At 59.1% G+C, this 57,671-nt stretch carries 49 protein-coding genes and 1 pseudogene (1 of these 50 running past the window's edge); 19 read left to right on the top strand and 31 right to left on the bottom strand.

Going from position 1 to position 57,671, the window contains the following annotated elements; translation table 11 throughout:
* Both GA0061103_RS32190 and GA0061103_RS32185 read right to left on the bottom strand, forming a co-directional pair.
* Window positions 1-549 carry the 5' portion of an ABC transporter permease gene (locus GA0061103_RS32190; protein ID WP_075855867.1) on the bottom strand. The gene continues 522 nt to the left of window position 1, outside the view, so the window shows 549 of its 1,071 coding nt (coding positions 1-549); it begins with the start codon at window positions 547-549; its stop codon lies off the left edge, out of view.
* Window positions 550-565: 16 nt separating this feature from the next.
* Window positions 566-2,062: a sugar ABC transporter ATP-binding protein gene (locus GA0061103_RS32185; protein ID WP_092719473.1), complete on the bottom strand. Its 1,497-nt coding sequence runs from the start codon at window positions 2,060-2,062 to the stop codon at window positions 566-568.
* A gap of 386 nt (window positions 2,063-2,448) precedes the next feature.
* Here GA0061103_RS32185 and GA0061103_RS32180 point away from each other — a divergent pair, with 386 nt between their 5' ends.
* Window positions 2,449-3,435: an AraC family transcriptional regulator gene (locus GA0061103_RS32180; RefSeq protein ID WP_167376681.1), complete on the top strand. Its 987-nt coding sequence runs from the start codon at window positions 2,449-2,451 to the stop codon at window positions 3,433-3,435.
* Between the two features lie 46 nt (window positions 3,436-3,481).
* Here the strand turns inward: GA0061103_RS32180 and GA0061103_RS32175 are convergent, their stop codons facing one another.
* Window positions 3,482-3,892 carry a hypothetical protein gene (locus GA0061103_RS32175; RefSeq protein ID WP_092719469.1) on the bottom strand — a complete coding sequence of 137 codons (411 nt, stop codon included), beginning with the start codon at window positions 3,890-3,892 and terminating at the stop codon, window positions 3,482-3,484.
* 453 nt (window positions 3,893-4,345) lie between these two features.
* Here GA0061103_RS32175 and GA0061103_RS32170 point away from each other — a divergent pair, with 453 nt between their 5' ends.
* Complete coding sequence (locus GA0061103_RS32170; protein WP_092719465.1) at window positions 4,346-5,488, top strand: polysaccharide biosynthesis/export family protein; 1,143 nt, start codon at window positions 4,346-4,348, stop codon at window positions 5,486-5,488.
* A gap of 11 nt (window positions 5,489-5,499) precedes the next feature.
* On the opposite strand, the gene GA0061103_RS32165 is transcribed toward GA0061103_RS32170, so the two are convergent.
* The 14 genes from GA0061103_RS32165 to tssA form a co-directional block, all read right to left on the bottom strand.
* The gene (locus GA0061103_RS32165; RefSeq protein WP_092719460.1) at window positions 5,500-6,411 is read right to left on the bottom strand and encodes a protein kinase domain-containing protein; all 912 of its coding nucleotides are present in this window, start codon (window positions 6,409-6,411) and stop codon (window positions 5,500-5,502) included.
* Complete coding sequence (tagF, locus tag GA0061103_RS32160; protein ID WP_092719456.1) at window positions 6,408-7,793, bottom strand: type VI secretion system-associated protein TagF; 1,386 nt, start codon at window positions 7,791-7,793, stop codon at window positions 6,408-6,410. The genes GA0061103_RS32165 and tagF overlap by 4 nt, the downstream gene beginning before the upstream one ends.
* 9 nt (window positions 7,794-7,802) lie before the next feature.
* Window positions 7,803-11,285, bottom strand: a complete 3,483-nt coding sequence (tssM, locus tag GA0061103_RS32155) for a type VI secretion system membrane subunit TssM (protein ID WP_092719453.1) — start codon at window positions 11,283-11,285, stop codon at window positions 7,803-7,805.
* On the bottom strand, window positions 11,282-12,811 hold the full coding sequence (gene tssL / locus GA0061103_RS32150) for a type VI secretion system protein TssL, long form (RefSeq protein WP_092719450.1): 1,530 nt from the start codon (window positions 12,809-12,811) through the stop codon (window positions 11,282-11,284). The genes tssM and tssL overlap by 4 nt, the downstream gene beginning before the upstream one ends.
* The gene (gene tssK / locus GA0061103_RS32145; protein ID WP_092719447.1) at window positions 12,808-14,148 is read right to left on the bottom strand and encodes a type VI secretion system baseplate subunit TssK; all 1,341 of its coding nucleotides are present in this window, start codon (window positions 14,146-14,148) and stop codon (window positions 12,808-12,810) included. Before tssK ends, tssL begins: the two co-directional genes overlap by 4 nt.
* Entirely contained in the window at window positions 14,145-15,338 is a 1,194-nt protein-coding gene (locus GA0061103_RS32140) for an FHA domain-containing protein (RefSeq protein ID WP_167376680.1), read from the bottom strand. The genes tssK and GA0061103_RS32140 overlap by 4 nt, the downstream gene beginning before the upstream one ends.
* A complete protein-coding gene (gene tssG, locus GA0061103_RS32135) occupies window positions 15,328-16,353 on the bottom strand; it encodes a type VI secretion system baseplate subunit TssG (protein WP_092719440.1) in 1,026 nt (341 codons plus the stop codon). Before tssG ends, GA0061103_RS32140 begins: the two co-directional genes overlap by 11 nt.
* 20 nt (window positions 16,354-16,373) lie before the next feature.
* A complete protein-coding gene (gene tssF / locus GA0061103_RS32130; RefSeq protein WP_092719436.1) occupies window positions 16,374-18,155 on the bottom strand; it encodes a type VI secretion system baseplate subunit TssF in 1,782 nt (593 codons plus the stop codon).
* Window positions 18,148-18,657 (bottom strand): type VI secretion system baseplate subunit TssE, encoded by a 510-nt coding sequence (gene tssE, locus GA0061103_RS32125; RefSeq protein WP_092719433.1) that lies wholly within the window; start codon window positions 18,655-18,657, stop codon window positions 18,148-18,150. Before tssE ends, tssF begins: the two co-directional genes overlap by 8 nt.
* A complete protein-coding gene (locus GA0061103_RS32120) occupies window positions 18,650-19,474 on the bottom strand; it encodes a type VI secretion system accessory protein TagJ (protein WP_092719429.1) in 825 nt (274 codons plus the stop codon). The genes tssE and GA0061103_RS32120 overlap by 8 nt, the downstream gene beginning before the upstream one ends.
* Window positions 19,471-20,874: a type VI secretion system contractile sheath large subunit gene (gene tssC, locus GA0061103_RS32115; RefSeq protein ID WP_092719426.1), complete on the bottom strand. Its 1,404-nt coding sequence runs from the start codon at window positions 20,872-20,874 to the stop codon at window positions 19,471-19,473. Before tssC (GA0061103_RS32115) ends, GA0061103_RS32120 begins: the two co-directional genes overlap by 4 nt.
* Before the next feature lie 46 nt (window positions 20,875-20,920).
* Complete coding sequence (tssC, locus tag GA0061103_RS32110) at window positions 20,921-22,399, bottom strand: type VI secretion system contractile sheath large subunit (RefSeq protein ID WP_092719423.1); 1,479 nt, start codon at window positions 22,397-22,399, stop codon at window positions 20,921-20,923.
* 111 nt (window positions 22,400-22,510) lie between these two features.
* Window positions 22,511-23,023, bottom strand: coding sequence for a type VI secretion system contractile sheath small subunit (gene tssB / locus GA0061103_RS32105; RefSeq protein WP_092719418.1), 513 nt, complete (start codon window positions 23,021-23,023; stop codon window positions 22,511-22,513).
* 105 nt (window positions 23,024-23,128) lie between these two features.
* The gene (gene tssA / locus GA0061103_RS32100) at window positions 23,129-24,175 is read right to left on the bottom strand and encodes a type VI secretion system protein TssA (protein WP_092719413.1); all 1,047 of its coding nucleotides are present in this window, start codon (window positions 24,173-24,175) and stop codon (window positions 23,129-23,131) included.
* 230 nt (window positions 24,176-24,405) lie between these two features.
* On the opposite strand from tssA, the gene tssH reads away from it, so the two are divergent.
* From tssH to GA0061103_RS32045, 12 genes are all read left to right on the top strand, one after another.
* Complete coding sequence (gene tssH, locus GA0061103_RS32095) at window positions 24,406-27,153, top strand: type VI secretion system ATPase TssH (protein WP_092719410.1); 2,748 nt, start codon at window positions 24,406-24,408, stop codon at window positions 27,151-27,153.
* Between the two features lie 65 nt (window positions 27,154-27,218).
* A complete protein-coding gene (locus tag GA0061103_RS32090) occupies window positions 27,219-27,695 on the top strand; it encodes an Hcp family type VI secretion system effector (protein ID WP_069613675.1) in 477 nt (158 codons plus the stop codon).
* 117 nt (window positions 27,696-27,812) lie between these two features.
* The gene (locus tag GA0061103_RS32085) at window positions 27,813-28,364 is read left to right on the top strand and encodes a hypothetical protein (RefSeq protein WP_092719407.1); all 552 of its coding nucleotides are present in this window, start codon (window positions 27,813-27,815) and stop codon (window positions 28,362-28,364) included.
* Window positions 28,365-28,370: 6 nt separating this feature from the next.
* Window positions 28,371-30,695, top strand: coding sequence for a type VI secretion system tip protein TssI/VgrG (tssI, locus tag GA0061103_RS32080; protein WP_092719404.1), 2,325 nt, complete (start codon window positions 28,371-28,373; stop codon window positions 30,693-30,695).
* A 6-nt stretch (window positions 30,696-30,701) separates the two neighbouring features.
* The gene (locus GA0061103_RS32075; RefSeq protein WP_092719400.1) at window positions 30,702-31,763 is read left to right on the top strand and encodes a DUF2169 family type VI secretion system accessory protein; all 1,062 of its coding nucleotides are present in this window, start codon (window positions 30,702-30,704) and stop codon (window positions 31,761-31,763) included.
* Window positions 31,763-33,178 carry a DUF4150 domain-containing protein gene (locus tag GA0061103_RS32070; RefSeq protein ID WP_092719396.1) on the top strand — a complete coding sequence of 472 codons (1,416 nt, stop codon included), beginning with the start codon at window positions 31,763-31,765 and terminating at the stop codon, window positions 33,176-33,178. The genes GA0061103_RS32075 and GA0061103_RS32070 overlap by 1 nt, the downstream gene beginning before the upstream one ends.
* Window positions 33,179-33,192: 14 nt before the next feature.
* Window positions 33,193-34,062: a pentapeptide repeat-containing protein gene (locus GA0061103_RS32065; RefSeq protein ID WP_167376679.1), complete on the top strand. Its 870-nt coding sequence runs from the start codon at window positions 33,193-33,195 to the stop codon at window positions 34,060-34,062.
* 449 nt (window positions 34,063-34,511) lie between these two features.
* The gene (locus GA0061103_RS32060) at window positions 34,512-34,964 is read left to right on the top strand and encodes a hypothetical protein (protein WP_092719390.1); all 453 of its coding nucleotides are present in this window, start codon (window positions 34,512-34,514) and stop codon (window positions 34,962-34,964) included.
* On the top strand, window positions 34,957-35,397 hold the full coding sequence (locus tag GA0061103_RS32055; protein WP_141694496.1) for a tetratricopeptide repeat protein: 441 nt from the start codon (window positions 34,957-34,959) through the stop codon (window positions 35,395-35,397). The genes GA0061103_RS32060 and GA0061103_RS32055 overlap by 8 nt, the downstream gene beginning before the upstream one ends.
* Before the next feature lie 169 nt (window positions 35,398-35,566).
* Complete coding sequence (locus tag GA0061103_RS34875) at window positions 35,567-36,055, top strand: hypothetical protein (RefSeq protein WP_141694495.1); 489 nt, start codon at window positions 35,567-35,569, stop codon at window positions 36,053-36,055.
* A gap of 20 nt (window positions 36,056-36,075) precedes the next feature.
* Window positions 36,076-36,624 (top strand): imm11 family protein, encoded by a 549-nt coding sequence (locus GA0061103_RS32050; protein ID WP_141694494.1) that lies wholly within the window; start codon window positions 36,076-36,078, stop codon window positions 36,622-36,624.
* Window positions 36,625-36,732: 108 nt separating this feature from the next.
* Window positions 36,733-37,188: an Imm30 family immunity protein gene (locus tag GA0061103_RS32045; RefSeq protein ID WP_092719382.1), complete on the top strand. Its 456-nt coding sequence runs from the start codon at window positions 36,733-36,735 to the stop codon at window positions 37,186-37,188.
* Window positions 37,189-37,378: 190 nt separating this feature from the next.
* On the opposite strand, the gene dhaL (GA0061103_RS32040) is transcribed toward GA0061103_RS32045, so the two are convergent.
* The 8 genes from dhaL (GA0061103_RS32040) to GA0061103_RS32005 form a co-directional block, all read right to left on the bottom strand.
* Window positions 37,379-38,041: a dihydroxyacetone kinase subunit DhaL gene (gene dhaL, locus GA0061103_RS32040; protein ID WP_092719379.1), complete on the bottom strand. Its 663-nt coding sequence runs from the start codon at window positions 38,039-38,041 to the stop codon at window positions 37,379-37,381.
* A 54-nt stretch (window positions 38,042-38,095) separates the two neighbouring features.
* The gene (locus tag GA0061103_RS32035) at window positions 38,096-40,192 is read right to left on the bottom strand and encodes a bifunctional sugar-binding transcriptional regulator/dihydroxyacetone kinase subunit DhaK (RefSeq protein ID WP_092719376.1); all 2,097 of its coding nucleotides are present in this window, start codon (window positions 40,190-40,192) and stop codon (window positions 38,096-38,098) included.
* 132 nt (window positions 40,193-40,324) lie between these two features.
* A complete protein-coding gene (dhaL, locus tag GA0061103_RS32030; protein WP_092719372.1) occupies window positions 40,325-40,966 on the bottom strand; it encodes a dihydroxyacetone kinase subunit DhaL in 642 nt (213 codons plus the stop codon).
* A 13-nt stretch (window positions 40,967-40,979) separates the two neighbouring features.
* Complete coding sequence (locus GA0061103_RS32025; RefSeq protein WP_092719369.1) at window positions 40,980-41,972, bottom strand: dihydroxyacetone kinase subunit DhaK; 993 nt, start codon at window positions 41,970-41,972, stop codon at window positions 40,980-40,982.
* A gap of 33 nt (window positions 41,973-42,005) precedes the next feature.
* Window positions 42,006-42,779, bottom strand: a complete 774-nt coding sequence (locus tag GA0061103_RS32020; RefSeq protein WP_092719366.1) for an SDR family oxidoreductase — start codon at window positions 42,777-42,779, stop codon at window positions 42,006-42,008.
* Window positions 42,780-42,841: 62 nt separating this feature from the next.
* Complete coding sequence (locus GA0061103_RS32015) at window positions 42,842-43,831, bottom strand: substrate-binding domain-containing protein (protein WP_092719363.1); 990 nt, start codon at window positions 43,829-43,831, stop codon at window positions 42,842-42,844.
* A gap of 85 nt (window positions 43,832-43,916) precedes the next feature.
* Window positions 43,917-44,921, bottom strand: coding sequence for an ABC transporter permease (locus GA0061103_RS32010; protein ID WP_092719360.1), 1,005 nt, complete (start codon window positions 44,919-44,921; stop codon window positions 43,917-43,919).
* Window positions 44,922-44,976: 55 nt separating this feature from the next.
* A complete protein-coding gene (locus GA0061103_RS32005; RefSeq protein WP_092719356.1) occupies window positions 44,977-46,455 on the bottom strand; it encodes a sugar ABC transporter ATP-binding protein in 1,479 nt (492 codons plus the stop codon).
* Between the two features lie 399 nt (window positions 46,456-46,854).
* Here GA0061103_RS32005 and GA0061103_RS32000 point away from each other — a divergent pair, with 399 nt between their 5' ends.
* From GA0061103_RS32000 to GA0061103_RS31990, 3 genes are all read left to right on the top strand, one after another.
* Window positions 46,855-47,439: an NADPH-dependent FMN reductase gene (locus GA0061103_RS32000; protein ID WP_092719353.1), complete on the top strand. Its 585-nt coding sequence runs from the start codon at window positions 46,855-46,857 to the stop codon at window positions 47,437-47,439.
* 121 nt (window positions 47,440-47,560) lie between these two features.
* The gene (locus GA0061103_RS31995) at window positions 47,561-48,277 is read left to right on the top strand and encodes a FadR/GntR family transcriptional regulator (protein ID WP_092719349.1); all 717 of its coding nucleotides are present in this window, start codon (window positions 47,561-47,563) and stop codon (window positions 48,275-48,277) included.
* Window positions 48,278-48,370: 93 nt separating this feature from the next.
* Window positions 48,371-49,417, top strand: a complete 1,047-nt coding sequence (locus tag GA0061103_RS31990; RefSeq protein ID WP_092719346.1) for a lactonase family protein — start codon at window positions 48,371-48,373, stop codon at window positions 49,415-49,417.
* A 46-nt stretch (window positions 49,418-49,463) separates the two neighbouring features.
* Here the strand turns inward: GA0061103_RS31990 and GA0061103_RS31985 are convergent, their stop codons facing one another.
* Window positions 49,464-51,560: a putative bifunctional diguanylate cyclase/phosphodiesterase gene (locus GA0061103_RS31985; protein WP_092719342.1), complete on the bottom strand. Its 2,097-nt coding sequence runs from the start codon at window positions 51,558-51,560 to the stop codon at window positions 49,464-49,466.
* Between the two features lie 322 nt (window positions 51,561-51,882).
* Here GA0061103_RS31985 and GA0061103_RS31980 point away from each other — a divergent pair, with 322 nt between their 5' ends.
* Window positions 51,883-52,797: a DMT family transporter gene (locus tag GA0061103_RS31980; RefSeq protein WP_092719339.1), complete on the top strand. Its 915-nt coding sequence runs from the start codon at window positions 51,883-51,885 to the stop codon at window positions 52,795-52,797.
* 66 nt (window positions 52,798-52,863) lie between these two features.
* Here GA0061103_RS31980 and GA0061103_RS31975 read toward each other — a convergent pair.
* Window positions 52,864-53,163, bottom strand: a pseudogene (locus GA0061103_RS31975) (helix-turn-helix domain-containing protein); the annotation flags it as partial.
* A gap of 286 nt (window positions 53,164-53,449) precedes the next feature.
* On the opposite strand from GA0061103_RS31975, the gene GA0061103_RS31970 reads away from it, so the two are divergent.
* On the top strand, window positions 53,450-54,166 hold the full coding sequence (locus tag GA0061103_RS31970) for a hypothetical protein (RefSeq protein ID WP_092719336.1): 717 nt from the start codon (window positions 53,450-53,452) through the stop codon (window positions 54,164-54,166).
* 96 nt (window positions 54,167-54,262) lie between these two features.
* Here the strand turns inward: GA0061103_RS31970 and GA0061103_RS31965 are convergent, their stop codons facing one another.
* From GA0061103_RS31965 to GA0061103_RS31950, 4 genes are all read right to left on the bottom strand, one after another.
* Window positions 54,263-55,567, bottom strand: a complete 1,305-nt coding sequence (locus GA0061103_RS31965) for a hemolysin family protein (protein WP_092719333.1) — start codon at window positions 55,565-55,567, stop codon at window positions 54,263-54,265.
* A gap of 109 nt (window positions 55,568-55,676) precedes the next feature.
* Window positions 55,677-56,585, bottom strand: a complete 909-nt coding sequence (locus tag GA0061103_RS31960; protein WP_092719331.1) for a TIGR03571 family LLM class oxidoreductase — start codon at window positions 56,583-56,585, stop codon at window positions 55,677-55,679.
* Between the two features lie 169 nt (window positions 56,586-56,754).
* Window positions 56,755-57,126: a PsiF family protein gene (locus GA0061103_RS31955; RefSeq protein ID WP_092719670.1), complete on the bottom strand. Its 372-nt coding sequence runs from the start codon at window positions 57,124-57,126 to the stop codon at window positions 56,755-56,757.
* A gap of 139 nt (window positions 57,127-57,265) precedes the next feature.
* Window positions 57,266-57,671: zinc-binding dehydrogenase (locus GA0061103_RS31950; RefSeq protein ID WP_141694492.1), on the bottom strand; the 406-nt coding region annotated here is incomplete at its 5' end.

Below are 57,671 nucleotides of genomic sequence, written 5' to 3'. Positions count from 1 at the left end.
CAGGCCGAAGACCATGGTGCCGTTCAGCGCATAAAACCCTTGCGGCAACATGCCCACAACCTGCCGGCCGCCCGTATGCCAGAGCGCGATGGCGTAGAGGACCGTGCCGGTGCCGAGTGTTGCGATGAAGCTGTCGATCTTGGCGATTTCCACCAGCAGGCCGTTCAGGAAGCCGGTCAATGCGCCAAGCGCTATGACGATGAGGACGGCAACCGGCCAGGGCAGCCCGAACATCGTCTGCAGGCTGATCGCCAGCACATGCCAGAGCACGATGCCATAGCCGATCGTCAAGTCGATGCGCCCTGCTGCCATCGGGATCATCGCCGCAAGCGACAGGATGGCGATGATCGTCTTGTCCGAAATGATCGAACGCAGGTTGAGCATCGTCGGGAATGTCTGCGGCAGCAGAATGGAAAAAAGCAGGATCAGGAAGACCGTCAGGATGACGAGGCCATAGACGGGCAACAGGCGCTGGATCTTCTGGCCGAAGCTCATGGCCGAAAGCTCGGCGCGGGTCGGCTCGAGCGCGTTGGATTCGATCGATTGCATGGTGTTCTCCTCCGGTTCAGGCCGCTTCTGATGCAGATGCGGCGGCGATGACCGCCGGCGTTGTAAGGTCGGCGCCGCTGAGTTCGCGCACGATCCTCCCGCGCGAAAACACCAGGGCACGATGGCAGATATGGGCGATTTCCTCGAAATCCGTGGAGACGACGATAACGGCGAGGCCCGCCTCGACCGCCTCGGCGATCAACCGATAGATGTCAGCCTTGGCGCCAACATCGACGCCGGCAGTCGGATCCTCGGCGATCAGCAATTTGCGGCCTGTCGCCAGCCATCGTCCCACAACCACCTTCTGCTGATTGCCGCCGGATAGGGCTTCGATGGCAAGGCTCTGATCGTTGGGTCGGAGACCGACGCGGCTGCCGAGGGAATAGGCGGCTTCGGCTTCGCGGCGCGGGGACAGAAATGAAAACAGGCTTCGGCCGGAGGCGCCCGGATTGAGGAACGTATTTTCGCGCAGGCTGAGCGACATGGCGACAGACTCTTCGGTCCGATCCCTGGCGATCAGCCCGATACCCGAAGCCATCGCAGCGACGGTGCTGGAAAGGTCTGGTACCGTCCCATTCAATCGCACCGCACCTTGCGATGGCTCGCAACCGAACAGCGCGCGTCCGATCAATTCTTGACCCGCGCCGCGCAAACCGACCAGACCGAGCAGTTCGCCCTGGCGGATATCAAAGGATACAGGTCCTGCGCCGCGGCAGGAAAGCTCTTTCACGGAAACGATCGCAGGGCCTGCGCTTCTTTCCGCTTTGACGAACAGTTGGTCAGCCTTACGCCCGACGATCATGCGGATAAGTTCATCCGGCGTCGTCTCGGAAACAGGCTTCTGGCCTACCAGCTGGCCGTCACGCAGCACAGCGACGCGGTCGGCGATACGGAAGATCTCATCGAGGCGATGCGAGACGTAGATCATGGCCACGCCGCGCTCTTTCAGCGGGCGGATGGCGGCAAAGAGCTTCTCGACTTCATCGGCGGGCAGGCTGGCGGTGGGTTCGTCAAGCACCAGCACATCGGCTTCGACAGCGAGTGCGCGGGCGATTGCCACAAGTGATTTTTCCGTGCGGGTCAGCTCCTGCACGCGGGTCGACGGATCGAAATCGCAGCCGACGAGTTTCAGTGCTTCCGCGGTGCGCCGTTCGGTCGCCCGCCAGTCGATCAGTTTGCCGCGCAGGGAATAGCCCTGCGCAAGGCCGACATTCTCGCCCACGGTCATCCATTCGATCAGTCCAAGATCCTGATGGATGAAGGCGACCGGCTGGCGCTGGTTAGGTTGTGGCGGGCGATGGTGATAGGGCTTGCCGCGAAACAGGATCTGCCCACCATCCGGCTTGTAGATGCCAGCCAATGTCTTGATGAGCGTCGATTTGCCCGCGCCATTCTCTCCGAGAAGCGCGAGAATTTCGCCCCGCTGCAGGTCGAGAGATACATTCGACAGTGCGCGCGTTCCGCCAAATTCCTTGGTGATGTCGGAAAATTCGAGCAGCTTTCCGTCGTTCATCCTGCTCCTCCCAAAGCTTCGATAGGAAGAGGCTATGTTATCGATAACATTCCGTCAAGAGGCTGAACGGCGGCCGAGGAATACTCAGGCGCCGGGCGTCAGCGCGTGAGGAAGTTGACGTATTAACCGAGATATTGGTTTAGGCATAAAATATATTCCTGAAGGTCAGATCATATTATGAAATAATATAAGTATAATCAAAATGTATACAGTGATGATATGCTGATATATCCACATGGTTGCAATTGTAATATTTATTGTTTGGCGAATTGATTTTGTTTATCATCCAAGGTTATTTCATACGGGGATGTGGGCGAGGATTTACTTTCAGGGAAATAATTGAAGTCTGAAAGATGATCCGCTGATGCAGCACATGAGGGGATTATTTGACCTACGCGACGCGCTCGGTGTTCAAAGTCGACAAGGCCGATGCCGAGGAGATGACGGCGCATTATGCGAGAACCCTGTTTCCTGCCATTGTCGAGCCACTCAATGGGCGCGGCACGATTTCGGTGGCGGATCGTCATTACACGATCGGTTCCTGCAGCGTCTGGCGCGGCAAATGTCATTCCGGCATGAGCGTGAAGCTGTCCGGCGGTCCCGATGCTTACGGCCTTTATCTGCCGACCGCTGGCAAGATGCTGATCGACACGGAGGGGCGGCAGCTGGAGTCGCTGCCGGGCAGGGGTCTGCTGGCCGATATGTCATCTTTCGAACATCTGACATTGTTCGAACAGCGCGGCCATATGGGTATCGCTTTCGAAAAGCCGGCTATGGTCCGGCAGCTCAGCGAGCTGCTGGGCGCACCGGTTCGAGATGATTTGAAATTTACCGGTCCGGTCGACCTGACGTCCGGGCGAGGGATGCAGATCGCAGCGCTTGCAAATATCATCTGGCAGGATCTCACGGCAGGCGGCGCAGAACGATCCTCGGCTGCATTCAGCGAGAACCTCCTGCAGGCGATGATGATCGCTTTGCTTGAAACCGTCCCGCACAACTATTCGGCACAATTGCTGCGACCGGCATCACCGGCCATCCCGAGGCAGTTGAAGCGCGCAATGGAATATATGCACGCCAATACCGGTGCGGATATCAGAATGGCCGATATCGCGCGGGAAACCGGAACGAGCGTGCGGTCCTTGCAGGCGGCGTTTCAGCAGTTCAAGAACACAACGCCCCTTGGCTATCTGCGCAACATAAGGCTGCAGGGGGCGCGCAGAACTCTGATGGATTCGGGCCATTCGCGGCTGGTTGCCGACATCGCTCGCGATTGGGGATTTTCTCATATGGGCCGCTTCGCGGCACTTTACTATCAATCCTTCGGCGAGATGCCGTCCGAGACTGTCAGGCAGCCTCGGCGCGGGAATGAATAGCGCTGCGATCTGTTTGCGTGAGGAAGTAGCTTTGTCGGAGCCGGGTCTATTCGCCGACCGCGCTTACGATACGGCAGAGGTTCTTGCTGACGCCGGGCGCCACTTGTCCGGCTTGCACGATGAACAGCGCATCGACGCGGCTGCCCTTGCCGTTCTTGCGAACGACGACCCGCAGGGTTTGTGGTCTGCCGGAGCCGCTGGTTTCCTGTTGCGCGGTCAGCGTGCCGAGCTTCTTTTCGACGTTCACGTCGACGAAGCCTTCTGCCAGGACGGCGCGGGATACTTTGTCAAAGGCGGCATTGGGATTGACGGATGGAAAGACCATCCAGGTCTTGTAGGTGATGCCGGTAACGAGCGGCACGCCGCTGCTCTCATAGTGATCCGAGCAGGCGTCGGCGAACGCCGGAGCGGCCGAAAGAACTCCAAGCGCCAATGCGCAAGCTATTCGTGCGAGCATGTTTATATTGCCTTCTTGCTGCCGCGAAAGACTACCCGGCCTTTCCGGTCGATAACCCTACTATCTTTGGGGGGAAATCATCCACTGGAAAGGACCCGTAAAAGTGGAAGATTTCGACGGAAAAATCATTCTTCGTGCCTTGTAGAAGTGGCACCGGTGGAATTAGGTCGACACGCTCGAATTGCAATGGGGCTTGCGTGTTTTCTTTCCGCATTCTCTATCGCTACGGTTGCTCATGATTCGCATTGGCGCTGATATTTCGGTGCAGGATCGCCTTCCGACCGTTGTTGTAGGAGACGCGTTTTGGCGCTCGGGACCGCAATCGGTTGCCATTTGGACACAATGGTAAACAACCGAACTGTCACAATTCATTATTTATTAGCCCCGCATATTGCCTCCCGCCTTGTGGTTGATATTTCTCCCTAGCTTCTAACATCCGAAGGAGATTCCGGAATGCGGAAATGGGCGGCGATTTTACCCTTGGTTGTCCTCAGCGCCTGTGCAGGGCCGTCTGATGGGCCAAGCGCCCTCAATATTCGCAATGCAAGGATGCCCGATACGCAGCGGAAGATTCCGGTCGTGCCGCTCTCTGAAGCTCCGATGGGCGCACAGGTTGTTGCGCCGTCCTATTCGCCCACTGATCAGGGGCTTACGAGCCTGCGCTCTGGCGGCTATTCTGATGCCCGTCTGCGTCCGGGCGACGTATTCGACGTAACGGTGCTGGATACCGGCGAGGACGGATTGCTGTCCGCCACGCAGAGCAAATCGCTCAATCTCGGCCGCTTCACCGTCGATTCCCGCGGTTTCGTCACCATGCCCTATGTCGGCAAACAGCGCGTCGTCGATTCGACCCCGGAAGGGCTGCAGTCGAAGATCGTCACTGCCCTTAAAGGCTCCTCGGTCAACCCTCAGGCTGTCGTGACGGTCGTCGACAAACCGTCCAGCGCCGTAACGGTCGATGGCAAGGTTCGTTCTGCCGGCCGCTTCCCGCTGACGGCGCGCGGAGAGCGCGTGCTTGACGTACTCGCCCTTGCCGGCGGCGCTTCCTCGGCACCGGCCAACACGACCGTGACGCTGACGCGCGGCTCACAAAGGGCGAGCGCGCCGCTGGACCGCATCCTTCAGGATAACAAGCAGAACGTGCGCCTCCTGCCGGGCGATCAGCTGTTCGTCAATGGCACCTCGCAGACCTTTACGGCACTTGGCGCCTTCAAGAGCGTCGGCGAGTTCCCGCTGGAACCCGGCCAGACCACCTTGGCGCAGGCGCTTGCCCGCGCCGGCGGCATGCTCGATGATCGCGCGGACTCCCGCAACTTCTACCTTTTCCGCAACCAGAAGATCTATTCGCAGGTTGCGTCGAGCCTCGCCAAGAGTGCCAGTGCGCCGACTGTCGTTTCGGTCAAGCCGGTCATCTACAGCGTCAACCTCAAGCAAGTCTCGAATTTCGTGCTGATGCAGCAGTTCAAGATGCAGGATGGCGACACGATTTTCGCCAGCAACGCAGACACCGTCGATTTTGCCAAGCTGTTGACCGTCTATCAGAAGAGTGTGCCGACGGCTGCTGCCCCGCTGCCGGGCAGTTCATCGTCGAACTGACAGGGTTCGAACTAGACTGTCTCTATCAAGGCAAGGGCCGCCATCGCGTTCGGCGGCCTCCGGGAAGGAGCGGGGTCCGCCAGATGCCGGGCGGTCGCCTTTATTGCCGCGATCGATTCCCCGTTCTCGCGGCAATGTTCCAGAAGCAGGTTCATGACCCGTCCGGCCGAAAAGAGGTCGGCACTGAACTGCATGGCGGCACCGCCAGAAACTTCTGGCGCGGTGAATCCCGGCGTCACCGCCTTGGCGATATCGAGATCGCGGTATCGAGTTCCACATTCTGCCGCCGTGCCGAAATCGGCGATTTTCAGCTGATTGAGATTGCCATCTCGAAGCAGAAGATTAGCCGGGGAAATATCTCCGTGGACATAACCGGCATGATGGATCGCGCTCAGTCCGGCAAGCATGGATTTCGCCGTCGCTCTGACATCCTCCGCCGACAGAGAACCTTTCGTCAATCGTTGCGACAAGGACGGCCCGATCCATTCCATGATGAGCGCCGGGCGCCCATCGGGCAGGCGGATGGCGCACTGAGCGGAAGCAAGGCCGCTGCAGCGAAGCGTCATGCCAATGCTTCCCTCACGCAGCAGCAGGGCTTTGGCGGTCGCCTCGCTTGAGCGATCCGCCGGGATGGTTTTCATGGCATGGAGCGTACCGAGATCGCGGTGGCGCAATCGGCTGATTTCCGTCCGTTCGTTGCGGTGCGTAACCGCCTCGACGAGAAAGGTATTGGCGATGAAAGCCGGCTCGCCATCGGGCAAGGAAGGCAGGCGCCGGTCCAATGCATCGCGCAATCGATCGATCAGCAGATCGCGCATCCCTTTCGGCCGTTCGGCTTCGCCGTCATGGGTTAGAAGATGCTGCAGCTCGGCAAAGCTGGCCGCAATCCTTTTCATGCCCTCGTCGTTTGTATCGCCGCTCATGTCGCGCCGATGACGATCGCGCTGACATTCTCGCGGCAATTGGCGATGAGCGCTTCCTGGATCAGCGCCTCGGCCGCTTGTTCAAGCGGCGTCTCGATCAGGATCTCGGCGATGACGCGATCGGTAAGCGTGCGGGAAAGCGGACCGCTTGCAAGCAGGAGCCGGTCGCCGCGTTGAAGCTGGTCGCCAACGGTTTCCGAGACGAATTGATCCTGCAGCCCCAGAGCTCGGCCAAGTGTTCGCCGCAACCCGATGTCGATATGGTCGTGGGTCAACAGCCGCATCATCCCATCGCGCAACAGATAGCAGCGTGCATCTCCCGCCCATACCGCGGCGAACTCGCCATCCAGCAATGCGGCGGTCACGACGCTGGCGACAGGAGGCTCGCGTTCGGCGGTGGCACCCTTGGCGCGCAGGATCGCATGGGCATGGCTGAGCTTGCTTTTGATGTCCTGTACCAGCAGCTGCAGTGCCTCACGCCGCGGAATGCCGGCGAGGATTCCTGTTGTGATCCGCGCCGCTTCAATGGCGCCGATGCCATCGCCGACGCCATCCGCAATAGCGTAGATATGCGGTGCTGCACTCAGAAGGAGCGCGTCGGCATTCAGTGAGAGGCGTGTGCCGGCATGGCTGGAATGGCTGTGCGCTATTGCGAAATCTGACCATGCCGCTTTCGTCGTTTGCGGCGCTTCGATCGGATTGGCGGCGACCGGGTGCACCGCCGGTTCGGCAGTCTCGGCTACCTTGTGAGTGTCTGCCGTGATGAGCTTGACAAAATCCTGCGCCGTGGGGGCGGTCACGGTGCGAAACCCCTTGCCGTGGCGGGTGCCGGGACTGATGCGCCACCAGAGAGATGCGGGCGCCGGGGCATTGCCTATGGTCGCGAGCTGCGTCGTGGCCGATCGCTTATCGATGAATGGCGGGCGAAGCCGCTTGATGCCCTCGACGAAACGTTGCATCTCGAAGTCGGCCTTGTCGGAGGTCTCCGCCAGGGCTTCGGCAGCGGTAAACCAGCTATCATCTTCGCACAGATCACGCAGCTGTCCGGAGAAGCGCTGCAATTGAGCGGCTATAATCAGAGGGAAACTTCGGCCGACGCGGTCACGGCTCGGCAGAAGAACGCCTGCAACAGCAGACGGCGCCCACACGCCCTTGCTGACGACGAAGCGCCAGGCAGCCGTTGCATGAAACAGCCGGCGCCAATCCGATCCCAATGCTGCTTCGAGTGCGATCAGGCCATTGTGAACCCATTGATCGAGTTCGCTCTGGAGACGCGAGCCGAGCGCTGAGGAAACGAAATCTCCGTGCGTCGGCAACTTTCCGAAAAAGCCGATCGCGTCGGCTTGCATCGGCGATTGAGTGCGGGCGAGCGGTTCGTTCATGGCGGACCGTCAGAATTGCGCCGGGCAGCTGAAATCGGACAATGCCTGCAGCCGGAAGGGGTTGAGTACCGAACCGAACTGCACGTCGAATTCCGCCGTCTGGCCCTTGTCTTCAAATCGAGCCCGGAAAAGATCGGGAGCCTGGACCGTCACCTTGGCGGCATCGAACAGGCGGAAGGGCGACCAGTCGCCGGTCTGTGTGATGGCCGGTTGCAGATCGCCGGGGAAAAATCTGACATTGGACTGGTTAACGGCGCCAGCCGGCGGCCAGGCGATGGATTTCGGCACAACTTGCCCATGATAATAAACGACGTGCTCGCCGACGATATCAACCATCACCGAATTGGCACTGTCCGAAAGCGAAACGGGCTTGATATTGATCGATATCGAGGGTTTCTCACTGCCGGCGGGGAAGAAGGCATGTTCGATCTTGCTGGCATTTTCGAACTGCGCGATCGCCTGACTGGGTATGCTGTCGCCGCCGAAGGTGCCACGCCAGCCCCAAGGCTGAGCGCTCGTGTCGACAAATGCGTCCAGCCGATTTTTGAAGAAAGACTGGAACACGCCTTGCGGTCCGAACAATCGGACGAAATCCGCCATGGCGATATCCTGGCCGGATTTGCGGTCGAAGGGATAGCGACCGGTGACGATGCGGGCGCAGAGATCGGCACCCTCCGCAGCCCAGAGGTCATTGATGCGGGCGCGGGCAGTCTTGACCGCCAGCGACCCGATATCGGCGGCAACCGCCACCATCCATGCATCGGCGGGCGCCGGCAGCCCGCGGGCCTGCTGCAGCAAGTCCTGATTGGCATTGGCGAGCTGGCCGCCGGCGTCGAAGACGCGTGCCACTTCTGCCGTCGAATTCGCAGCGCGTGACAACTGGCCATAGATGTTCTGCAGGATCGGCTGGAGGCTCTGGATCTGGGAGCGCGGCTTATCGCTGCCATTGGCCTTGCCGTCTTGGGACGCCGGTTGCGCATTGGCGGCATTCGCCTCGAGCGCGGCCCGCAACGGACCGTAAGGATCGGGCGCGCTGATCGCGCCTGTGGTGGCGGCCGTCAACGCTGCATCCGGAACATCGTCAAGCGAGGCAATTGCGGCACCTGCCGCAGGGCGCAGATCGGTGGCGGCCGCTATGGATTTCAGCGCCATCTCCACAGGGCTTGGATTGGCCGCCAGGATGCGCGCCGTCTCGGTCGCATCAGCAAGGTTGCTCGACGGGCGTACCTGAAGGTCGGCCAGCAACGAAGACCATTGCTGCTGGAATGCGTCGAAATAAAGCTGCAGCGTCGCCTGGGAAATCGCGTCCGCGGTCATTCCCGAAGGAGCCGCACCGCTGTCGCCGCGGACCCATTGCTCCTTGAGCGCTTCCGAGGCTGCGGTCGCGACCATCGGTAGCACCACGTCTCGATAGCCTTTGCCCGTGAAAATTCCCGGAATGCCCTCACGCAGCGTTGCCTTGGATTTACGCTGGAAAATCTGGGCTCCGAGCGGCCCCAATGCGTCGGCGGGAAGCCAGGCATCAAGCTGGCGGGCCTGCCGGGAATGGATGAGGATGTCATAGGCTCGGGCTGCAAGACTTTGCGAGTGAATCGTCTCCCGCGCCTTGGCAATCAGGGCATTATCCAGCTCGATCTGCGGCAGATTGCCCGCAGCCATCGCTTCGACATGTCCCAGGAGTGCCTTGCGTGCAGCGGATCGTCCTTCCTCACGATAAAGCGCGGCAAACATGTCTTCCGATTGCTGAGAGACGAAATCCTTATCGATCGGTCCCATTCCACCGAGCATGCCGTACAGTTTCAAGGCATCGAAAGTCTTCTGGACATCCGATGTCTGCTTGAGCTCATTTTGAAGTGCCGCGAGCATGCGAGGCAGAAGAAGCGCGTTCAAAGCGCGCTGATAGGCTCCGCGCTGGCGGCTGGCGATCTTATCCCCCTGGTCGAGGCCGAAGCTCGTCGGCCAGACACGTGCCTCGTCGAAACCGCTGGTGACCGCGCGCAGATTGTCGAGCGCCGGCAGGATCCGCAGGAAATCCGCGTCGGTCACGTCGCGAACCTGAATGCCGCTTGCGAGCTTCTCGTAATTGTCGATACGCCGTTCGGCTGCGGCGATCGCGCGCGAGTTCTGAAAATAGGTTGCCGTCCAGCCGGTGAAGACGATCGCCAGCGCGATAGCGGCTGCGCCATAGGCAATCCGCCTGATCATGGCTTGCCTGCCGGACAGGCGCCTGTCACGGGCAACCAGCGAGGCTTCGCCGAAGATCACTTCCTTGAACAGGCGCGATAGGAAATAGCTGCGGCGCGTGCGCGGAGTATCCGTCTCCCGGCTCTGTGTGCCCGAAGCGAAATAGACGCCGCGAACGAGGGGGGATTCGATGAGGTTGGAAGAGGCACAAAGCTCGGTCAACAGCTCCAGCAGACGCTCTCCCAGGGAGGCAAGCTCCGCCGGGAAACGGAAGATGCGGCCGCGAACCTCGATATTCGGCTCCTGCTGCAGGCGTTCGATCAGCATGGCATCGACCCGCTGCTGCAACAGCGCGAACTCTTCCATGAAACGTTCAGGCAGGTTCTCGCCCTTATAGCTTTCGTCGAGATTGAAGGTCGTGCCCCAGACCTGCTCGCGATCGGTTTTGGCAAGACCGTCGAAGAATTCGACAAAGCCGGTCAAAAGATCGGCCTTCGTCAGGACGACATAGACGGGTACGCGTGCATGCAGGAACTCGTCAAGCTCCGACAGGCGTTTGCGAATGGAGCGCACCTCTTCAAGCTGTACCTGGTGATCGCGGCTGAGAAGGTCGCCGATCGAGAGGGTGACGAGCGCGCCGTTGATCGGCTGCGAGCGGCGGTATTTGCGCAAGAGCCCGAGAAAACCTTCCCATCCGGCCTTGGACGCACCATTCAAATCGTCCTGTGTGGTGTAGCGGCCAGCGGTGTCGATCAGGATCGCCTCGTCGGCGAACCACCAATTGCAGTTGCGCGTACCGCCGGCACCCTGCACGGAGTTGCTGCCCATGGCATCGCCAAGCGGGAACTTTAGGCCTGAATTGGTCAGGGCCGTCGTCTTTCCCGATCCCGGCGCGCCGAAGATGACGTACCAGGGCAGTTCGTAGATATAGCCGAAACGCTTCTTGCTGATACGGCGCAGAAGCAGCAAGGCTTCCTTCAGGCGGCTATGGATTTCGCCCACTTCCGCCTGTTGGCTGGCGGCATCATCGGCAATGCCATCCATCAGCGCCTTGTCACGCTTGCGGGCGCGCAACGTCGTGATCAGCAGATAGATAAGCCATGCCGCGATGACCACGCCAATCGCGATCATCCGTGCGCCGGTACCTGCCAGCGGCTTGAAGCTGCCGTAGCCGGCCATGTAGCCGTAGAACCAGATAACGACGCAGATCGCCGCAACCCAGATCAGCGAGATGAAGCGCTGGCCGAGAAGACCGGCATAGGCCGAGACGTAGGAGCGAAGCGTATAAAACGCACCAAGCGGATTCATCGGGCTCCTCCCGTCATCGTTGCAGATGACGGCGGCGTATTGCCGGTCTGCGTTTGGGGCGTTGCCTGCGGATTGAGGGCCGCATCGCCAAGGCGCTGGGTCGGATCTGTCAGCACAAGGATCTCCGTCCGGCGGTTAGCCTCGCGTCCTTCCGCCGTGTCGTTGCTTGCGAGCGGATCGCTATCGGCGCGTCCTTCGGTAAGGATGGCCTCCTTACCGGCATAGGCGGCAAGGATATCGCCGACGGCGCGGGCGCGAGCCTCCGAAAGATGCCAGTTCGACGGGAACTGCGCGGTGCGGATCGGCACATTGTCGGTATAGCCGACGACGACGGCGCGGAATTTTTCCGACGCCAACGCTCCGCCGATGCGCTGGAGGAGATCGCGGAATTTGGTGCTGACTTCAGCGCTGCCGGTATCGAACAGGCCGGAATTGTTGATGCGCACCAGTAGCCTGCCATTGGAATTCGACAGAGTAACCAGCTTGCGGTCGACTTCCGGCTGGAGGAAAGCGAGCAGATTGTCGAGCGGCGTCGGTTGCGGCTTGACCGCTGGCGGTGTCTCCGGCTGCTTCCTCACAGGCGGCGGCGTCTGTACGGCGACTTCCTTCGGCTTCGGCGCGTCGATCAGAACGCTTGGCGTATCGCGCGGCGGCAGGTTGGCCAGGCGCTCGAAGGTTGCGTCGGAAGCGTTGTTGAGCGACAGCGTGAAGAACATGTAGCCGAGCGCAAACAGAAGCGCGAGCACGGAAAGGATCGTCCAAAGCGCAACAGCCGTGCGCAGCGGCTTATGGCGGGCCGAAACACCGCGCCAATGCGGCGAAAGCTCGCGCTCGAAGACGCCATACTGACCGAGCAAGGTCTTGTAGAGGCTGTCACGGATGCGCCCGAGTTCCAGCGATCCGCGCGGCGAAACGCGCGTGCGGCCTTCGAAGGCGAGCGACAGGCAGAGATAGATGAGAAGCAGCAGGTCCTTGTTGGTGCCTGGGCTTTGCTGGAAATGGTCCAGGAGATCGAAGACGCGATCGCCGCCGGTGACGTCCATGTGGAAGGTCGATACCAGGCCAGATCGCGCCCAGCCGGCGCGCACGCCCCACGGCTTGCTCAAAACCACATCGTCGATGGTCGCACAGATGACATAGTGCGCCGCGCGTGCCCGTTCCTGGCTAATGCGCGCGCTGGCAAGATCGCGCTCGTAGCGTCCGACCGCGTCGATCGTCACGCGCCTGAGTTCGGCAATGTCGGGCTGTTTTTCGGTGTTGCGCAGGCTGTGCGCAAGATTGAGCAATGGTGCGGCCGAGCGCACGATGGTCGGAATGTCATCACCGCCGAAGCGAAAGCCGCGGATCAAGGCATCGACGGACCAGCCACCGGCTGCATTGCCCGATTTGTCGTTCGGCTGCTTATCCAGCTCCTCATCGAGAATATCGGCCATCTTGCGGGCGGCTTCGTTCTTGCGCGCGCCGTCCTCGGTCAGCTCGATGATCGTCGGCAGCTCGTGCCAGGGTGTTGAGCGCGGTGTGTTCATTCTCTGAGAGCCCACAGTTCCATCTCCAGGCCAGGGAAGTCGCCCGCAAGATGCAGCGCGATCGCACCGGAGGTATCAAGCTGTTTCCAAAGCGGATTTTTTGTATCGAGTTCGAAGTAGATCGTGCCGGACCGGTAGGGCAGCTGCCGCGGCAATACGGGAAGCGGCCTGACGGGAATGCCGGGCAGCGCGACATTGACGAGCTCGGCAATGCGCTCCACAGGCCCGATCTTGATCTGCGCGGGCAGCTTGCGCCTGACATCCTCGGCCGACATCTCGGCGCGGACCGCAAGCACGAAGCCGGCATCCTTGAGCAACGAGCGGTCGTTGATGGTCCCGACACGCACGTCGTGACGGCGCTCGATGAGTTCGATTGCAACGGCTGCCTGCTCGAGCACTGCAGAAAGAGACGCGCGCAGATCATTGAAAACAGATGAAAATGTCGCTTTCAGATCATCATGGCGATAGGGCGGAAAGTCGCTGGCACGCTTGCGGTCGGTCGTGAAGGTGGCAAGCTCGCCGGCAAGCTGGATGCACTCTTCGTAGAAGGTCATCGGATGCATGCGCGAAGCATTCGCCGCGATATGGCGCAGCATGGGGTCGGCGCGATTGAGGATATGCAGCAGAAAATAATCGCCGACTTCCGCGGTGCCGCGCACCGTGGGATCGCCGATGCGTTCGGCGATCGCCTCAGCCCGGTGGCGGACGATGCCGAGCAATTCGGTGATAAGTTCGTTCAGCCGCGCTTCGGCCGCACAATTCAGCGAGGGCGCGATGTAGTCCGGATCGAGAATGACCGACCGGTCGGAGCGAACCTCGATGATACGGGCAAGGCCGATCAGATCGTAGCCGGCCAGTTCGTCGCCGGTCTTCAGGTAACGCAGGCTCAGGCGGCCGACATCGATCGGCGCCATGAAGTCGGTTTCCAAGTTCGCATCCGGCGCTTCATATTGCGAGGCGGTGATACGAACGCTGTTGCGCATGGCGCTGCCGTTCATGGCGACGTCGGCTCTGCCGGGCTGACGTGTCGGCAGTGCCAGATAGACGATGGCGTTCTTCGTTGAATCGTCGAGCTCCAGCGGCGGCGGCAGATCCGCATCGATCGGCGCTTCAAACGGCGTGCCGTCGGGCAGGATGCCGCGCAGATTCGACAGTGCGAATTGGCCGATCGCGAGCGCGCTGCGATCGATGCCGATCTCTGCAATACCCCAGGGGTAGGGTGCCAGCCCCCGCGCAGTCGTTCTGACCAGCCGCTCTGTCCAGCGGTCGGCCTGCTGAAAATGCTGCACGCGAAGGAACATGCCCTCGCTCCAAGCCACGCGATTTTCGTTCTTCATCGGGTGTTGCCCGTCCTCTCTGCCAAACTGGTGGTATCGTCGTCGTCGCGGCCGTCGGTGGAGGCGCTGAATGCCTCGGCCAGCAGATCGCGGACCGAAATGCTTTTGCCGCCCCTTTCGAACTGCGCGCGGTAGGCCTTCCAGTAGTCGCCGCTGCCGCGCCAAAGCGCCTTGCGTTGGGAAGCATCGACATGCGCCTCGACCATGCGGGGTTCGAACATCCGGTTGGCTTCGCGAACAAGGTTTTCAAGGCCGGCATTAAGCGTGGATTGCCTCGAAATCAGCGATCGAAGACGGTCGGCGAGTTGCTCCGCCCGTTCGCGGCTGAACAGCGAAGCGGATGAGTGAGTCCGGTTGTCTTCAATTCCGAAAACGGACGCTTCGTCGTCCAGTGTCTGCTCCAGCGTCGAAACGAGCGCTTCAAGCTGTCGCAGCGGATCGAATTGCAACGCAAAACTCGCATCGTCCGCGCCTTGATCCGCATCATCGGCGGCTCGCATATCATTGGCGGGAATGATCGTTTTGGCGTTCTCGGCCGCCTCCGATCCGGAACTGCGGGCAACGGCCACAGAAACATGTGTCGCCGCGCCATGTTCCAGCTGGCTGCCCAGCTCGAAATCCGAATTCCAATCGTCCGGCAGCACCGGCTTGATGCCGTTGACATCGGGTGGGCCGTTCCAGCCGATGTCAACGTTCCTGCTTGGCGACTTGCCCTTTTTTGACGATTGCGGCAGTGCTCCAATCCAGTCGTCGCCGTTGCGCTGGCCGAGCACGCCAGTCGCCGTGCCACCGCCGGGCGCGATGTCAGCCAAGATAGCCGAGATCGTCATGGTTTCATCGCTGAGACGCAGATCGTCCGCCGGATCGTCGATATCGCGGTCGGCCTCCCCGGTGATGACGACGTTGAAGGCGATGGTGCCGAATGCGATCTTGGATTTATCCGCAAGCCTTGCCGTCTCGCCTTCCAGAATGGTCACGCCGTCCACGCGGGTCCCGTTGGCGCTCTGGTCGCGCAGGAGGAAGCCGGCACGATCGCGTTCGATCATGCAATGAACCTTTGAGATCGACCGCTGCTGATCGGTAACCTGCCAGTCGCAGTCCGGCGACCGCCCAAGCGTGCGTTTGCCGCGTTCGAAGAACCATCCTTTGCTGGAACCTTCCCCAGATGTTTGCCGCAGTTCAAGCCGCATGAAGGTCTCCCCGGTCGGATTGTCCTTGCGCCTTACGTGGCTCGGCGATGATGGCATCGTCGCTGTCGCTGTCCGCCGCGGCAACGCGTGCCCAGCTGTTCCATCCAAGCCTCAGCGGATCACCGCTTCCGCCGAGCTGGCAGAAAGGGATATGCTCCTTCTTCAGAACCACTTGGATGTCGAAATCGAGCGACGGATCGACATAAAGCCGCGTCAGGGCAAAGAGCGCATCGATGTTGGCGCTGCCCGGGGAAAGAGATCGGTAATCCTCATAGCCGACCGGCCCGACAACGACACGGAAGCTGCCGCCGAAATCATGGATTGCGGCACCCGCCATTGAGTTGATGCCGAGCTGCACGCCTTGCGGCTGCCCCATGCGGCTGCGCTCGCTTTCAGGAATGGTAAGCCATCTGCCCTTGAACAATTCAATCGCGACCGGCAGGCCGCTGAACTCCTGCAGCATGGCCTGCAGGTTGACCGCATTGCGGGTTCGCGCCGCAAAGAAACCGGAAAATCTGAGGATCAGCTCGTCGTCGGGGCGAACCTTTTCCTTCAGCCGCGCCGTACCAAAGCCTGCCAGCGAGAACAGCGCCCTGATGAAGGCATTGCCGCTTCTGTCCGGGCTCCATCGCAGCCGCCGGGCAAGGCGATATTTCTCGCTTGCGTCGACGAAGAGCTCGGCGAGGCGGCTTGTGAAGAGATCGAAGAAGCTCGAGAGGCCATGAGCCCGATTGCGCTGTTCGCGGATCACCAGCTCGTTGTAGCTCGGTGGCATCGCGCCGAGCGGGCCGAGCAAGCCAGCCATGCTGGCCCTAACCGATCCCGTCGCGCCCTTCCTCTTGAAGTCGCTGACGGCAAGCGGAGCCGGCGAAACGCCGACGGGTGAGGACACCGTCAAATGATCGCCAGCTGCGTGCTGAGCAACGCGAAATGCCGTCGATGGTTCGAAGCGACCGGGGTCGCGTTCGAGCAGCGCCGCAAGTATTTCGCTATCATTTGGCCGGAACTGGTCCATCGCTTCCGATCACCTCTTCGTCACAACAAGGGCCGTTCGGCGGCGCGGGCCGGCCAGACGGCGATTGGTTTCGATTGCCCCTTCATCGAAATGGAAAGGCGGGTGAAGCTGTTGATCGAGGTGTAAAGCCCGAAGAACCGGTCGAGAACACTGCCGAAGAGATAGGCCGAGGGCCTGTCGATGGCAGCCGGATCGAATTCCAGCCGGATATCCGTGCCCGTCACCATCCCGCCGCTGCCAAGCCGCGTCATCGAGATTCTGGTTTCGACCCGGACGAGAGCGTCGGCAAGCAGCCTGGTTTCACGGCTATCCCGGAAGGCATAGAGCGCCAGAATATCCTTCAGTGCGGCACCATCATTGTCGAAAATGGAAAGATGGTTGAGCTGAAGGTGCGACATGAGCCGCCAGTTTCGTCCTTGCTGCTCATTCATTCGCACCGAAGGAGTGGGGGCCATGAGGGCTTCGACCGAGCCGACCGCCTCGCTGCCGGAGGCCAGCTGCAGATAGGGGTGACCGCCGCCAAAAGGAAGTTGCTCCGGCAGTTCGCGGTTGAGGCACAGCGCGTCGATGCTGGCGATCTTGTCGAGGGGACCGCTTGCCCGGCGAGCACGGTCTACGAAGGTGATTTCCATATCCGAGGTGTGGTCGTCGGCGTCGAAACGGCGTGCGCACTGCCAGAAAAGTGAGGAAGCTCCGCCCTTCAAGCTGCGGCCGAAGAAGGGTTGGCACTGTTCCTCGTCTCCGGTGCGCGCCGATACGACCACCTTCTCGATCGCATAAATCTCACGCGTCTTCTGCCGCCTGGCATCCGGCAGCACGCGATACTCCGTGCGCGTGCCGTCGAGCGCGATCGGTTCGCAGTTCTGGCGAAACAGGTTGACGATCGGCGTGGCATTCAAGACGAAATCACGGGCGGAAATGGCGCGCTCCAGCTTGGCGCTGGTTTCATCGAGATAGATGAAGATTTCCAGCGTATCACCACGCCAGGCCTTCAGGCCGACGATATCGATGAAGAGGAATTTCTGCGGCAAGGCAAAGAATTCCGTCAGCAAACGATAGCCGGTAAAGCTCGAGCTCGGATAGGGCAGGATCGCTTCGTCCGGCTCGAGGCCAACGGGGCGAAGTGCCTTGGCCGGCAGCATGACAGGGGTGCGGTCGTCGGCATGGTGAGCAAGCGCGATGCCGAGCGTGTGATTGACGAGAAGCTCGTGGATGGCGACAGCCTGCTGCCAGGACGAACCGATATGAAGCCGCAGCCTGTCCACGCCGATCTCGCTGAGAGGCTTGTTGGCATCTCGCGCCCGGATCGACAGACGCAGACAACCGGCCGCACCTGTATGAGGAGACGGCGGCGCACTGATCGGGTGACCGGTCAGCGAAGCCGAGACGATCTCAATCGGCGCGACCTGCGTATCCTGCGTCGTGCGGAAGCGGCAGCTCTCGCCGCCGATCGGCTCTGCGAAGATTTCGGTGTGACGCGGCACGGTCTGGACGGATGCCAATGTGTTGCTTGGCGTAAAGCGCACAATGCTCATCGAGGGCAGCGGTGCCAGATAATGCGGATAGAGCGTTTCCAGCAGTCCGTCCGTCAATTCCGGAAACTCGTCGTCGAGCTTCTGGCGCACGCGGGCGGCCGAATAGGCAAAGCTCTGGATGAGGCGCTCGACATGCGGATCGTCCGCAACCTCGCCGGTGACGCGCAGACGGCCGGCAATTTTCGGAAAAGCATCGGCAAAACGCGCGGCACGCCGACGGATGGCGGCCAGTTCGTCATTATACCGCTGCAGGAAGCCATCAGCCATTATTGGCCTCCACCAGGAAGCGCTGCGTCGAGGGGTCGATCGTCGATTCAAAGCTGATTGGCGGCATGCCCTCATGCACGCGGAAGGTCGCGTGGATGCGCAGCCTGAGCGCGCGTTCGCCGCTCCCGCGGCTCCTGAGAATGCTCACCTGCACGTCGGAAAGCCGTGTTTCGAATAGCGCAATGCGTCGCTCGATCAAACGAGCAAGACGGCTCTTGGCTTCATCGGTGACGAGGTTTGCCGAGACCATGCCATCGACGCCGAAGGATACCAGCGCATCGCCCAGTTCATCGTAAATCGAGGGTGGCGCGGTCGGGCGGCGGCGCGTATTGAGCAGAGCCTCGAGGTCACGGCGAATGCATTCGCGCAGTTCGCGCAGCTGCTCGGCCTGTGTCAGCGGCGGATCCTGCAGGCGATCGGGGTCCTCGTCGATCAGTCGATCGATGATCGACCTCGCGACAATCCTTTCCCTCGGCCTGTAGCGCTCCAGCGGATCAGCCATGGGCCGCACGCCTCGTCTCAGCAGATGTCGGAGCAACTTCCAGCGACTTCAGGTCGTGGAAGGAAACCAGATCGTCGCCGGCCAGGAAGCATTTCTGGCCGCGGCCGGTCGTAATGCCCGTCGCCTCGTCGACCCATTCGGTCTCGCGGCCAAGCAGCAGCTTGGCGCCGGTCGTGCCGTGATAGATCGCAGGCAGGAGTACGGGGGCGCTTGCGCCGTCCACGAGTTCGAGCTCGGCCCTGCGGAAGGCGAGATCGCGCGGACGGGCGATCGGCTCGACGCGAAGCGCGGCAATCCTGGAAAAGTCGATCCACAAATAGGAGCCGCCACTCATGATGACTTCGAGAGCATGCGGAATGCGATCGTCGAGATCGCGAAGGTCCGAAACGACCCTGCCATTCCAGCTCATCGGCCGTTCGCCCCTGATCTCGTCCAGAGACTGCAATGCCGCGGCCGTATCCGAGGAATGGTCGCGGTGGGCGATTGCGACCTTCAGGGCCGCTTGGTCGAGAGCAGTCGGTCCGTTCGGGAAGTCCGGTGCGGCCGCCTCGTCAAACCAGGCCGAACGCGCCGCCATCGCGCGAAGCTGATTGCGCAGCATGGCAAAGCCCATCATATCTTCCGGCGCGAATGTCGTTGCAAGATTGCATTGCGCGTCGGCTCGAGCGTAGTCGCCGGCAAGGATCAGGAGATCAATCAGGATATGCCTTCCGTCCTTGTCCGTCGGCGCCGCCTTGACATGTGCCTTCGCCTGCTCGATCGCATCATCGAGCGCGTTTTCGCTGAGAGCTTCGGCGATCTTGGCGGAGAGCGTCATGCAGACATCCTTTGCGGTGGGTTGGCGGAGCCGGAGAACGCGTAAGTCGCATTCGCCGTCTCAGCGATGAGGTGAAAACTTGTCGAGACGTCGTCGAGCTGAAAATGCGGCTGCAGGCGCACGGTGCAGGCGAACATGCCGGGCTTGCCGGGAATCTCATCGACGCTGATGCCGGCCGAACGCAGCGGGAAACGCGTACGCAGCGATAGGTCGGCGTCGTCATTGCCAAGCGTGTAAGTCGACAGCCAATCATTCAATTTGCGTTCGATCGATGTTCTATCGGCCAATTTGCCGATGTCATCGCGCATGATGACTTTGAGGTAGTGCGAGAAGCGCGAGGCGCAGAGCACGTACTGCAGCATCGCCGCAATGCGGGCATTCTGCCGGGCATGCTCGCTCGAATAATGCGGCGGCGCATGCAGCGACTGATTGGAATTGAAGATTGCCGAGGAAGAGAGATAGGTGGTCGCCACGGGCACGATGCCGAGTTCGCACAGCTGCTGCTCCTGCCCGCTGGTCAGCCGTATTTCGACGGGAGCCTGCTGCGACAACCCATTGCTTTCGATGCCGAGATCGTAGGGTGCGAGCTCCTCCGTGCTCAGCATGCCGCCATCGATCGCGTCCTGCGTCACGCCGCGAATATCGGCGAACCAGCCGGATTCGATGAAATTGCGGATGACGATCATCGCGAAGGCGAATGCACCATTGCCCCAAAGCAAGGTGCTGCCGTCGGCGGCGATGCTTTCGCGGAACGGGAACCGATCGTCGCGCTCACGCGAAAACGCCTCATAGGGCGCGCGCATCAGGATGCGCGGGGCGACCAGGCCCAAAAACCGGGAGTCCTCTCGGGCGCGGAGCCCGTTCCAGCGGATGCGGGTGGGATCATAGGCGAGCCAGGAGAAATCCTGGACGCGATTGAGCTCGTCAAAGTCCTGCAGGCCGATTGCCTGCGGAGCGGCGGCAGCGACGAACGGGCAGAAGGCGGCGGCGGCGGCCATGCCGATCTGTGTAAGCGCTCCGACCGTATCGCCGCCGGCCGGACCTTGCGGGGAAAGCTCGTAGTCGCCGATCAGCAGACCGAAGGGCTCTCCGCCGGGCATGCCGAACTCGCGGCTGTAGATCAGCTCGAAGAGATGGCTCTGGTCGAATTCCGTCGTCCGTTCCAGATGCCGTGTTAATTGCGCCCAGCTGACGCTGAGGATCTTGACCTTCACTTCTTCCGATCGGCCGGTGTGGCGCATGAGCATGGCAAGTCCACGCCACCGCGCCTCCATTGCCTGGAACTCGGGGTGGTGCAGGATGGCATTGACCTGCCTGTTGAGCGCATCGTCGATCATGGCGATCACGCGATGCACCTGACGCGGCCAGGCTGCTCTCGGTTCCATCGTTGTCGCGGTCATGGCGCTGACTGAAGGTGCGCGGCGAGGGATCGCCGCGCTACCTCTCCTAGTTCTTGCTCGGAATGCGGGCGACCATGCGGAGCGAAGTGGTCAGCTCTTCCATCTGCAGCCAGGGGCGCATCCAGGCGACGGCATTGTAGGAGCCAGGCTTGCCCGGAACTTCCTGAACGGTCACCTTCGCGTCGCGCAGCGGATATTTGGCACGCGATTCCTCGCCGGCGTCGTCATTGGCGTTGACGTAGTTGGCGATCCAGCGATTGAGCCAGTTTTCGCAATCCTGCGCTTCCATGAACGAGCCGATCTTGTCGCGGCCCATGACCTTCAGATAGTGCGCAAAGCGCGAGGTCGCCATCATGTAGGGCAGGCGCGCGGATACCGCGGCATTGGCCGTTGCTTCGGGCTTGTCGTAAAGCTTCGGCTTATGCGTCGTCTGGGCGCCGAAGAACACGGCATAGTCGGTGTTCTTGTAGTGGCAGAGCGGCAGGAAGCCGAGTTTGCCGAGCTCGGCGTCGCGACGGTCGGTGATGCCGACTTCGGTCGGGCATTTGAGGTCGAGGTCGCCATCGTCGCTCGAGAAGATGTGCATCGGCAGGTTTTCGACCTTGCCGCCGTTTTCCGCGCCACGGATCGCCGTGCACCAGCCGCTCTGGGCAAAGGCGTCCGTCAGCCGCGTTCCCATCACATAGGATGCATTCATCCAGCAGTAGGAATTGTGATCGAGCTCGCCGGTCTTCGAATGATCGGTTTCATCGAAAGCGAAGTCGTCGATCGGGTTGGTCTTCGGGCCATAGGGCATGCGTGCCAGCACCCTAGGTAGGGCGAGTGTCACGAAGCGCGAATCCTCGCTGTCGCGCAGGCTGCGCCATTTCGCATATTCGACCGTTTCGAAGATCTTTTCGAGGTCGCGCGGACGGGCAAGCTCGCGGTAATCGTCGAAGCCGAACATGCGCGGGCTGGCGGCCGAAATGAACGGCGCGAAGGCTGCGGCGGCAATCGACGAAAGCGACTGCAACGTCTGGACGTCGTCAAAGGAATTGTCGAATTCGTAGTCGCCGATCAGGGCGCCCATCGGCTCGCCGCCCGGCGTGCCGAACTCGTCTTCGTAGATCGACTTGAAGAGCCGCGACTGGTCGAACTCCACAGCCTTTGCGAGGTCCTTGGAAACGTCGCGCTTGGAGGCGTTCAGTACACGAATCTTCAGATTGACGCTGGTCTCGCTGTTCTTGACGAGATATTGCAGGCCGCGCCAGCTGCCTTCCAGCTTGGCGAATTCAGGCGACTGCATGATGGCGGCAAGCTGACGCGAGATTTTCCGGTCAAGCTCGGCAATCGCCTTGTTGAGCGTGACGGTCAAATTGCGATCGTAGGTGACCGTGCCCTTGAGCGCCTGGTCGGTCAGCGTTCTCAAGAGATCCTGGGCACGATCGGGTTCGGTTTGCCGGGTTGCGGCCACGATCTGCGACAGCAGATTTTCCTCAGGCGCAAACTCGGCCTCTTTGGTCTTCAGTTGGCTTTCAGCGCTCATTTTTCGATCCTTGCGGAAAATGCAGGCGATAGTGGTAAAGCTTGAAGCCGGCCGCTATCGATTGCTTGAAACGGGATTGGGCGACCGGCTCGCGCAGATCGCCGACGACGATCAGCTTGCGGCGGGCTTTTCGGCCAATCCGAGCTCGGACATCAGCTTCGACAGATCGGCCTTGTTCTGCAGAACGTCTTCGAGCAGTCGCTCCAGCTCTTCCGAACGGTCAGCCTTACTCATGAGGTCGCGAAGCTGGTTGCGCGCATCGAGAAGCGCCTTGAGCGCCGGGACCTGGCTGACGACGGCACCAGGCTCGAAATCCTGCATGCTTTCGAATTTCAGGGAGACGGGAAGCTGCGAGCCATCGCCCTCGAGCGTGTTTTCGACCGAGATGTTCAGGCCCGGCGTCATGCGGCGCATCACGTCGTCGAAATTGTCGCGGTCGATCTGAACGAACTTGCGCTCGCCGAACGGTTTCAGTGGCTGCGTCGGATTGCCCGAGAAATCGCCGAGAACGCCGACGACGAAAGGCAATTCCTTCACGACCATGGCGCCTTCGGTTTCTACCTCGTACTTGATGTGGACCCTGGGCTTGCGCACTCGCTCCAGCTTTTCGTGAACACTCGCCATAAAACTTCTCCTTCAATGCCAGCGGCAAATTCGCTCTTCACATGTGGCGCAACTCGACTTTGGAAAGGGCCGGTTGCAAAAAGTCCGAAAAATCGGTTGTATTTGTCACCCGTTCTTGTTCGATTTCAGCTGAATGCCAGCCGCCGTCAGCACGGCATTGCGGGCCTGCTGTTCCGGCAGCAATTCGGCCAACAGTTCTGAAAAATCCATGCGGCCGCGCCTGACCATCGTCTCGATCGACATCGAGATCGGGGAGTGCGGTTCGGTGCGGCGGAAGTAGCGCGCGACGGCAAGCAACAACTCGAAGGCTTCCTCGCGCGAGCCGATCTGTTCGGCGCTCAAGGGCCGGGGGCGGCCTTGTGTCTGCTCGCCGGCACCTTCCTGCTGCTGTGGCTCCGCCACGGTATCGATTGCCTGCGATTCGATACCGGCAAGAGCGCGCAGCGCCAAAGCGGCCTCCTGCAGGACGTTGTGCGTATTGGAACTCGGCGGTGCCATCTGCCCGCATCGCTCGTTCAGAATGGACACAAGCCTGTCAAAAGCAGCAAGGCAGCCATTGACCATTTCGAGATGCGAGCTCATCGCAGCCGTACCGGCTTCAAGGATCGCCTGACTGAGCTCGTCACGCCGTTTCACCTCGTTGGGACGTTGCGACAACTGAAAATCCCAGAGGGAAAACTGGCCGAATTTCGCGCCCGGAATGAGCGGCGACAGCCTGATCGCCTGAATGATGGTTCCTTCGCCCCCGATGCCATTGAGACCCGAAAGTGGCGCAAGGCGCTCTTCGATATCGTCAGCACCGACAGAATGAAATTTCTCCCAATGCTTGTCTAAAAGCGACGCGATTGCCTGGTAGACGTCCCTCAACCCTTCGAAACCACGCAAACGTAATTCCGCCTCCGCCAACCATGCTAATACTTCGAGATCCTTACTTTTTGAAGAAATAATCTGCAATCCGAGATTGCTAACATCTGTCCAAAGAGGAGAAAGGCTAATATTTTCGCCTGGTGATATACCTCGTTCTGCAGCACGAGCCTGGTTTCTTGCATCCTTTATTCTGTAGTATATTTCACGCATAGAAGTATTGTTGCGAAGGTTTTCTCCGCATGGCGCGTTTTCTTCAAATGGATTTTCTATGTCGCGAACGTTCAGCAGGGAATTAACTCCATATCATGAACTACATCATTAGAGGGCGTGATAGTTAGGTCGATATATTCCTTTGTCAACCATGTCTATTCTGCAACAGATTTGTGACGATTCCATTTTTTGACCACATGAAAAAATTTTTGTAGTCCATCTGGACGTGTGGGAATAACCGCCCTAGTTGTTGCCGCGATTTGGAGGGTGTAGTTGAAATGAAACCACAAGGAGGAAACTTCTAGGTGTCGAACATCGATCTCAATCGTCTGATCAGAACGCTTGAGCCCGCATTGCGCGTCGGTCTCGAGGCTGCGGCGTCGCTTGCAGCACGTGATCGCCATGCAAATGTCGATGTCGCACATTGGATACTATCATTGCTGGATGTATCTGAAGTTTGCTCTTTGTTTGAAGAACTTAGCGTTCCTTCTGCAGCGCTCCGCACCGAGCTTGATAGCGCCATCGCCGAATTGCCGAGGGGTGATGGTGCAACGCTGGTACTCTCTCAAAATTTGCTTGCTCTGATGCGCGAGGCGTGGCTTGTCGCGTCGCTTCAATGTGGGCGGGACAGCATCGCTCTCGCCGATCTTCTGACCGCGCTGACCGATGACCAGTCGCTGCGAATCATGGCGCGGGGCATGGCGCCCTCGCTGCGCAACATTGATCGCACTGCGCTCGAAAAAAAGTTGAATTCGGTTTCCGTTTCCAACGGCGCATCCCTGCCGTCACAGAATTCCGAAGCCGTTACCGCTGCCGGCGAGAATGAATTTTTGCGCCTGTACACCCGCGATATGACAGCGGACGCAAGGCTCGGTCGTATCGATCCGGTCATCGGTCGTGATCGCGAGCTGCGCCAGATCATCGATATCCTGATGCGCCGTCGTCAGAACAATCCGATGCTGGTCGGCGAGGCAGGTGTCGGCAAGACGGCCGTTGCCGAGGCGCTGGCGCTGGAGATAGCTGCCGGCAGCGTGCCGGACATGCTGAAGCCGGTACGGATTCTTCTTCTCGATCTCAGCCTGCTGCAGGCTGGCGCCGGCGTGAAAGGCGAATTCGAGCGCCGCTTGCATGGTGTTGTCGCGGCCGTACGTGCCTCGGTGGAGCCGATCATCCTGTTCATCGACGAGGCGCATGGCTTGATCGGTGCCGGCGGACAGGCCGGGCAGGGCGATGCCGCCAATATTCTAAAGCCGGCGCTGGCACGCGGCGAGCTCAGGACGATCGCAGCGACGACTTGGAGCGAATACAAGCGCTACATCGAGAAAGATGCGGCGCTGACCCGACGCTTCCAGGTCGTTCAGGTGCTTGAGCCCGACGAAGAAACGGCAATCCGCATGTTGCGCGGCGTGGTCGGCAGCTTCAAGGCCCATCACAAGGTGCGCATTCGCGATGAGGCGCTGGCGGCGGCCGTTCGCCTTTCGGCGCGCTATATTCCGGCGCGGCAATTGCCCGACAAGGCGATCAGCCTCATCGATACCGCAGCCGCCGCTGTCTCTTTGGCGCGTCAGACCGCTCCTGAGGCGTTGAAGGGATTGCGCAACGAGCAGGAGATGCTGGAGGTCGAGGCGGCCGCACTTTCCGCCGAGCCACCAACATCGGATATTGTTGCGCGCCTTGCCGTCATCGGGAGCGAAAAGCACGAAGTGGCACGCGAGATCGAGCGGTTGCAGGCCAAGCTGGACGCTGAAATCAGGTTGTCGGGTGAAGCGGATCGCATCGAAGCGGCGTTTGCCGATCCCAATGCTCAGCAGGCCGAAGATGGCGTTCGTTCGCGCGGCGACAATGTCGCTCTCTTCCCGCCCAATGGCTCATCCGGTGACGTCGCTCGCGCAGCCCTCGTGCAGGCCGAGCGCAGCCTTGCCGACGTTGCCGGCGAAACGCCGTTGGTTCCCCGCGTGGTCGACAAGGAAGTGATCGCCGGTATCGTCGCGCGCTGGACGGGCATTCCCGTCGGCAAACTGCTGTCCGACCAGGTCGAGACCGTCAAGACGCTCGATGCGAGGCTGAAGGAGCGTGTGCTCGGACAGGATAACGCAATTGCGCGGATTTCGGCGGCGATGCGGTCCGCGCGCGCCGGTCTTTCCGATCCACGCCGCCCGCCTGCCGTTTTCCTGCTCGTCGGCATGTCGGGAACCGGCAAGACCGAGACGGCACTTTCCCTGGCCGATCTTCTTTATGGCGGTGGCCAGTATCTGACGACCATCAACATGTCCGAGTTCAAGGAGGAGCATAAGGTTTCGCTGCTGCTCGGATCGCCGCCCGGCTATGTCGGCTATGGCGAGGGTGGGGTGTTGACCGAGGCCGTGCGCCGTCGGCCCTATGGTGTTCTGCTGCTGGATGAGATCGACAAGGCGCATCCGGGCGTCCAGGAGGTATTTTACCAGGTTTTCGACAAGGGAACGCTGCGCGACGGCGAAGGCCGCGACATCGACTTCAAGAACACCACCATCGTGATGACCGCCAATACCGGCTCGGAACTGCTGGCGGCCTTGGCGGCCGATCCGGAAACCATGCCCGAGGGCGAGGCGCTCGAAGCACTGTTGCTTCCCGAATTGCAGAAACACTTCAAGCCGGCCTTTGTCGGCCGCACGACCGTTCTGCCCTTCATGCCGTTGAATGGCGAGACGCTGAGCGGGATCGTCGACATTCAGATCGGCCGCATCCGCGATCGCGTCGCCGCCTCGTACGGCACGAGCGTTTCGCTCGCCCCTGAGGCCCGCGAAGCGCTGGTCGGCCGCGCCAAAGCGAGCGAAATGGGCGCGCGTGCCATCGAAACCATGATTGGCCGCGATCTTCTGCCAGAGCTTTCGACCTTTTTCCTCGATGCGGTTGCGACGGGGCGCAAGGTTGGCGGCATCACCATCAGTTTTCACGATCACCGCTTTCTCATCGAGGAGAATCCGGTGGGCGACCATGAATTCGTTGGCCCCGAGGAAGGCGGCACGGCGAATAAAGCAGCCCCGGACGAACACAGCGCCCGGATGCGGCATTAGACGGAAGGGTAACCCCGCCCTGCAGCGACAGGGCGAATTCAAATCTCAACAGGAGAGTTCAGAGCATGCCGATTTATCTGCAGATCGACGGAATTCAGGGCGATGCAACCCACGAGCAGCACAAGAAGTGGATGGACATCGAAGTCATCCACTGGAATGTTTCGCGTAACATGAAGACGTCAGCCGGTTCGGCTGCGAACCGCGAAGCTTCCGAGCCGACCGTTTCGGAAGTTATCCTGACCAAGGTCAGCGATTCCTCGTCGACGAAGCTGTTCCAGGAAGCATGCTCGGGCCGTACCGGCAAGCAGGCCGTGATCCATCTGGTAACGACCGGTAATCCGGGCGATACCTACATCGAGTACACGCTCACCAACACGCTGATCGCCAGCTACTCGGTCGATTCCAACGGCGACCGTCCGGTCGAAACGATCAAGCTCAACTTCACCAAGATGGAAGTGAAGTACACGCCTTACGACGACTCGCAGACGCCGCAGTCGCCGATGATCGCGTCTTACGACCTGGCAACGACCAAGGCTGCCTAACATTAGCATCGCATTCCGGCGCGCTGGCATCAGCGCGCCGGAATCGTGTCCGGTGCCAGATCGCCGCAATGGCCGCGATCGTCATGTGCCGGCAAACGCCCATTAATCGAGGTCGCCATGGTAGATTTTTCAGTTTCGTCGCCGGCGCTGCAGATGGAGCCGGTCAAGCAGAGCGATCTTCCGCCCGTCCGGCGTGCAGGCCGCGGCCCATCCTACGATTATTTTTCCTATCAGAGCGGTCCGCGTGAACTCGCGGCACGTGGCCAGGCCATGGGTGCTGCCGCATCGCTTTTCCGGATGTTCTCCGAAAAAGCCAACGAGATGTCGCTGACGCATTGGCTCCAGCGATGGCTGCGCAACAATGAAGCGCACATCATTCGCGAAATGGACACCAACCACCATTCGGTGTTCGTTGCGCAATTCAATTATTCCGTCAGCGATGGCGAAACACGGGTCTTGATGGCGCGCGGCGCCTATTTGCTTGGCACGGCGCCGAGCCGTGCCGATATCGGCAAGATCCTGACCCCGCAGGTACTTTACGGCCCGGGCATGCACGAGACGCTGCCGAACGGTACCCTGTTCCAGATTGTTTATCTTGTCGGCGGCCGCAAGAAGCAGCAGATTGGCAGCGCCGGCAATATAGGCTCGGCAAGCTCACTCGTAGGATAAGCGCAGATGAACGATCAGCCCTCGGCCAATGATTTCATCCAGGCGACCCGAAATCTTCGGGTCTCGTCGCCGCTTGGTACGGACCAACTCCTGCCCGAACGGGTGATGATAGCGGAAGGCGTGTCGTCGCTCTTCGACATCAGGCTCTCCGTGCGCGCCAAGCGCGAGGTCATTCAGCCGGAGGAACTGATCGGTCGTCTGATCGATATCTCGCTGGAGGTTCAACAGGCCGAGGACGGGGGCGACGGTGTTCGCCGTCCCTTCAACGGCCTGGTCACCGCGCTTCAGGAGGGGCCGCCGATCACGCGTGGCCTGCGCTCCTATTCGATGGTGCTGAAGCCGCAAATGTGGCTTTTGTCGCAGCGTTCCGACTGCCGCATATGGATGGACAAGACCAGTATTGATATCGTCGAGACGCTCTTTTCCGAACACGGGATTCCCGCCCCGGATGTTTCCGGCGTCGTGACACCGCCGCCGCCACAGCATTATTCGGTCCAATGGAACGAAACGGATCTGGATTATCTGACTCGCCGCTTCGAGGAAGACGGTCTCTTCTATTGGTTTTCGCATGAGGAAGGCAGCCACCGGCTGCATGTTGCCGATGGCGCCAATTCCTGGGCGGGGCCGTCCCCGTCCGCGCAGGGTGAAGGCAGAGTGCGTCTTGCGCAAGGCTCGACGGACCGCAACCACATCAACGATTGGATGAAGCATTACGCCTATGTCCCCGGACAGCGCGCGGGCGCCGACTGGAATTTCGAGACGCCTCAGATGGTGCCAGGCACGGCGACACCTTCACTGGTGCAGATGCCGGGCGCGATGAAGAGCGAGCTTTACGAATATCCGGCCCGCATTTCATCGGTTGCTGAGGCCGAGCGGGCGCAGAAGTTGCGCATGCAGGCGAGCGAGGCCGATCACAATCAGGTCGTGGGACGATCGTCATCGCGCATATTGGAGGCCGGCCGGCGGTTTACGCCCTATGAAGTGGCCCATCCCGAGCATGTCTATGAAGAACATGTCATCGTGCGCGCGACGCATTTCGCGGTCGATCCGTCCTATGAAACCAACATGGATCAGCCGGAATATACCAACGAATTCGAAGCCGTGCCGTCGCGCGTCGCGATGACGCCGCATCGCAAGACCGAACGGCCGCGCATACGCGGCACGCAGGTGGCGATCGTTGCCGGCCCCTCCGGAGAAGAAATCCATCCGGACCAATATGGCCGCATCAAGCTCTGGTATCCCTGGGACCGCCGCGCCAAGAAGGACGGATCGGATACCTGCTGGGTGCGCGTCGCCCAGAGTTGGGCGGGCGGCACATGGGGTGGCCAGGTCATCCCCCGTATCGGCATGGAAGTCATGGTCGCCTTCATCGACGGCGATCCGGACCGCCCGCTGGTGACCGGCGTAGTGCCGAACCCGAGCAATGGCGTGCCCTATGATCTTCCCGGCAACAAGACCCGCATGGTCATGCGCTCGAATACCCACAAGGGCACCGGCTTCAACGAGATGACCTTCGAGGACGATGCCGGCCGCGAGAACATGTTCTTCCACGCCCAGAAGGACCAGACGACGCGCATCCGCAACGATCGCACCAAACGCGTGGACCGCCACGAGGTCGCCTCCATCGGCGGCAACCGCGCCGTTGAGGTGAGCGGTAATCAGAAGCACGAGATCGGCGGATCGGTGAATACGGTGGTTGGCGGGACGGGGCCTATGGCGATGGCGCTGATGGGTGCGGTGCAGGGGTTGTCGGGCCAGACGGCCGGATTGCTCTCTCAGGCGGGCCAGATTGCTGGCGGTGGTGGTGAGGGACTGGCTGCATTCGCGGGGACCCTTGCCTCCTCGGCCTTGGGCTTCCTTGGACTGGGAGGGCTAGGCAGCCGCGAAGGAGTGGTCTCCGGGCTAAATCCGAGAGCGGATGCAGGAACGAACCTGTCAGGTTCCGGCAGCGGTTTGGGTGAGGCGGCCGGCGGTCTCTTTCCGCTTCCGGGTATCATGAACACCATCGTCGGATCGTTTAAATCCGACACGATCGGCATTGCAAGAGCCGAGCAGATCGGCGTCAGCAAGGTCACGCATGTCGGCCAGACCTCGCTCGAAAAGGTCGGAAAATTCAAGAAGGTGATCGTGGGCGAAGAGTTCGTCATCGAATGCGGTGCCTCCAAATTCATTATGCGCCAGGACGGCACGGTGATCATTCTGGGGACGCATTTCAACTTCACCGCATCTGGGCCGACGCAGATCAACGGCAAGGTCGTCGATCTCAACAAGCCCGGCGGCGGTTTCGCCGAGGCCTCGCCGACATCGTCGGATACGACGGCACAGGGCTGAGGCGCCATGTCGGTCGACAATCGCACACCGTTTCCGGCGCTCGCTTTCCGGCAATATAATTTGGCAGGTGACTTGCTGGGTGTCGTTGTTGCCAGAGGAACGTTCAAGCTGACGAACGGTGGTCCGCTAGCATTGGACGATATACAGCGACCGCTGGTCATGTCCGACGTCTATGACGGCGATCCGCATCAGACACCACAGATGGCTTGCACCGATCTGGCGCCATTCAAACCGGCTACCGACGTAACCTTTATCGGGGCTGCTTTCGCGCCGGATGGCGTAGCGACGTCATCCTGGACATGCGGTCTGAAAGTTGGACCTGTTCAAAAACGGCTTCGTGTCCACGGTCCGCGTTTCTGGCGCGCAAGGACCCGCAAGACATGGCGCGGCCTCGTCGACAAGGAGAGGGAGGATGCGCTTGACGGTTGGGAGCTGACGTCAGGGGAGCCAGTGACTTACGTGCCTATCGATTGGCGCCTTGCATTCGGTGGGCAGCTCGAAGGTGGCGAGACATTTGAGCGCAATCCCGTCGGCATTGGTCTTGTCGATACAGGGCAGTTTCGCGACAAGCCGGAATGGCCCGCGCCACAGATCGAGGATGCGGACGAACCAATTCGCTCTGTGGGTGACAGGCCGTCACCCGCAGGTTTCGGTCCGCTTTCGCCATTTTGGGAGGATCGGCTTAAGAAGGCCGGGTCCTACGATGATGTCTGGCTGAAGGACAGGCATCCGCTGCTTCCCGCCGACTTCGATTTCTCCTTCTGGCAGGCGGCCCATCCGAACCTGATAGCAAATCCTTGGCTGCAGGGCGACGAACAGTTCGATCTGGACCATCTTCTGCCGGGCATAGAAATGCTTCAGGGGCGACTTCCCAATATCCGGCTCGAAGTCACGATCGATCGAAGCGCCGGTCCGGCGCGAGGCCCCATGGTGCTCGACGGCGTGCATTTCGACATGCGACCCGGTGTCGGGCGCGTCTTCCTGACCTGGCGGATTGGCTTCCCTTGGCCGGAGCGCCGGGGCCTGCCCAAGATGAGTGTTGTCAATCTTTCTGAAGGTGTCAGCTAATGGCCGACAATCAACCTGCAGAAGCGCCGCCAGAGCCAGAGCCTCTGGAATATGTACGAATTCCTCCCGGTACCAGTGGTTACCTCTACCTGCCGGACAACGGCAAGCAAGCCGCGAAAGGTCCTAGAGTAAAGCCTGCGGCAGCTGATCCGCCGCCACCTGAGCTTATTCCAGCTGATAGCAATGCGATCGCCGTATGCCTGTCACCGGATGTCTGCAAATCCCCAGATAAGCCAGTGCCTTACATGTCCTGGGGTAAGGCATCAGACGAACAGAATTATTCGCCTGATGTCCGATCAAACGGCATGGTCATCAAGCGGCAAGACTCTATGTTTTCCCGCTGCTATGGTGACGAGCCGGGCGTGGGATTGGGGTGTAAATCAGGCACCGTTGGCGATGTTGTAGAGCCGGTCACGTCTTCTGGAATCGTGCGGGCGAATGGTATTTGGGTCCAGCGCCACGATGATCGTTGCACCTTAAACAACGGAAATACCGAAGGCGAATATGTCTATGTTCAGTCGACCGAGGCGAACAAAGCGCCAGATGGCAACGATCAAGACGATAAGGCTTGGTATGAAAGGGCCTGGGATTGGACTGGGGAAAAGCTACATGACGCTGGTCAAGCTATTCACGAGTTCGATGATAATCATGGCCGCGTTATAACGCGAGGTATGGGGGCGCTACAAGCTATAGGCGGGGCTGGCGAGAGCGTAGCTGGTGCTGGTTTGGCTGGCGTCGGTGGTGCGGCATCCGCTACAGGCGTGGGGGCCGCACCGGGTGTCCCCGCGATGATCGGCGGCTTCGCCCTCGTAGTGAATGGCTACGATAATTTCTCAACCGGCTTAAAGCAGCTATGGACTGGGGAGACACAAACAACAGTCATCGCACAGGCAGCTGGTCAGGTCGCGGGTGCTATGGGCGCCTCTCCTCAAACGGTGCAATCGGTCGAGAACATAACGGGACTTGTTCAAGGCGTCGGAGGCGCCACTGGGGCGGTCGCGGCAAGCATAAAGACATCAGAACGCACTCTCATCGTAGCAGGCGTACAAGGCGCAAGAAGCACCGCGTTACCGCGCGAAATAATGACCATCGAACAACGCCTGCAGGCACATTTGCGTACCGCCCAGCAACGAGCCCGTCTTACGCCGAGGCAGGCTGCTGCGGTTGCGCGTAATCCAAAACAATATAATACTCATATGGGTACGCAAATCGACACAGAGTTTAAGAATCTTGTAGACAATGATCCCAACCTAGCGGGTTTGGTCACCACTACGCCACGATTCCAATTTGGACCAGATGTAGTCGTTACCGGGAAGCCCTATTGGTTTGACGTGACTACAGCTCCACAATGGGGAGCTCATGTATCAAAATATACACCAGGCTATGGCACTGGTGTGCCCTTAATTTGGCCGTAGCATGGAGCAGGAAGTTGACGCAGCAAAGAATTCTATCTGAGATTGGTGCGGCCATCGCTTCGGGCCAAGGTACTACATTTTCTGATATCGAATTTTCGGCCGACCCTCGGCTTCGAAGTAAAAAGAAATATGCGGAGGTAATCACTCCGTTCAATCTTCATCTCAGCGACACCACTTGGACCGGTATCAATTTCAAGAACTGCTCCATATCCGGTCTAGCGTTCTCCGGCGTACGTTTGCAAAATTGCACTTTCGAGAATTGTCTTTTGGCTGTTCGCAACTGGAAGAGCGTCTACAAGGATAGCAAGTTTATTTCGTGTGACATGAAAAGCTTTTCGTTCGGTGCCGACGAGCCTTCGAATGCGAATACTTTCGAAGATGTCATATTTGAGAAATGTAATATGCAAGGTCGTGTGATAGATTATGCGAAGTTCGAAAAAAGCACTTTCTTGAATTGCCGGATGGATCGCGTTGAATTTCGCCAAACTACAATATCAAATTCGATATTTAGCGGGAAACTCGATGATATCGTCTTTGGACGAGATTACACAGAGAAGCCGACCCGCATTGATGCCGTAAGCTTCAGCGGTGCTACATTAAATTATTGCATATTTCCCAATGCGCAAGTTTCGCACATCGTGGCACCCGAAAACCACCAGAACTATGCAATCAAGCGGTTTAAGGAGTTCGTTGCCGAACTCGATCGCGCTATCCGGGCGGATTCAGATATTGGAGACGTGCCGTTGGCGCCGATTTTCACTGCCGAATATACGGCTGCATCTAATTTCGGGATTCTCAATGAAGACGATTTTCGAGAGCTGTTGAAGCCTAAAGGACAGGCACTACTCGCCCAAATGTTAAATGATCCAATATGGCGAGAGTGAGTTGGTAATTATTCATGCCACCGAGACTTCTAATGACGAAGAATACACACGCGCGGTTCTTGGCATGTTTACTGATATTATGAGATCCGCCCCTCGTTGGACATCGATTGTCCCAATGCGGGTGCTGAATAGCCGCTCAGCGTAGTTGGAAATAGTCAAGCAGCTACGAAACGCTCCGGCTTCGACCAAGGCATCCGTTAGGGAAATGTGCCAACGCATCAATGCCGTTAGCCCTGACTTTCTCAGCAAAACTATACCTGTAGCCCTGGCTTCGAAACAGCGGAAATAGTTCGACGCTTTGTTGTTGATTGAGAGTTTCAGTGCCAGGAAAGACTTTTGTGAAGCCATGGGTTCGCAACAAAAAACGTTGAATCACAACACGAATGGAAGAGTGAGGAGAGGCGGTCAAACAACCTCCCGATACTTACCACCTGCAAAGTGAGCTACTCATGAACCGGAAAAAACAAATCGAGTCCGCCATCAGGGAGCGCATCGATGAACTGCTGGAGACATCTGGCAAGAAGTTTTCATCCGGCGATCTAAGAGGGTCGCTTGACATAGCTTTACAAGCTTGGAACCTGATTCCGGAACCCAAGTCTGACTGGGATTATTATCCTCAAAGTCTTTCGGCCGGCTTCGTCCAGGATTTCGCTGATTTAGGTGACAAGGAAAACGTTTCCAAGTGGTCGCAGATCATGGCGGATATGTATGGCGACCCCAATCACGGGGACCATCTGGTACTTATGACTGAAGGCGAGGCTATGTACAAACTCGGCGAAAGGGATCGTGCCTATTATATTTTCGGACGGATCTATGAGATCTACGGTCAAAAGGGCTTCGCAGGCGCTCAATCGACTTATCTCGATTTCTACCGGAAAGAAAAGGCGGCCCGCGGTGAATAGTCCACAAGAGGAACTACCGGACAATATATATGACCGCGTCACGGAACTTTCCGAACAGGGAAACGACTTGCTCGATCACGGCAATGCGAAAGCGGCAATCTCGATATGGCGTTCAGCTCTGCAATTGTTGCCAGAGCCGCGGCGCCAGTGGAACGCGGCGGTCTGGCTTCATGCTTCCATCGGTGACGCGCAAAGACAGGACGGCGATCTTGATGCAGCACTCGATTCGTTTCGGCAAGCTGCGGCGAGCGGTGACGGCTATGCCAACAGCTTTGTCCAACTCGGTATAGGCTCATGCCTTTATGATCTTGGTCGCCACGAGGAAAGTACTGATCCTCTATTGCGGGCCTATATGAGCGAGGGCGAGGAAATTTTTGAGGAATCGGATCCCAGTTATCTGGATTTTCTGCGTAAGCGGAAGCTCATTGGCTGAGTTGTCTACAAATCGGGCCTCTGCGGGGCCTGAGGCGTCCAGGATACGGCTGAAGTTATCTAGAGTTGCTGAACGGCTGGACTACTCATAAGTTCTCAAATGAACGACAGCTAGATGCATATCCGATATACGCTACATATAATAGATAGCTGACGAATTGGAGAACGTTGTGCCTGAACCCCATGCTCGTACAATTGCGACGTTAGATAAGCTGGATTCTGTTGAATGGTTTGTGAACGTCGGAAAGAGAGACCAGACTTACGCAGAATATGTAAACTCGTGGGATGAAGCCCTAAAATCCTGCTCGGAGATTGAGTGGGAAAACCTTACTTCAGAAGCTGCAAATCAATTGGTGGAGCGAGTGAGAGAGAAGAGTTTGGATAGATTCAATCAGTGGAATTCTATCTTGAAAGTTGTTAAGCCATTTTCTGATGCTTTGGTGACAGAGAAATCTGAGCATATTTCGGTATCAAATAAGCTTCCTGATACATTTCTGAACTGTGTTAGATGGGACATTTTCCATTTGTGCATGGAGGCTGAATATTCTGATCTCGTGGAGCCAGCATTTTTTTCCTCTCTTTCGTTTTATTATTTCAAAGGTCATTTTCCCTGCGGGTATTCCGGCCCCTTTCCGAAGGGCCGGTTCGTTATATATTGACTTTGACGCAGTGGCTGCCAATGACTGCCGAATTTGATATTTTTAGGATATCGCATCCAGAACCAAGTAAGGTTTCTTTCCCCATTGGTGTCGCTACCTCACGAGCTACAGAATATAGCGATACATTTTACTTCGAGAAATTTGAGAAGCAATTTTCCTACCCTTTTAAGAATTTTGATTTGAAGGGTGGTCAATTTAGCGACTTCATGCCATCGGATGTTGCTCATTTCTTGTGCTCCGACCGCTTTCGCGCGCTCATCGACGAAAATTGGGGGGCGGAAGATCGCTATGAATGGTTTACGGTCGATGTTCATAACGCAGCTGACGTTCGACCCTACCATGTCCTACATATTCTCCGCGACCCAGATATCCTTGATGTCGAGCGGTCCAAATTCGCTGGTCCGTCGCTTGTTGTCCCAGCATTCAAAAACCTCTTGGGTCGCAATATCTTCAGCCCGCCGAATTATGCTGGCGAGGTGGTTTTCGTACGAGACAGCGTTAAGCGCCGCTTTGCATCGGCCAAATTATCTGGCGTGGAATTTCGCAAGGTCAGGGCCGGTGCTGACTAAATTGCGGTTTGTAGAGCTCTTACCAGTCACGTTCTCTGCGTTATTCTCATCAGGTTTATGATACTGCTATTGGAAGAGACGAATGATGGCAGCAATTTTTAAGCAACGATGATCGGAAACTACGAAGCAAATTTGAACAGGCTCCGGCAGGAGATTCAAGCTGATGGGGCTCGACCTGATGTAGTCGATGCAGCCATAATCGAGCTTTTTGAAAGCTCTAACGAGAGTTTGCCAAGGGACTTGTTGTTGCTTCTGTCTGATAACGCTGAATACGATGAAAGCATGTTTTCCATCATTCATGCTGCGGAGACTTCTAATGACGAGGAATACATTCGCGCGGTTCTCGGCGCATTTACTGATATTATGAGATCTGCCCCTCGTTGGACATCGATTGTCCTAATGCGCGTGCTGAATAGTCGCTCAGCACAGTTGGAGATGATAAGACAGCTACGAAACGCTCCGGCTTCGACCAAGGCATCCGTCAGGGAAATGTGCGAACGCATCAATGCCGTAAGCCTTGAGTTTCTCAGCAAAACTACACCGGTAACCTTGGCTTCGAAATAGTGGCGATACTTCAGATCAATGGAATGCGGTTCTGAAAATCATGAGACCATTCTCCGATGCGTTGATAAGAGACTAGTCGGAGCAGATTGCGATATGAAACAGGCTCCCCCAATACATTTTTGAGCTGTGTCAGATGGGACATACTCCCACTTGTGTATGGGGAGGCTGAATATTCCGATTGAAAGTGTAGTTATCGTTCAGTAGCCGCCTTACCCTCCACAAACGTATCCCGCATCGCCCGCAGTATAATCACCGCCGACGCCGCACCCGGGTCGATATGCCCGAGCGATCGCTCCCCCAGCCGCGCCGCGCGGCCGCGGGCGGCGACCATGGAGCTGGTGGAATTTGCGCCGGTTTCTGCGGCTTCGAGGATGGCGTTCCACATGGCGGCAAGATCGCGTGAACCGGCTTTCGCATCGATGGCGGCTTCGGCGGCGGGGATCCAGGCATCGAGCATGGTCTTGTCGCCGCGCTGCCCCTTGCCGCGCTGCTGGATGCCGGCGCGCATTTCGTCGACTATCATTGCCTGGCAAGAAGGTGAGAGGGATTCATCCGCCTTCAGCGCTTGCGAGACGCGGCGGAAGGCGGTGGCATAGAGCGGGCCGGTCGAGGCGCCGACCGCGTCGAGGAAGGCTGAGGCTGCGACGGAGAAGATTTCCGAGGGCAATGCCTGCATAAGATCGAGTTTTGCCAGTTCGGCATTCACCGCCATGAAACCGAGGGACATGGTGATGCCGTGGTCGGCGTCGCCGATTGCGCCGTCCAGCTCGGAGAGCCGGTCCTTTTCAGCGTTGATCGCAATCGATATGCGCTGAAACATGCTGCCCAGGCATCGCGCGGTATTTTCCGACATCGTCTTCCTCCCGGTCCCAGCCATTTCTAATGTGGCCGGGCACATTCTTATGGTTCATCCGACCTTCAAAGCGAAGGTGTCGCACGGATGATGGAGCATCTCAGTCAGTTCCTGATCGAGATGCAGGATGGATATGGATGCGCCGACCATGTCGAGCGACGTGCAGTAATGCCCCACCCAATTCGCTTCGATCCTGATGTCCTTGGCGCTCAAGCGCTGCTCGACGCGGCGAAACAGGATGTAGAGTTCCATCAACGGCGTTGCGCCGAAGGAGTTGATGAGCACCGCCACCCGATCGCCGGCAACGGGCTTCATCTCGGCGAATATCCGATCCATCACGCGGTCGGTGATCTCGTCGGCAGTCATCATCTTTTCGCGGGTGACGCCGCGTTCGCCGTGAATGCCCATGCCGAATTCGATATCGTCAGGCCCGATTTCGAAGTTGTGGCGCCGAGTCTGCGGCAGCGAGCAGGGCTCCAGCGCAACGCCCATGGTGAAGGTGCGGTCATTGGCCTTGCGCGTTATCGCCTCGCAGGCGTCGAGCGAGAGGCCCTTGTCGCAGGCGGCACCGGCTATCTTGAAGATGAAGAAATTGCCGGCAACGCCACGCCGTCCCTCGCGATCCTCGATGGGGGATGATGCGATGTCGTCTGTCGTCAGGATGGTCCGGACGTCGATCTGTTGTTCCTGCGCCATTTCCGCGGCCATTTCGAAGTTCATGACGTCGCCGGCATAATTGCCATAGACGAAGAGCACGCCTTCGCCGCCGGAGGACGCTTTGGCGCATTCGAGGATCGGAGTCGGAGGAGGCGAGGAAAAGATGTTGCCGATGGCAACGGCGTCGGCAAGGCCCTTGCCGACATAGCCGAGGAAGCAGGGCTCGTGGCCCGTGCCACCGCCGATCACCAGGCCGACCTTGCCCTTCCTCGGGCCGGTTCGCGCGACTAGCGCACGGTTCGATCCCTTGATCGGCACGATATGCGAGGCATGTGCCTTGACGATGCCTTCGAGCATCTCGTCGACGACATCGTCGGGATTATTGAGGAATTTCTTGATATGCGTCCGATAGCTGCTGGGCAGGGCAACGCTGTTGTCCGTTCTCGGACGCTGCTGGGCTTTCTGATCGAGTTCGGTGACGCCATCTGCATTCAGAATGCCGCGCCCGGTGGCCGCATCGGTAATCAGCACGTTGATATAGCCGCCGCGCAGCGCGGCAAGGATGGCCGGCACCTTGTCGAAGCCGCCGGCGACCGCGATACGAAGGCCGATGGATTTCAGCATGTCGAGGGAGATGCCGATGGTGCGATCATCAAGTGGCCCCGCAACCGGCTGGCCCTTGGCATCGATGAAGCGGCCGGCGAGCACGCCGACGGCATTTTTCGCCAGATAATCCTGCAGCGAAACGGATTCGAAGAAGCCGCTGCTATGCACCGTCGAATTCGGCCGGAGAGATGCGATACCGAAGATGGCCTTGTTAGCTTTGGCAAGGGTAGCGAATTGCTCTTCGACCAAGGGCTCGCGCAGGAGGATGTCACGGACCTCGGAGGTCGAGACGATCGCAGGGGCTGTGATATTGATGAGCCTGCCGCCTGTCACATTGGCGAAGGCGCTCGCGCAGAGCTCCGGTGTGTAGGCAAAGCGAGCCCGCGTGCCGCCGGTTGCCTGGACGATGGTGACATCCTGCAGATTGGGCACATCAGCCTGTTCGGCAACGGCGAGAACCGTGCGGCCCCAGGCAACGGCAAGCGTGTCGCCGGATTTCAGAAGCCTCGCAATAGCCTGCGCACCGGCCGTCCCGAGGCGGTCGATCAGCGGCCGCGAACCGTCGTCGCTGGGCACCACGAGACAGTCCTGCAGGCCGAAATGGCGTTTGAGTTCCTGTGCAATGGAAAGCGAGCTCAGCCGCGATGGCTCAAGCGAGATATTGACGATGCCGCGGCTGCGGGCATCGGCGAGATAGCTGTTCACGGTCGCCCGCGAAATGCCCATGATCTCGGCGATATCGCCCTGGGTCTTGCCGTCTTCATAGTAGAGCCAGCAGGCCCAGACATAGGGGTCGTCGCCATAGCGCAAGGGCATGGTATCGGCCGCATCAGGTGCGCCCGCTTTGCTTGCACTATTTTTGCCGACCGAAGATGCCTTGCCTGTCATGACGATTCACTATGTCCCGTTTTCGCCAGAAGATGAAAGCAATGACGCATGTTTGCAAATGCTTCTTCTTCGAAAGGGCGGCGTGCGACCCCGTGGTGGAGCACGGGATCGCGCAGCCTTGGGAGAGCCCTATTATTGCAGGCGCGCGCGAGCACCCTGAGAAAGCTCCTTCAAGATGATAGCGCAGGAGGTGGCGCCGGCATCCAGTACGCCAAGCGAACGCTCGCCCAGCCGGCTGGCGCGGCCGATCTTCGCGACGAGATTGAGCGTGGAGTCGCGACCGGCCTCTGCAGCTGCAACCAGTGCGTCCAGTGCTTCCGCAAACGGCTTGCCGGCAGCATCGGCTGCATCGAAGGCCTCGATTGCCGGAACCAGCGTGTCGAGCAACGTCTTATCGCCGACCTTGGCCGAGCCGATCGACTGGATGCCTTCGAGCCCGGCATGCAGCGCTTTGCTATAGGCTGCGGCATTGATCGCCTCGATGCCGTCGAGCTTTTCAGCAATTTCGGTGAACATGACGCCGTAGAGCGGTCCCATGGAGCCGCCAATTTCGGTCATCAGCACGGTACCCAGCGTGTCGAGCGAGGATGATAGCGACTGGTTCTTGCCCTTCAGGCGCTCGGCCGCCATGCCGAAGCCCTTGGCCATGTTGACGCCGTGATCACCGTCGCCGATCTTGCCGTCGATCTCGCTGAGATAGGCGCGGTTCTCGACGATGCGCTCGGCCATCGCCAAGACGATATCGCCCGATGTTGCATTGTTGAATGTCTGCATGCGTGCGTCCCCCTCAGAGCAGCGTCGTGCACTCGACCTCGACGTCCAGAAGCTCTTTCAGCTCCTCGTCGAGCGCCATCACGGTCAGCGTCGCGCCGACCATTTCGAGCGACGTGAAGTAGTTGCCGATATAGGTCTTGTAGATCTTCAGGCCCCGTTCGGAGATCTTCGTCTCGATCGTGTCGTTGAGGATATAGAGCTCGTTGACCGGGGTCGCGCCGAGGCCTGACACGAGGACGGCCACTTCCGTGCCGGCTGCCAGATTGTGATCATCGAGTACGATCTGACACATGTCCTCGGCAATTTCGGCCGCCGTCTTCAGTGGCTCGACGCGAACACCGGGTTCGCCATGATGGCCGATGCCGACCTCCATCGTGCCTGGCTCAATCTGGAAATTCGGATGACCGACGGCGGGCAGGGTGCAGGGACCGAGGCCGATACCGACGGAACGGCAGCTATCGATCGCCTTCTGTGCAGTCACGCGGACCTCCTCAAGGCTTGCGCCCTTGGAAGCCTTGGCGCCGCCGACCTTCCACATGAAGATTTCACCGGCGACGCCGCGGCGCTTTTCGCGCTCCTCGGGTGGTGCGGAGCAGACATCGTCGTTGGCGACCACGGTCGCGACTTCGATCCCGTCCTTGGCAGCAAGCTTCGTTGCCATCTTCACGTTCATGTTGTCGCCGGCATAGTTGCCATAAAGGCAGATGACGCCGCGGCCGCCATTGGCTTCACGAATGGCGTCGTGGAAGCTTTTGGCCGTCGGTGACGAAAAAAGCTCGCCGACCGCGACCGCATCCAGCATGTTCTTGCCGGTATAGCCGATGAAGGCCGGCTCGTGGCCTGAGCCGCCGCCGGTGATCACCCCGACCTTGCCGGCATGAGGGGCATCCTTGGCGATGACGACGCGCGGATTTTCTGCCAGACGCACGATATCCGAATGTGCCTTGATGAAGCCTTTTACAGTATCTTCAACGACTTCATCGGGATTGTTGATGAACCGCTGCATGGTCTCTCCTGTCGAATTGTCGAGCGTTCGCGCTCAAAGAATGGTGTAGCCGCCGTCGATCAGCAGATCGGCGCCGTTGATCATGTCCGCGCCGGACGAGGAGAGGAAAACAGCTGCGGCTGCAATCTCCTGCGGGAAGGCAAAGCGGCCAGTGGGGATGCGCTTCTTAGCAGCCTCGCCCTTCTCGCCAGCCCAGGCCTTCTTGCCGAGCTCTGTGAGAACGATGGTCGGGGAAATGGTGTTGACGTTGATGCCGTGCTTGCCCCATTCGGCAGCAAAGGTCTTGGACATGCCGATGACGCCGAACTTGGAGGCGCAATAGGCGACATGCTCTTCAATGGCGACGCTACCGGCCTGCGAGGCGAGGTTGACGATCTTGCCACCCTTGCCGGCGGCGATCATGGTGCGACCGACAGCTTGCGTGACCAGAAACGTGCCCTTGAGGTTGATGTTGATCGTCTTGTCCCAGTAATCGAGCGGCAGCTCCTCGGCAGGGGCAAGGAAGACGACGCCGGCGCTGTTGACGGCGATATCGATGCCACCGAAATGCGCGACGACATCGCTGACGGCCTTGTTGACCGAGGCCGGATCAGACACGTCGCAGACGAATGCTTCAGCACCGCCGCCGATTTCCGATGCCTTGGCCTTCGCCATCTCGACATTGATATCGAGAACCGCGACCTTGGCACCCTTGGAGGCGAATGCCGTCGCGACCGCAGCGCCGATGCCGGAACCGCCGCCCGTGACAAGCGCTGTCTTGCCGGACAGCGGGAAGTTCAAATCAATCTCTGGAGATGTCTCGGTCATCTTCTTCAAGCCTCTGGTCTGTGGGGGAAGGCGGGGCGACAGTTCGCCCCGCCGCATTGATCTTACTTGCGGGCCTGGAGCAGCTTGTCGACGTTTTCAGCCGTTACCGGGGTCCACGGAACATTGTAGTTCTTGTCCTTGCCGCCGTTGAACGGCATGGCCGGATACTGCTCCCAAATCTTGGATTCCGGCTTGTAGTTGCCCTTCTTGGCGGCAAAGATCGCGAGATCGAGGGCGCCCTGCGCCTGCGCGCTGGCATCCTGCAGGATGGAAGTCATCGTGCCGTCTTTCACGGCATGCAGCGCATCGGTGATGCCGTCGATACCGGCAATGGCGAAGTCCTTGACGTTGAGCTTGGCAGCCTTGATCGCTTCGATCGCACCGAGCGCCATCTCGTCATTCTGGCCAATGATGCCGTTGATCTGGCCCGGATGCGAGGTCAGCCAGTTTTCCATCAGAGTCTGGGCTTCGGCACGCGACCAGTTTGCGGTCTGGTCTTCCAGCACCTTCACATTCGGGCACTCGGCAAGCGCCTTCTTGTTGCCTTCCAGACGCGAGATTTGCGCCGACTGGCCGATCGGGCCTTCGAGGATAACGACATTGCCCTTGCAGCCGATCTTGTCGAGCACGGTCTTGGCTTCCATGTAGCCGGAGATCGTGTCGTCGGAGCCGACATAGGCGGTCAGAAGATCGGAATTGACGCGGGTGTTCGAGCCGACGACCGGGATGCCGGCATCATGAGCGGCCTGAACGGCGGTTGCAGCAGCTTCGATGTCGATCGGCACGAAGATGATCGCGTCGAACTTCTGCGTGATCATCGTATTGACCTGTTCCTGCTGAACGAGCGCGTCATAACGGCCGTCGAAGATCGTCAGATCGACGTCGCCGTTCTTGACGGCGGGATGTTCCTTCAGAGCTGCCGACCAGATCTGCATGAATTCCGCATTCAAGCCATAGGGCGCCGCGCCGATCTTCAGTTTCTTATCCTGGGCGAGGGCAGGCGACGCCAGAATTGCGGTCGCGGCAGCAAGAGCAATCAGTAATTTCTTCATTATAATTCTCCTCCGTTGAAAGTCCGGCCGTCGTCTTGACGTGCCGTTTGGTGTTCCGAGTGCGGACACTGGAATGTCTTTGGGCTCAGCCGCCCAGGTTTCTTTTTTGGTCGAGCATGACGGCGCCAACGATGAGTGCGCCCTTGAGGACCTGCTGGTAATAGGACTGGATACCCATGAGATCGAGGCCGTTGTTCATGACGCCGATGATCAACGCGCCGATCAGGGTGCCCGTGATGCGGCCGACGCCACCGGAAAGGCTGGTGCCACCAATGACGACAGCCGCGATTGCGTCGAGTTCGTACGCAATACCGGCTTGCGGCAAAGCCGAACCGGTGCGGGCGGCGAGTAGCATGCCGGCCAGGCCGGAAAGACCGCCGGAAATCACGTAAACAAGGAAGCGCAACTTGCTGACATTGATGCCCGAGGTGATGGCAGCATGCGGGTTGCCGCCGACGGCATAGATGTAGCGGCCGAAGCGGGTGCGGTTCAGCACCCACCATGCGACGATGAAGACGATGGCGAGCAGGATGACCGGCATCGGGATCGAGAGTACGTCGCCTGTGCCAATCCAGCGGAAGTCAGACGTGAGAGCCGGAACCGGCTTGCCGCCGCCATAGATCAGCGTCAGGCCGCGTGCAGCGGAAAGCATACCGAGCGTCGCGACAAAAGCGGGAACGGCAAACCGTGAAACGATGAGGCCGACCACGGCGCCGCAGCCGATACCGACCAGCAAGCCGACGGCGAGTGCGACATAGGGCGGGTAAGGTGCACCGATGATCCCGGCTGTCGCCGATGTCGTGGCGAAGCTCGCGCTGACGATGCCGGTGAGCGCGACCACGGAGCCCACCGAGAGATCGATGCCGCGCGTCAGGATGACGAATGTCATGCCGATTGCCAGCACGCCGTTGATCGAGGTCTGCAGCAGCACGTTGGAGATGTTGCCGGCCGTCAGGAAATATTGGTTCGAAACGGAGAGGACAGCTGCGAGCAGGAGGAAGGCGAGAAAGATCCCGTATTCCTGAATGATCAATCGCCGGCGCTCCGAGCCGAACCAGGAGTTGGACTGATTGTTGTCAGTGGCGGACATTGCAAATACCTTTTGTTGCCGGGCGCTTCATTCTGGGCTTCAAGCTCTGCCGCATTCAGGTCGACAAATGCACGAGCGATTGCGCGTCGGCCTCCTCCCTCTTGAGAATTCCGGCGGAGCGTCCCTGACGCATCACCAGGATGCGGTCGGACATGCCGAGAACCTCGTCTATTTCCGATGAGATCATGATGACGGTGCCGCCTTCGGCGGCGAAGTCGCAGATGACGCGATAGATTTCACGCTTGGCGCCGACGTCGACGCCGCGCGTGGGTTCATCGAGCAGCAGCACTTTTGGCTTGCGCAGGAACCACTTGCCGAGCACGACCTTCTGCTGATTGCCGCCGGAAAGGCCGGAGACGGGCATGCTGTCGCGTGCCGCCTTGATGCCGAAGCGCTTGATCATGTCCTGGCTGGCGCTGGCCTCGGCCCGACGATCCATGGAGAAACGCGGGCTCATTTCGGGCAGGCTCGCGAGGCAGATGTTGTTGCGAACGCTGTCGATCAGGTTGAGACCGGTCAGCTTGCGGTCTTCCGTCACGAAGGCGATGCCGTGCTGCATGGCTTCGGCCGGCTTGCGAACGGTGATGGGTTCGCCGGCAAGCTTGATCTCGCCACTACTGACGGCATCGACGCCGAAGATGCAGTTGAAGATCTCGGTGCGGCCGGACCCCATCAGGCCGTAAATGCCGAAAATCTCGCCCTTGTGAGCGGTGAACGAGATATCGTTGACCTTGCCTTCCGCCGTGAGGCCGGCAACTTCCAGCCCGGGTGCAGCAGTCGGCACATTGGTCTTGATGTATTCCTCGCCAAGCTCACCGCCGACGATCATGCGGATGAGACCAGGCCGATCAATATCGGCGAGCGCGCCGCTGCCGACATAGGATCCATCGCGAAAGGCCGTGTAGGAATCGGCGATCTGGAAGATTTCGGACAGGCGATGCGAGACATAGACGACGCCCTTGCCCTCCGCCTTCAGTCGCTCGATGGTCGCAAACAGCTGCTGCGCTTCCTTCTCGCCGATCGCCGAAGTGGGCTCATCCATGAAAATCACTTCGGCATCGTGGCTCAGCGCCTTGGCGATCTCGACCAGCTGAACCTGCGCGACCGAAAGGTTCATCATGAATTGCGTGGCGCGGATGTTGAACTGCAGCCGGTCAAGCAGCGCCTGCGCATTGCGGTTCATCGTCTTGAAATCGATGCCGCCGAAGCGGGCAGATGGCTCGCGACCGAGATAGATGTTTTCCGCCACGGTCATATGCGGGATGGGGCTGAGCTCCTGCTCGATGATGGCAATGCCGGCTGCGAGCGCCTCTGCGGGGCTTGCATAATCCACATCCTTGCCGCGGCGACGAATAGAGCCAGCATCGCGCTTGTGAATGCCCATCAGGATCTTGAGGAACGTCGATTTGCCCGCACCGTTGCCACCGCACAAGGCATGAACGGAACCGGAGCGCAGCTGAAAGCGCCCGTCGCGCAATGCAGCAACGCCGCCAAAGGACTTTTTCAGCCCCTCTACTTCAAGCAGGAATTCCACTTTCCCCTCCGCACTCCGGATGCTGGAGCGACTCCCGACGACACCGTCGATCACTGCCCAGCACCAATTTGACAATATTCGAAGTGCTTTCGACAAATGTCAATATACTTGTGCAGAAATCATGTGATTGCGGCATGGCGCGTTGCCATCACAGAGAGAATTCGTTTGAGGATGCGTCGATAAGCATTTGTAATTATTGCTGATAAAGAGAATTTATTCGGCGCGGAGGCGACAAATAGCCGGCTTGGAGAATGCCGTTTTGACGGGACGCGGCGTAGATGGCATCGATGGAATGCCGTGATTACGCAGAAAAAGTTCGTTGTGGACGGGGAGAATCCGCCTAATCCTAAGGTGTAACGCGGTTTCATCCGGTGCCGCCGGCGACGGAGCAAGACAGAGATGCATTCATCGAAAATCACCATTCTCTCCTGCAGCATGGATCCGGAAAGCCGGAGCCGCCGCATGGCTCGTGACGCAGAAAGCCTATTGCGGGAGAGAGGGGCCGAAGTTGAGTTTATCGATCTTCAGGATCTTGAGCTGCCTGTATTCGACAACTTGAAGTGCTATGAGCATCCTTCATACGACAGGCTGTATCATGCAATTCGCGATGCGGATGGTGTGCTGCTTGCTGTGCCCATTTACAATTGGTCGGTGGGCAGTGCTGCCAAGAGCCTGATCGAGCTTACCGGCGCGACGGGTGAGGGCGGACGAAAATCGGCCTGGTTCGACCAGATCGTCACCATCGTCTGCTCCGGCGGGCTCCCGCATAGCTATATGGCATACGGAAGTCTCGCCATGTCACTGATGCTCGATTTCAAATGCGTGATCAATCCCTATGTCGTCTACGCCACGGAGAGGGATTGGATCGATGGCCTCATCCTTTCCGATGCCCTTGTGGCAAGGCTGAAGAAAACGATCGAGGTCAAGCTGGAACTGTCATCGGGCCTGAGAGCCAGAACATATACGTCCGACTGGGAAATCTAATTGCCTGCCTGCCCGGATTGCATTCGATGCGCCCCATGTTAAGACTATTCGTATTATGACTTAACGCTGACTATAAGAAGCGGCTGCGGATGAACAGCGGGAATAGAATCGGGGATCGGGAATGACGACAAATGCCCGGGCGAGGCAAAGGCTGGCACAAAGGGTCATCGATGACTTGCGCATGCAGATTGAGACGGGCAAGCTTCAGGCAGGTGACCAGCTTCCGACGGAACCGCAGCTCGAAGCGGCCTTCGATGTCAGCCGGACCGTGGTGCGTGAGGCGATTGCCGATCTTCGTGCCGCGGGCCTCGTCAAGCCCGTTCAGGGCAAGGGGGTATTCGTTTCCGAAACGTCGGCACGATCCGGTCTGCTGCTGACGCCGGTCGAGGTCAAGAGCATCCCCGAGACGCTGGAACTGCTGGAATTCCGCATGGCTGCGGAAGGCGAGGCGGCGGCAATCGCCGCCTATCGCAGAACGGCCGAACAGGAAGCGGCAATTGCTGCCGCCAACCGCAGGATGGCGCTGCTGATAGAGCAGGGGCTATCGACCGTCGAAGCGGATTATGAATTCCACATGGCGATAGCCGCTGCCACGAACAACCGCTTCTATGTCGACGTACTCCGGCATTTCGGTGCCCGAACCATTCCGCGTAGACAGTTTCCGACATTGCCTGAAGCGAATGATCGCGCCTATCTGGAGAAGGTGCATGCCGAGCATGCGGAAATCCTGACGGCGATTGCCGATCAGGACCCTGAGCGAGCGCGTCAGGCGATGCGGGCACATATGCTGGCCAGCCAGCGACGCTATCGTCTGCTCGCGGAATTGCAGGCGCAATAATGCTCCACACATTGCTATGGTCATACTATGTCATATGATATTAAGCGATCGTCGCCGGTTAAACCCGCCCCCGATGCTCGGACGAGGTGATTAGTGGTTCAGACGTCTTCCAGCGTATCTCGCACATTCGTCTACGTCTCGGCGGCAGTTGCCGGAACGATCGATGCTTACAGGATGGACGGGGCTACAGGCACGCTCACGCCGATATCCGGCGTGGATGTCGGCCCGATGGTCATGCCGATGACCGTCAGTCCCGACCGGCGGCATCTCTATGCCGTCATTCGTGAGCAGCCTTATCGGGTACTGACGCTGGCGATCGACCCTGAAAGCGGCAGGCTAAGGCAGGAGGCCGTCGCCGCTCTGCCCGACAGCATGGCCTACATCTCCCTCGATCCGACGGGTGGGCTTCTATTCGCTGCTTCCTATGGCGGTAGCAAAATCGCCGTGCTGCTGATCGGCAAGAACGGGTTGGTCACCGCGCAGGCTCAGCAAGTGATCGCAACCGGGCGCAACGCACATTCGATCGTCAGTGACCGAACAGGCAAATATGTCTTTGCCACCAATCTCGGCTCCGATGCCGTGCAGCAATTCACTCTCGACCCCGAGACCGGGATACTGAAGCCGAACGATCCAATGCAGGTTGAGACCGGCGCCGGCTTTGGTCCGCGGCACATCGTCATCTCTCCCGACAACAAGGCGGTGTACGTCCTGACGGAACTGACCGGCCATGTCATCCACTATGCGCTCGATAATGATAAGGGCACCTTGAGCGAGATCGAAAGTGTTGCTTCCGTTCCTGAGTCAGCAGACGGCAGCAAGCCGAAGGTCTGGGCCGCAGATATCGGCATCACACCGAACGGCAAATTTCTTTATACGACGGAGAGAACCACCAGCCGGATTGCACTCTTCCGCGTCGAGGCAGGCAGCGGGAGACTGACCTACGTCACGAACTATTCGACCGAGCAGCAGCCGCGCGGTATCCGCATCGATCCATCGGGCCGGTTTCTTGTCGCATCCGGCGAGAAGTCCGACAGGCTGTCGGTCTATGCTATCGACCAGGCCGATGGCGGTCTCGGCCTGGTGGGGCGATATCCAGTCAATGCCGGTGCGAACTGGCTAGAGATCGTGACATTTCCTTGAGACGCGCCCGCATGCGGCAAGCATCAAGCCGCTCTTGGGCAAATATCTACCTAGCTTTCGCAGCGGTTCCGGCAATCATGCTTTCGATCTCGGAGGAAGGAAGGGGCCGGGCGAACAGATAACCCTGAAGCAGTTCGCATCCGGCACCTTCGAGAAAACGGGCCTGCTCCTCGGTCTCGACGCCTTCCGCTACGACTTCCAGATCGAGTGTTCTGCCAAGCGATACGATAGCGGAGGTAATGGCCATATCGCCGGGCTTTTCCGGAATATCGGCAATGAACGATCTATCGATTTTCAACCGGGAAAGCGGAAAGCGCCTGAGGGTACTCAGGCTTGAATATCCGGTGCCGAAATCATCAATCGCGAGGCTGACACCTAGCTTCTTCAGCTCATGCATCCGCTCAATGGCGCCTTCGACATCACGCATGATCAAGCTTTCCGTCAATTCGAGCTCGAGCCATTGCGGATCGAGACCCGCCGATTGCAGCGCGGATGCGACCTGGTTCGTCAGCGAACTCTCCAGGAATTGCCGGGCCGATACGTTAACGCCCATACGCAGTGCGGGCAGATCACGATCCTGCCATAGCCGCGCTTGCTGGCAGGCTTTGCGCAGAACGATTTCGCCGAGCGGGACGATGAGTCCCGTTTCCTCGGCGAGCGGAATGAAGGCGCCGGGCAGCAATAAGCCCTGAGTAGGATGCTGCCACCGCACAAGGGCCTCGACGCCGATGACCTTGCCGCTGCGTACTTCCTTTTGCGGCTGATAATGCAGCACGAATTCGTCCCGCTCCACGGCACGCCGTAATTCTTCGATGCGAATCAGCTTGTTGCGGGCGTCCTCCGCCATGGCCGGCGTGAACAGTCGAATGGCGTTGCGCCCCGCTTCCTTGGCACGATAGAGAGCCATGTCGGCATTCGCGAACAGTTCCGAGGCCGTCTTGCCATGCTCCATGGCGCAAGCCACACCAATGCTGCAGCCCACGCGGATTTCAACCCCCTGGATGGTCATTGGCTTGGATATGTCTGCCAGAACCGCCGCGAGCCTTTCATATATCGGCTCAGAGTTCTCTTCGAGAACGATGATGAATTCATCGCCGCCGATCCGAGACACGATGCCGCGAGCGCCGACATGGGTCGATATGCGCTGCGCAACCACCGTCAGCAATTCGTCGCCAGCCGCATGGCCTAGGGTGTCGTTCACCAGCTTGAAATTGTCCAGGTCGACAAAGGCAACGGCCAGAGACCTTCGCTTCCGTGCTGCTTTTTCGAGCAGGGCGCTGAGCTTGCGGTCGAGCAACATGCGGTTGGGCAGGCCGGTGAGCGCATCATGTTCGGCCAGATAGGCAATATGGGCGATGTCCCGATAGCGATCGATGGCTATTCCAACTGTCTGCGCTATGCCAGCGAAGAATTCCATAAGTCCGGCTTCATCGCCATCGGTTTGCACCGTTACCAAGGCCCCATGCTGGCCACCGTCCCGCGAGAAAATGGGAAATTCCAGGATGTCGCCGGCAAGGGACTCGGCTTGCTCGCCGTCGAGAGCGAAACTGACCCGTCTGCCATTGAGCAAGCCCTCAAGAAGCATCCGGGCCTCCTTGAGAAACACATCGAGATCGACGCCTCGGGCCACATCCTGCAGAAGTTTCGTTTGAGCGCTCATCAATTTTTCCGCCCGTTTTCGAGCGGAAATATCGCGGGATGCTCCGACGACGCCGATGATATTGCCGTTTCTATCGCGCAGCGGCACTCGCGACATCATGAGCCAGCCTTCACCCTTGAGGCGCCGCTCTTCGACGCCGAGATCGGCTTTGCCGCTTTCCATCACCTGTCGTTCGACTTCTTCGATCTTGTGGGCGTCGGCCATCGGGTGAATTTCGGCGTCGGTAAGGCCGATCAGTTCGTCGACATGCGTGAAACCATTGTTGAGGACGATCGCCATGTTGGCAAAAAGGAACCGGCCGCCCCTGTCCTTGGCATAGATATAGTCCGGCACGTAGTTGATCATCGCCTCGAGCCATTCGTAACGCTCGGCGAGAGACAGATACCGAGCCTGAAGCGATTCAAACGGCTCGCGGACCTGCTCGTCCTCACCGTCTTGATCTCGGTGCTTAGGCTCTGGCGATCCATCCGGCGGCTGCATCATTTATGTTCTCTCACCCGGCAAGTGGACAATATCGGCAGGCAATTCTGCAACAATGAAAGCGTATAGGCATGTCGACCTTCGTCGCAGGCGAGGGTTGGTTTCTCTGTTCACATAAATGTTATCATATAACCGAATTTATAAACATCCGCTCAAGTTTTACAGGAAGAGCGCGTCTGTCCCAACGGGTGCGCAAGCGCTTACATAGTGAAAGCCAATGGATTTTCCGGGATGAACCGTCGGCAATGAATGCCATTGCGGGCAGGGGGCAAAACCGGCTAAAGCGCAGGTGGTGGAAACGCTGGATTCGCAAGGACAAAATAGTATGCGCGTGGGCAAAGCCGTAATAAGCGGCAATCTTGTGCTTGCCGGCATGCTGATGATGCTTTTCGGCGACTTCCTGTTTTCTCTGAACGACGCCATGGGCAAGTGGCTCGTTGCGAGTTTCTCCGTCGGCCAGATTCTGGTGATCCGCTCTTTCGGTTCGTTCATTATTCTGGCGCCGATGATCGCGCGGCAGGGCAGCGACGCGCTTTTTCGCCTCGAACGGCCGCCGTTGCAGCTTTTGCGTGTCGTCGTGACAACGCTCGACGTCGCTCTCTTTTACGCCGCTGTCGCCTATCTGCCGCTTGCCGATGTCATGACCTTCTATATGGCTGGTCCCATCTATGTGGCGGCGATCTCACATTTCTTCCTGAATGAGAGGATCGGCTGGCGGCGCTGGCTGGCGGTTTTCGTCGGCTTTATCGGTGTATTGATCGCCCTTAGACCTTCGGCGGCAATGTTTTCCTGGCCGTCACTTTTCGGCCTTGGCGGCAGCCTTGCATTCGCATTGACCCTGGTACTCGGGCGGCGGCTGCGGCAGACGGCCGATGCGACGCTTGTCGCGTGGCAGACGGTCGGCGCGCTCATCACCGGTTTGGTGCTGAGCATTGGCGACTGGCGCTCGGCATCCGCGCTCGATCTTGGCGCCATGCTTGCTCTCGGCATCGTCGCCGGCAGCGCCCATATGCTGATAACCCGATCCTTGAAGCTTGCTCCGGCGTCGCTCCTAGCTCCGCTGCAATACAGCCTGCTTGTCTGGGCGATTGTACTGGGCTTCCTTTTCTTCGGCGATATTCCCGACACCCAGATCGTCATCGGCTCTGTCATCATCGTCCTTGCCGGGCTTTTCATTTTCCATCGGAAGAATCTGGTCGATACGGTGCCGAAAGACGCTGTTCCTCGGGATGGACATTGAGGCAGTCGCATCGCGCGGCAGGCTGCCGAGACGTGCGGGCTACCGGGTATCCTTGATTGGAACCTTGCGCTCGACGAGAGGATGAAGGCGACGACGATCAGAGAGGGGCGAAGGCATTTCGCAAACCAGCGTCACCGCGTAATCGCGAACGCCGTCACTGATCCGGTTGTTCGACGTCCGGCCGATCGCCTTATGCCGGATCGACGCGGCACCGCCAGTGCGCATCCGCTCCAGAAGACGGCGGACCTGGCGCGTACTCAGATCAAGCACATGCGAAGCCGACACCATCGTCATCCGACCATCGACCACCTTCGACAAAATCTCGATCCGCTGCAGATCGCGCTCGCTCATCGCAATCAATCCCATCCGCAATCTCCCAGGTCATCAAACCCGGGGAGAGTGACATTCCAACTTTGCAGAAACAGGACACTTCAACTTTGCGGCCACAGCCGAAAATCAGATAATCTATGTTATGGAACTTAAGCCAATCTGGTGAGCCTTGTCTTTTTGACGCGAAACGTATGTCGGCAAACTGCGGTTCTTCGGGATAAAACGTGGCTTTGTCCGTTGCGTTCGCCTCGAAATATGGGAGCCTTGCATTCCACTATCAGCGAATGGCGTGTTCCACGCGCGGAGTGATTCGGAAATGGCAATGCGACTTGATCCGTTCTTGGAAGCGGCTGATGCCCAACGGGTTATTTCTGTGCTCCAGAAGTTGAACGCCTGCAGTCTGGATTATGCCCTCACCGGAGGAATAGCATTGGAGCCAAGTCTTGGTTCTGAGCTTGGCCGTCAGCGCGCTTTCAGCGATATCGATATTGTCGCCTCGACGTTCGAGGCATTGCCGTCGACCCTCGCCTCGGCATTTATGATTAGCCATGCACATCCGGATCGTCCATTAGGTAAGCTGGCCATCCAGCTTGTGGAACCAAACCAGCGTGTGCGCGTCGACGTGTTTAGCGCGTGCGGTGATACGTTAGCGCGGACCAGACCTGCGCTGATTGGCGACCTGACGATCAAGGTCGTCGCTGTCGAAGACCTTGCCTGCCGCATTGCTTTGGAAATGATGGGCTTTAGCAGAGGTGATTCAGTCCCGCCCAAATGTGCTGACGATCATATTCGTGCGAGGCAGGCGGTAGATATGGACCTCGTTGAAACAGCTTGGCAGGATCAGCGCCGGGAGATGGATCCTTTGACATATGCCGAAGCGGCGGTTCAGATTGCCGACGCCATGGAACGACAGACCGGAAAGCTTGCAAGGCAAGTCTATTGCACGGATTCACACGCAGGCTGCCGTCATTGCCGCGACACAGCACACTTCGCGGTAGCGTCTCCCAAGTCGATCCTTGCCATACTCGGCTACTGCTAACCAAAGTCGCTTCGAAACTCGGGCGGAGGCAATTTTGAAACCGATCCGATGCCGGCATATCCGTGACGAAACGACGGACCGCCTTTCGGATGAGTCTCAGTGATCGGCTCCGCGAGTGGCGTCGTCCGCGCTCACCAGCAGCTTGTCGATCCTACGACCATCGAGATCCACGACCTCGAAGCGCCAGCCGTTCTTCGAAAAACTCTCGCCCACATCCGGAAGATGGCGCAGCTCCTGCAGCACGAAGCCTGCGACCGTCTGGTAGTCGCGATCGTCTTCGATCGGCAGGTTCATGAAATCGGCGAACTCGTCGATAGGCATCCAGCCGGACACGAGATAGCTGCCGTCGTGGCGGCGGACGAGAGCCTGCTCACCGCCGGCATCGGTTTCCTCCTGAACGGCTCCCAGGATGGCTTCGAGGATATCGCCTGATGTGATAACACCTTCGAAGTGGCCGTATTCATCATAGACCAGCACCATATGCGAAGAAGAACGGCGCAGCGCCTTGACAACGTCAAGGGCGCTAGAAAGGTCCGAAACGATCGGCACCTGCTTGGCAAGCTTCAGAATGTCGGCCTGACCGTCGGAGGCCAGCGCATCGAAGAAATCGCTGGTTGTCAGCACGCCGACGATTTCATCGGAGCTGTCCTTGCGCAACGGTAGCCGCGCCTTCTCGGTGCGGCGCAACTGCTCGCGGACCTCGTCGAAACCGTCCTCGATATCGATGACCTCCACGTCGCGGCGTGGTGTCATCAATGCTCTTGCGGTTCGGTCGGCCAACCGCATGACGCCCGAGATCATCGCCTGCTCTTCCGTCGCGATGACGCCAGCGCTTTGCGCTTCCGCCAGAACCGTCTTGATTTCCTCGTCGCTGACACCATCCGCGGCCTTGCCGGATTGTCCGAGTGCGCTCAGAACCAGCCGTCCCGAGATGTCGAGCAACCAGACGAGCGGCGCTGCGGCCCGGGAAAGAAACACCATGGCCGGCGCGACCTTGCTGGCGACCGCTTCCGGCGCCCGCAGAGCGACCTGCTTCGGCACGAGCTCGCCGATGATCAACGATAGATAGGTGATGGCGACCACGACGGAACCGACGCCGATAGCATCGGCGGCTGCGACCGAAAGACCTTGGGCGGCAAGCCAGCCCGACAGCCGAGCGCCGAGTGTGGCGCCCGAGAACGCGCCGGACAGGACGCCGACGAGCGTGATGCCGATCTGCACGGTTGAAAGGAAGCGGCCCGGCTCTTCCGCAAGTCTCATCGCCATGGTCGCACCTCTGCTGCCTTGGTCGGAAAGCACCTTCAGGCGGGCTGGACGGGATGAGACGATCGCCAATTCCGACATGGCAAGCACGCCGTTAAGCAGAGTGAGAACGATGACGATAGAAATTTCGAGAAGCAATGTCGGCCCTTTTTGGTTTCAGCCGAAAGATAGGTGGCGAGAGCTGCAAAAGCCAGCGTTGCATGGACATGATTTCCATGACGCCGCCATCGAGGGCAATTTACTGAGGCTATCGCATGGCCGGCAGAATATCCGTGGCGATCTCTTCCATGGTTTCCCCGGCCGGGCGTCCCTGCGCGACAAGATTGAAGGCGACATGATGAATGCCCGCTTCACGCATCGCCGACAAGGCGGCGATCAGCCCTCGCCTGCCGGTTCTGCCGCCGAGATTGATCTCCTCATAGCTGGCCTGAGGGTTATCGAGCAGATCAAGGACCATGGACTGGCCGAAGCCGCGAAAATCCTTGGTTACCTTAGCCTGGGCATTATGCCAAAGCGCCAACCGGTCTTTCTGAACGGGTAGCGGCCGGTAATAGGTCATCCAGGCTGTCGCCTGGCGGGCGATCCATTCGAGGGATTGCGACGATGAACCGACCGCCACCATGGGAATGGGTGGTTGTTGCAGCGCAGGCCTGATGGCGAACTCGTTTCGCACACGATCGCTTTCATCGATGACCTTCTGATCCGGACTAAGCGCAGCGGCGAGGCGCTCCCAATGCGATTGAAAGAGCGCCTTGCGGTTCTCAATATCCTCTCCGAAAACGTCATATTCGCTCGGTCGGTCTCCCGAGCCGAGACCGAGGACGAATCGCCCCTTCGACAGAGAGGCAATGGACAGCGCGGCCTTGGCGATATGGAGCGGATGCCGCAAAGGCAACACGATCGCGCCTGTCGCCAGCGCTATCTTCGATGTGGAAGCGGCTAGAGCTCCGAGGAAGACCCAGGGGTCGGCATGCCCGATCGGATCGGGATAGCTTTCACTGTTAAGGGGAACATCCCTCACCCACAGCGCATCGAAACCCAATTTATCGGCTTGGGCTGCGATGCCGAGCTGAGTATCGAACTCTATGTCGGCGGCAATTCTCGTTTGCGCCGGCAGAACTATGCCGAATGAAAGTCTATCGGGATGGAAAAGCACGTCGCGCCCTGAAATTGATATCCTTGCCAAGGAGATAAGGAGGCTTGCGCTTGAGGAAAAGGGGGGCGTGAGGCGGTACGGTGATGCGCGAGGCAAGTAGCCCGCCCCGTAGAGCGGACTGTCATTGCGTAACCGTTCCAGTGCGGATCCGTGATCGTGGACCGCTTGTTCAGCTCGCGGTGATGCACTGCTTGACGTAATCGCGCAATGCTTTCTTCTCCAGACCTTTGGTGGTGCCTTCGTCATGACAGGTCTTGCGCTTTGCCAGGACCGGATACTTCTGCTGCAAGCAGCTTTTGACTGCGTCCTTGCGTGCCTCGCCCTTGAGGCCTTGCCCCGTCGCATCCTGCCGGCAGGCTTGCCGTGCCGTCTTGATCTCATCCTTCGACGGCATGGTCGACGATGGAGCCGATGTGGAAGGAGTTGTGGCGGGAGCTGGCGTTGCGGTCGTCGCTGGTGTCGTCGTTTGCGCGAAGACCACGGTTGCGGAAGACAGGGCGAAGAGAGCGGCGGCGGTCGCACTTAGCAGCTTGCTGGTCATGGGCATATCCTTTTGCCTGAAGGCCATTCATGTTCAAGCCGCCGACCTCATCACGAGGCCGGCGTACGTCTTGAACGATGATCCTTGGCTTATCCGTCGCTCGGACCGCCAAAAAATTCCGGCAAGGTCGCCTGCGCCTTCAGTAAACCACGACGCCTCTGACACTCTTTCCGGAGTGCATGAGCTCAAAGCCCTTGTTGATGTCTTCGAGCGGCATGGTGTGGGTGATCATCGGATCGATCTGGATCTTGCCCTCCATGTACCAGTCGACGATCTTCGGAACATCGGTACGGCCACGCGCGCCGCCGAAGGCCGTGCCCATCCACGAGCGGCCCGTCACCAGCTGGAATGGACGCGTCGAAATCTCCTGGCCGGCGCCGGCAACGCCGATGACCACGGACTTGCCCCAGCCGCGATGGCTTGCCTCCAGTGCCTGGCGCATCACCTTGGTGTTGCCCGTGCAGTCGAAAGTGTAGTCGGCGCCGCCGATCTGGTCGGCCCCACGCTTCGTCATGTTGACGAGATAGGGCACGATATCGTCGCCG

The organism is Martinezella multihospitum (genome assembly GCF_900094585.1).
Taxonomy (GTDB): Bacteria; Pseudomonadota; Alphaproteobacteria; order Rhizobiales; family Rhizobiaceae; genus Rhizobium; species Rhizobium multihospitium.
Note: the sequence above shows the minus strand (reverse complement) of the source record. Positions and strands in the feature narration are given on the sequence as shown.

Excerpts from the sequence above, each read along its gene's own strand:
- GA0061103_RS32085 (WP_092719407.1), top strand. The coding sequence starts at position 27,813 with ATGGTAGATTTTTCAGTTTCGTCGCCGGCGCTGCAGATGGAGCCGGTC.
- dhaL (WP_092719372.1), bottom strand. The coding sequence starts at position 40,966 with ATGCAGACATTCAACAATGCAACATCGGGCGATATCGTCTTGGCGATG.
- GA0061103_RS32000 (WP_092719353.1), top strand. The coding sequence starts at position 46,855 with ATGCATTCATCGAAAATCACCATTCTCTCCTGCAGCATGGATCCGGAA.
- GA0061103_RS32090 (WP_069613675.1), top strand. The coding sequence starts at position 27,219 with ATGCCGATTTATCTGCAGATCGACGGAATTCAGGGCGATGCAACCCAC.
- GA0061103_RS32010 (WP_092719360.1), bottom strand. The coding sequence starts at position 44,921 with ATGTCCGCCACTGACAACAATCAGTCCAACTCCTGGTTCGGCTCGGAG.
- GA0061103_RS32020 (WP_092719366.1), bottom strand. The coding sequence starts at position 42,779 with ATGACCGAGACATCTCCAGAGATTGATTTGAACTTCCCGCTGTCCGGC.
- GA0061103_RS32035 (WP_092719376.1), bottom strand. The coding sequence starts at position 40,192 with ATGACAGGCAAGGCATCTTCGGTCGGCAAAAATAGTGCAAGCAAAGCG.
- dhaL (WP_092719379.1), bottom strand. The coding sequence starts at position 38,041 with ATGTCGGAAAATACCGCGCGATGCCTGGGCAGCATGTTTCAGCGCATA.
- GA0061103_RS32045 (WP_092719382.1), top strand. The coding sequence starts at position 36,733 with ATGATCGGAAACTACGAAGCAAATTTGAACAGGCTCCGGCAGGAGATT.
- GA0061103_RS31970 (WP_092719336.1), top strand. The coding sequence starts at position 53,450 with ATGCGACTTGATCCGTTCTTGGAAGCGGCTGATGCCCAACGGGTTATT.
- GA0061103_RS32140 (WP_167376680.1), bottom strand. The coding sequence starts at position 15,338 with ATGCGGCTTGAACTGCGGCAAACATCTGGGGAAGGTTCCAGCAAAGGA.
- GA0061103_RS32120 (WP_092719429.1), bottom strand. The coding sequence starts at position 19,474 with ATGACGCTCTCCGCCAAGATCGCCGAAGCTCTCAGCGAAAACGCGCTC.
- GA0061103_RS32050 (WP_141694494.1), top strand. The coding sequence starts at position 36,076 with ATGACTGCCGAATTTGATATTTTTAGGATATCGCATCCAGAACCAAGT.
- GA0061103_RS32015 (WP_092719363.1), bottom strand. The coding sequence starts at position 43,831 with ATGAAGAAATTACTGATTGCTCTTGCTGCCGCGACCGCAATTCTGGCG.
- GA0061103_RS32070 (WP_092719396.1), top strand. The coding sequence starts at position 31,763 with ATGGCCGACAATCAACCTGCAGAAGCGCCGCCAGAGCCAGAGCCTCTG.
- GA0061103_RS31985 (WP_092719342.1), bottom strand. The coding sequence starts at position 51,560 with ATGATGCAGCCGCCGGATGGATCGCCAGAGCCTAAGCACCGAGATCAA.
- GA0061103_RS31955 (WP_092719670.1), bottom strand. The coding sequence starts at position 57,126 with ATGACCAGCAAGCTGCTAAGTGCGACCGCCGCCGCTCTCTTCGCCCTG.
- GA0061103_RS32025 (WP_092719369.1), bottom strand. The coding sequence starts at position 41,972 with ATGCAGCGGTTCATCAACAATCCCGATGAAGTCGTTGAAGATACTGTA.
- GA0061103_RS32175 (WP_092719469.1), bottom strand. The coding sequence starts at position 3,892 with ATGCTCGCACGAATAGCTTGCGCATTGGCGCTTGGAGTTCTTTCGGCC.
- tssI (WP_092719404.1), top strand. The coding sequence starts at position 28,371 with ATGAACGATCAGCCCTCGGCCAATGATTTCATCCAGGCGACCCGAAAT.
- tssB (WP_092719418.1), bottom strand. The coding sequence starts at position 23,023 with ATGGCGAGTGTTCACGAAAAGCTGGAGCGAGTGCGCAAGCCCAGGGTC.
- GA0061103_RS32170 (WP_092719465.1), top strand. The coding sequence starts at position 4,346 with ATGCGGAAATGGGCGGCGATTTTACCCTTGGTTGTCCTCAGCGCCTGT.
- GA0061103_RS31980 (WP_092719339.1), top strand. The coding sequence starts at position 51,883 with ATGCGCGTGGGCAAAGCCGTAATAAGCGGCAATCTTGTGCTTGCCGGC.
- tssL (WP_092719450.1), bottom strand. The coding sequence starts at position 12,811 with ATGAACACACCGCGCTCAACACCCTGGCACGAGCTGCCGACGATCATC.
- GA0061103_RS32185 (WP_092719473.1), bottom strand. The coding sequence starts at position 2,062 with ATGAACGACGGAAAGCTGCTCGAATTTTCCGACATCACCAAGGAATTT.
- tssC (WP_092719426.1), bottom strand. The coding sequence starts at position 20,874 with ATGACCGCGACAACGATGGAACCGAGAGCAGCCTGGCCGCGTCAGGTG.
- GA0061103_RS32075 (WP_092719400.1), top strand. The coding sequence starts at position 30,702 with ATGTCGGTCGACAATCGCACACCGTTTCCGGCGCTCGCTTTCCGGCAA.
- tssG (WP_092719440.1), bottom strand. The coding sequence starts at position 16,353 with ATGGACCAGTTCCGGCCAAATGATAGCGAAATACTTGCGGCGCTGCTC.
- tssF (WP_092719436.1), bottom strand. The coding sequence starts at position 18,155 with ATGGCTGATGGCTTCCTGCAGCGGTATAATGACGAACTGGCCGCCATC.
- tssK (WP_092719447.1), bottom strand. The coding sequence starts at position 14,148 with ATGAAGAACGAAAATCGCGTGGCTTGGAGCGAGGGCATGTTCCTTCGC.
- tagF (WP_092719456.1), bottom strand. The coding sequence starts at position 7,793 with ATGAACGAACCGCTCGCCCGCACTCAATCGCCGATGCAAGCCGACGCG.
- tssC (WP_092719423.1), bottom strand. The coding sequence starts at position 22,399 with ATGAGCGCTGAAAGCCAACTGAAGACCAAAGAGGCCGAGTTTGCGCCT.
- GA0061103_RS31995 (WP_092719349.1), top strand. The coding sequence starts at position 47,561 with ATGACGACAAATGCCCGGGCGAGGCAAAGGCTGGCACAAAGGGTCATC.
- tssE (WP_092719433.1), bottom strand. The coding sequence starts at position 18,657 with ATGGCTGATCCGCTGGAGCGCTACAGGCCGAGGGAAAGGATTGTCGCG.
- tssM (WP_092719453.1), bottom strand. The coding sequence starts at position 11,285 with ATGAATCCGCTTGGTGCGTTTTATACGCTTCGCTCCTACGTCTCGGCC.
- GA0061103_RS32165 (WP_092719460.1), bottom strand. The coding sequence starts at position 6,411 with ATGAGCGGCGATACAAACGACGAGGGCATGAAAAGGATTGCGGCCAGC.
- GA0061103_RS32060 (WP_092719390.1), top strand. The coding sequence starts at position 34,512 with ATGAACCGGAAAAAACAAATCGAGTCCGCCATCAGGGAGCGCATCGAT.